Source organism: Geobacillus thermodenitrificans subsp. thermodenitrificans DSM 465, from assembly GCF_000496575.1.
GTDB classification, from domain to species: domain Bacteria; phylum Bacillota; class Bacilli; order Bacillales; family Anoxybacillaceae; genus Geobacillus; species Geobacillus thermodenitrificans.
On the sequence record NZ_AYKT01000002.1, the window covers coordinates 170,459 to 228,129 of the forward strand.

Genomic DNA, 57,671 nt, shown 5'->3' on the forward strand with positions numbered 1-57,671 from the left:
CCAACCCGCTACATCCATTCGCATGCTTCCATTTTGCATCGCGATGACTATGAAAACACGGTCAAGCTATTAGTTGAAGTCATTAAACGGCTTGATGCTGATAAAGTGAACCAAATTACATTTGAATAACGAGCGTAAGGAGGTTGCCTGAAAAGGCAGCCTCTTTTAGCGAAAAAGATCTGCGTATATACAGAACAGGAAACAGGTGTCCCGAACGTTTTGGGACACCTTCTTTTTGGTAGAAACAGCGCTACTTATTGTGCTGGTTTGTATGCGGCGCTTGTTATCCAATTTCTTGATTGGTCAACATGTTGTGACCGTTTTTCGCTTTGCCGGCGGATGTATTCCAACCCGCTTTTGCATTGACGGCAGTAAAACGGTCTCACTAGTTGAGCCGTGCCTCAGGGCAGTTATTTTAGTAAGCAGAGGGATATGATTGGCCGAAAGAGAGTTGAACTACTCACCGCTTAACCGCCTTACAGTTTGTTTGAAGTGGGAGATTCCTGCGAACACTGAGGGATCCCTCAGACTAATAGCTATTTTTTCTTTTTGCTTGTTCAAAAAGAAGTTAAGGACGAATCGAGAACAACCAAATGTTTTGTTTGGATAGATTCTAAATGGATATGCTTTGTTTACCAGCAGTGTTTTTCCCCTTCCAATTTGTTATGATTACCTATTATATCAAAATGGAAAAGCCGCCCTAGTCGGGCGGGCTTTTTTCGTTGAGGCGAGGTGTTGGGGGTGGCGCTGTTTAGAAGGCGGGCGATGAAACAGAGCATGTAGCTTCATAGTAGGCGTTCTCAAGTTGAAATACGTTTCCCTTTTCCCATAGTCATTGTGTTTCATCAGCCTTCTAGGCGGGAAGGGTGGACCGCAGCGCCAGCGACTGCTTACTGTTTGACTGCTTGCTCGAGCGTGGAGAGCATCATGTCTTTTTGCTGCTCATTGGCGTTTGTCCAAATGGCTTCAAAGAGGACGCCAAGGCCGGGCAAATACTTTTCCTCACCACGTTGAATCGCGTCTTCAATCGTATTTTCGAGCTGGTCTTTCGAATTGTTTGCGACATTGTGCATAATCGCATGGCGAAGATTTAAATTCATTGTCATCACCTCGTTTGCCGTTGTTGTACAACGTTATCGTTTGCCAATGGCAGCGGATTTATACATCGGTGGTTCACGTCTATGGTATAATGGGGAGCAAATATCAAAATGAAGAAACTTGACGTATGAGGTGACGACACAATGGAAAAAGCGACATTCGCTGGAGGTTGCTTTTGGTGCATGGTGACGCCGTTTGAAGAGCTGGACGGCATTTACGGCATCGTCTCTGGCTATACGGGTGGGCATGTTGAAAATCCGACGTATGAGCAAGTGAAAACAGGGACGACCGGCTATTATGAAGCGGTGCAAATCACGTTTGACCCGGACGTGTTCCCATATGAGCGGCTTTTAGAGCTGTATTGGTGCCAAATTGACCCGACCGATGACGGCGGTCAGTTTCATGACCGTGGATCGCAATACCGGACGGCGATTTTTTACCATAACGAAACACAGCGCCGGCTCGCTGAGCAGTCAAAGCGGGCGTTAGAAGAAAGCGGACGTTTCTCAAAGCCGATTGTGACAAAAATTTTGCCAGCTACAACGTTTTACCCGGCGGAAGAGCACCATCAAAACTACCATAAGAAAAATCCGGAGCATTACAAGCAAGATCGTGCCGCTTCCGGGCGCGACGAGTTTATCGCCAAACATTGGGGGGCGAAGCGGTGAAGCGGATCGAATCGCCGAAAAATGCACGTGTAAAGCATTGGAAAAAGTTATTGACGAAAAAAGGACGCGAGGAAACCGGGTGCTTTTTGCTAGAAGGATTCCATCTCGTTGAAGAGGCAGTCAAAAGCCAAGCGCCGCTTGTCGAGTTGATTGTGGATGAACGGACGACGATCCCGCCCGGCTGGGACGTCAGCGATGTTCCGGTAGTGATCGTGACCGAGACGGTGATGAAGGCGATCAGCAGCACGGAAACGCCGCAAGGGATCGCTGCCATCTGTCGTCAGCGGCCGCATGAGCTTACAGGTGTGAAAACGGCGTTGCTCATTGATGCCGTGCAAGACCCAGGCAATCTTGGCACAATGATTCGCACTGCCGACGCAGCCGGCATTGATGCTGTCATTTTAGGAGAAGGATGTGCTGACTTGTACAATCCGAAAGTGATCCGCGCAACCCAAGGGTCGTTGTTTCATCTTCCGGTTGTCAAAGGCGATGTGGCAGAATGGATCACGCGCTTGAAAGAGCAAGGTGTTCCAGTGTACGGCACCGCCTTGGAGAATGCGGTCGACTACCGTGCCATCCCGCAATCATCCTCATTTGCGCTTTTAGTTGGCAATGAAGGAAGCGGCGTCCGGCGCGAGCTGCTCAAGATGACAACGGAAAATGTCTACATTCCGATTTACGGCCAAGCCGAGTCACTCAACGTTGCCGTTGCAGCTGGAATTTTACTTTACTCCTTGCAGACGGCGCAGTAAAAAATTTCTGACTTACCTTGCCTTTGTCTCTTGGTTTGCGTATAATGAATAGCGACATTTCCCATATCGATAACAACGATGACGGAGAAGAGTAGCTTGCTGCTCGCCATCCAGGGAGAAAACGCCATAGACTGGGAGCGTTTTTATGGCCGACGCAAGTGAAGTTCACCTCCCGAGTTGACACCGGGACCATCCTCTCAGGCAGGATGTAAAGGTGATCCGGCTTCGGGCCGTTATAGCAATGAAGGGAACAGTGCGTCTTCGTTTGCGCTGTTAACAAGGGTGGTACCGCGAGCAACAACTCGTCCCTTATGAGGGACGGGTTTTTTTATTTTGTTAGAGGAGGGATTGGCGTGAAAGAACGGTTGCATGAGCTTGAACGAGAAGCGCTTGAAAAAATTGAACAAGCTGGCGATTTAAAAGCGCTCAACGATGTGCGTGTCGCCTATTTAGGCAAAAAAGGGCCGATTACCGAAGTGCTGCGCGGCATGGGAGCATTGCCGTCAGAAGAGCGTCCGAAAATTGGTGCGCTTGCCAATGAGGTAAGAGAGGCGATCCAAAAGGCGCTCGAAGCAAAACAAACGAAACTGGAAGAAGAAGAAGTCGAGCGGAAGTTGGCGGCTGAAGCGATCGATGTGACGCTTCCGGGCCGTCCGGTGAAACTGGGGAATCCTCATCCGCTGACGCGCGTCATCGAGGAAATTGAAGATTTGTTTATCGGCATGGGCTATACGGTCGCCGAAGGTCCGGAAGTCGAGACCGATTATTACAATTTTGAGGCGCTCAATTTGCCGAAAGGACACCCGGCCCGCGATATGCAAGATTCGTTTTATATTACGGAAGAAATTCTGCTTCGCACCCACACGTCGCCGATGCAGGCACGGACGATGGAAAAACATCGCGGGCGCGGTCCGGTAAAAATCATTTGCCCGGGGAAAGTGTATCGCCGCGATACCGATGATGCGACCCATTCACATCAGTTTACGCAAATTGAAGGATTGGTTGTTGACCGCAACATCCGGATGAGCGATTTAAAAGGGACGCTGCGCGAATTTGCCCGCAAGCTGTTCGGTGAAGGGCGCGACATCCGTTTTCGTCCGAGCTTTTTCCCGTTTACCGAGCCTTCAGTCGAGGTCGATGTGTCCTGCTTCCGCTGCGAAGGGCACGGCTGCAGCGTTTGCAAAGGTACGGGCTGGATTGAAATTTTAGGCGCTGGCATGGTGCACCCGAACGTGCTTGAGATGGCCGGCTTTGATTCGAAAACGTATACCGGATTTGCGTTCGGCATGGGGCCGGAGCGGATCGCGATGTTGAAATACGGCATTGATGACATCCGCCATTTCTATCAGAACGATCTTCGTTTCTTGCAACAATTTTTGCGTGTCTAAAAGAAAAAGGAGGAGTTGGGAATGCTCGTTTCTTATCGTTGGCTAGGCGAATACGTCGATTTGACGGGCGTGACGGCGGAACAACTCGCTGATCGCATTACAAAAAGCGGCATTGAAGTCGAGCGGGTTGAAGCGCTTGAGCGGGGAATGAAAGGAGTCGTCATCGGCCATGTGCTCGAATGCGAGCCACACCCAAACGCCGATAAACTGCGGAAATGTCTTGTTGATCTTGGCGAAGGAGAGCCGGTGCAAATCATTTGCGGTGCCCCGAACGTCGCCAAGGGGCAAAAAGTTGCTGTAGCGAAAGTTGGAGCGAGACTGCCGGGCAATTTTAAAATCAAACGGGCGAAGCTGCGCGGCGAAGAGTCGAACGGCATGATTTGCTCGCTCCAAGAACTCGGTGTTGAAACAAAAGTCGTGCCGAAAGAATACGCCGAAGGCATTTTCGTCTTCCCAAGCGACGCGCCGGTCGGCGCTGATGCGCTTGAATGGCTCGGCTTGCACGATGAAGTGCTCGAACTCGCCTTGACGCCGAATCGCGCCGATTGCTTAAGCATGCTTGGCGTTGCCTACGAAGTCGCTGCGATTCTCGGCCGCGATGTGAAGTTGCCGGAAACGGCGGTGAACGAAAATGAAGAAAGCGTCCATGACTACATTTCTGTCCGTGTCGAGGCGCCGGAAGACAATCCGCTGTACGCCGGACGGATCGTGAAAAACGTCCAAATCGGCCCGTCGCCGCTTTGGATGCAAGCGCGCTTGATGGCGGCCGGCATTCGTCCACACAACAATGTTGTCGATATCACCAACTACATTTTGCTTGAGTACGGCCAGCCGCTTCACGCGTTTGACTACGACCGTCTCGGTTCGAAGGAGATCGTCGTTCGTCGTGCCAAGGCGGGAGAAATGATCGTGACGCTTGACGATGTCGAGCGGAAGCTGACTGAAGATCATCTCGTCATCACAAACGGCCGTGAGCCGGTCGCCTTAGCCGGTGTGATGGGCGGAGCGAACTCGGAAGTGCAGGATGACACGAAAACAGTGTTCATCGAAGCCGCGTATTTTACGAGCCCGGTCATCCGCCAGGCGGTGAAAGACCACGGGTTGCGCAGCGAAGCGAGCACCCGGTTTGAAAAAGGGATTGATCCGGCGCGGACGAAAGAAGCGCTCGAGCGCGCTGCTGCTTTGATGGCAGAATACGCCGGCGGCGAGGTCGTCAGCGGTATCGTGGAAGCTAATACATGGAAAGAAGAGCCGGTTGTCGTAACGGTGGCGCTGGAACGCATCAACGGCGTCCTCGGCACAGCGATGACGAAAGAGGAAGTAGCTGGCATTCTTTCAAACTTGCAATTCTCGTTTACGGAAGATAATGGAACGTTTACAATCCATGTTCCATCGCGCCGCCGCGATATTACGATCGAAGAAGATATTATCGAGGAAGTCGCCCGTTTGTATGGCTACGACCATTTGCCAGCGACTTTGCCGGTGGCCGAAGCAAAACCGGGCGAGTTGACACCGTACCAAGCGAAACGCCGCCGTGTCCGCCGCTATTTCGAAGGCGCGGGCTTGTTCCAGGCGATCACGTATTCGCTTACCAGTCCGGACAAAGCGACGCGGTTTGCTTTGGAGACAACCGAACCAGTCCGCTTGGCGTTGCCGATGAGTGAGGAGCGGAGCGTTCTCCGGCAAAGCTTGGTGCCGCATTTGCTCGAAGCGGCGAGCTACAACCGTGCCCGCCAAGTTGAGAACGTCGCGCTATATGAAATCGGCTCTGTCTATTTGTCCAAGGGGGAAAATGTCCAACCGGCGGAAAAAGAACGGCTCGCCGGCGTCATCACCGGTTTATGGCATGCCCACCTTTGGCAAGGAGAGAAAAAAGCAGCTGATTTCTATGTTGCAAAAGGCGTGCTTGACGGCTTGTTCGCCCTGCTTGGGCTGTCTGATCGCATCAGCTACCGTCCGGCGAAGCGTGCTGATTTGCATCTGGGGCGGACAGCGGAGATTGTGCTTGACGGCAAAGAGATCGGCTTTGTCGGCCAGCTCCATCCGGCTGTACAAAAAGAGTACGATTTGAAAGAAACGTATGTCTTTGAACTCGCCTTCGCTGAGCTACTGAATACAGAAGGCGAAACGATCCGTTACGAGTCGATTCCGCGCTTCCCGTCAGTCGTGCGCGACATCGCTTTAGTCGTCGACGACAATGTCGAAGCAGGTGCTCTCAAGCAGGCGATCGCCGAAGCGGGGAACCCGCTATTAAAAGACGTGGCCCTCTTTGACGTCTATAAAGGCGACCGTCTGCCGGCCGGGAAAAAATCGCTCGCCTTCTCGCTCCGCTACTACGATCCGGAACGGACGCTCACTGATGAGGAAGTTACTGCCGTCCATGAACGGGTTTTGGCAGCGGTCGAGGAGCAGTTTGGCGCGGTGTTGCGCGGGTAATGCCGCGGCTGTGTTAAGCAGGGAGCGTAGGCAGCTCCCTGTTTTTCTATTCGCGCCCATCGCGAAAAAAGGGGGAGAACGATGCGAAGCGTTCGAGCGGTGATCATTGCGATGGTTTTACTTGTCGGGTTGCACGGGTGTGACGCAGGTCGATCAGAAGGTGGAAAACAACCGGTTGAGCTCACCGTCTCAGCGGCTGCCAGTTTGCAAGACGCGCTAAAGGAAGTGAAAACCGCCTTCGAGCATGAACATCCGAATATCCGCATTCACTATAATTTTGGGTCATCCGGCGCCTTGCAAAAACAAATCGCCCAAGGAGCGCCGGTCGACTTGTTTTTCTCTGCCGCCGTCCTGCCGTTTGAAGAACTGAAAAAGGAAGGGCTGATCGATTCCACGCATGAAAAAACGGTGGTTGCCAACGAACTCGTGCTCATTGTGCCAAAACAGGAAGAAGGAGCGATTCAGTCGCTCGATGACATCACTCGCGCGAAACGGGTGGCCATTGGCATCCCTGAGTCGGTGCCGGCCGGCATATACGCGAAACAAACACTTGAGCGCGCCGGGCTTTGGGAAAACGTCGAGCCGCGCCTTGTTCTTGCCAAAGACGTTCGCCAAGTATTGACGTATGTCGAAACGGGCAACGTCGACGCCGGCTTTGTATATCGGACGGACGCGCTTGTCTCGGGCAACGTGCACATCGCCACTGCGGTGCCTGATGAGATGCACGAACCGATCGTCTATCCGCTCGGTGTGGTCAAGACGAGCAAACATCTGCAAGAAGCGCGCCAGTTTTATGCCTATTTGACGAGTGAACAAGCGTTGAAGCAATTTGAACAGTACGGGTTCCGCCGTGCCCACTAGCGTCCAAACGCACTTGTCTTCACACGAACAGGCCATCATTGTAAAATAAAAGACATATCAACATACTAGGCGATGGGGTTCGCCATAACCACCGGCTTCCGGCTGATGACTCCTGCTGCGTTTGCGAGTGGCAGGAGTTTGCTTGTTTTGCAGAGGAGGGATGTCTTATGGTGTATGTCGCTGTCGGCATCGCTGGCATGATCGGCGCACTTGTCCGCTATGCGCTCGGATTGGCTGTTCCCGCTGCCGCCGTCGGCGGTTTTCCGCTCGGGACACTGTTAATGAACTGGACAGGCGCGTTTTTGCTTAGCTGGCTGACGGTTGTTTTCACCTGTCGCCCCACATGGCCGACGTGGTGGAAAACGGCGATGACGACCGGTTTTGTCGGCTCGTATACAACGTTTTCTACGCTTAGCGTTGAGTGTGTCGAATTGATGGAGCAAGGGGCATGGGGAGCGGCGGCTGTTTATATTGCGGCTAGTTTGTTTGGCGGTTTGTTCGCCTCATGGGCTGGGTACGCTGCAGCCCAACGGAGTGATGGGGGACGAAAGGAAGGAGTGGAATCATGATAGCGCCATGGTTGGTGATGCTTGGCGGCTTTTTCGGTGCTGTGGCTCGCTATGCCGTCAGTCGGTGGTTCGCTCGCTGCATGCCACATGTTCCGTTCGGGACGCTCTTTGTCAATTTGCTTGGCTCGTTTTTGCTGGGGTGGCTTGCAGGAAGCGGTGCCGCCAATGCAGAAAAACTGCTCATCGGCACGGGGTTTATGGGAGCGTTCACGACTTTTTCCACCTTAAAGTGGGAGAGTGTGCAAATGATGCAGAAAAAACAATGGGGAAAATCGCTGGCTTATTTGGCTGTCACCTACTCATTTGGAATATGGTTGGCATGGCTAGGCTATCAATTTGGACGTTCATAATGACATGACATCCGATCGCAGACTGGAAAAATCGACAAAAACTCTCTCCCCGTCAACGACACATTGGCGGGGAAGAGAGAGCGGATGAAGGGGAACGATGGAAATAACGCATCGGTTATCTTTCTCTTTTTCCAAACAATAACGTCTCAAGAATGTCATGAATGTGCGTATTTTCATACACGCCAGCAAACCGTTTCGCTCCCGGACCCATGGCGGTCAGTGGCACACCGGCAGCAGTGTGGCCTGTTGTCGTCCAGTTTAAGGTGAATGTTTGTTTAGAATGGGCGACGGCAAACGGGCCGTTTTCGTCAGAGAGCGTGTTACTGTCTTCTGATTCATCTGCGTCGCCCGGCGTTTCAATCGTCAGGCCGCCGGATTCGTGGTCGGCGAGCACAAGAACGAGTGTGTCTGGATGGTGCTTGGCGTACCGTTTCGCCACGGCGACTGCTTGATCAAACTGTTGCCCCGCTTTGATCATGAGCGAACCGTTATTGTCATGGCTCATTTCATCAATCGCTTCCTCTTCGACGACAAGGAAAAAGCCTTTTTTGTTTTTCGACAACACATCAATCGCTTTTTTTGTCATATCAGGCAGCGATACGACGGGGTTGTACTTACCTTCTCCTTCGGAACGTTTTTGGAACATTTCTTCATTGGCGAATAATCCAAGCAGTTTGCGCCCCTTTGCCCGTTTCAGCTCATCGGCGGTGCGGACATAGGTGTAACCGAGCTTCTTGGCGCGTTCAACTAAGTTTCCTTGCGTGCCTTTGCTTCCTTCTTCTGCATCTTCAGCCGTATCTGGGTAATAGCCAGGATGTCCAGCTGGATACCAGTAGTCTTCCCCGCCGCCCAAAATGACGTCAACTTTGGTTTTTTCGATGTATTGCTTGGCGATGTCGCTTTGTGCGGAGCGATTGGCGGTGTGAGCAGCGAATGCCGCTGGGGTAGCATCGGTTACTTGGGCAGTCGTGACAAGCCCGGTCGCTTTCCCGGCTTTTTTCGCTTGTTCCAAAATCGTTTTCACCGGTTTTCCTTGTAAGTCAACGGAGATGGCGCCGTTATACGTTTTTACACCTGTCGCTATCGCGCTGGCAGCCGCAGCGGAGTCGGTGATGAATGATTTGGGGTCGGCGGAGTTTGTATGAATGAGCCCGCTGTATGGCATGCTGTCCATTTCTAGTTCCCCGTCTATCCCTTTCGTCGCTAGGCGAATGGCATTGCGCTGGGCTGTTCCCATACCGTCGCCGACGAGCATGATGACATTTTTCACGACAGGTGGCTTTGCGGGCTTGGACGGTGCAGCCGATACTGCTTGTCCGCCATGGTTGAGCGTGAGTCCGACACTTAGCGTAGCGATAAGTAGAGCAGCGCAGCGTTTCGATTTGAACATCGTTCTCCTCTCCTTTTTTCAAATTCATTTTGTCATGTTTATCGTACAAGCTCGATATGAAGAGAATGTGAATTCTATGTAATCGTTTTGCAAATAAACCAGTATTTTCTTTGTCCTATCTGCTCATTGAGCAGTGTGTTTTCGGGAAGAGGACGAAAACGGATGAAGATGACTGCGGCTCCATTTGCTACCGTTCTTATTTCAAGGCATGAAAACAGTCTATCAACCAGTAAGGTTTTGCCTGTCTTCCTCATTGACTTTTTCTTTTTCGCTTGATAAATTGATTAATAGTTCAATAGTTGAACTAAATGGACAATGAATGCCGTGTGAGGAGTATAGCGGACTAATAGTTCAATTCGTGAACCAATGGAGGCGAAATCGTGAAGAAGCGGAACGTGGATGATTGGATCGACCGCTATTTGTCTGTGTCATTTCTCGTGATAAAACGTGGAGCGGCGCTCGTGAAAGTCGGGCTTGACGAGGAAATGACGCATGACCAATATTATTTGCTTCGCTACATTCGCCGGCGGGGGACGTGCACGTCGACGGAGCTCTCGACGGTGTTTGGTGTCAATAAAAGCGCGGTGACAGCGATGACGAACCGTCTCGTCGACAAAGGCTGGCTGCGCCGCGACCGTGATCAGAACGACCGGCGCGTTGTGGCCTTATCGTTGACGCCACAAGGAGAGGAATGGGTGGCCGAGACGGATCGCAACGTCTACCGGCTTGTGGAAGAGGTGATCGCTCGTTTTCCAGAAGAAGAAATTGAAGCGTTCATCCGTACGTATGAGAAATTGGCCCGCGTATTGCAGGAGGTGGAAGAGGCGAAATGAGAGCGATCATCAGAGGAAGATGGTTGGTGCTTTTGACGTGGATTGCCGTGGCGGCGGTGCTCGTGATGACCGCGCCGAACATGGGCGAGCTCGTCCGTGAAAAAGGGCAGCTGAGCGTGCCGGACGGCTATTCGTCGTCGGTGGCAGCAGAATTGATCAAAGAAGCAAATAAGCAAGAAAACAAAGAAAATGAGCTCTCTACCGTGCTCGTCTTTTATCAGAAAGACGGATTGACGGCGGAAGACAAAAAAGAAATTGAGCGAGCAGTGAACGCGCTCGAAAAGAAGAAAAGCGACCTTCATATCACGAATATCATTTCCCCGTTTGCCAACCCGGAGTTAGAAAAAGAGTTGATCTCTAAAGACAAAACGACGATGCTCGTTTCGGTCAGTATCGATCCGGACGGGCGGACGGCGAAACAGTTGACCGATGCGTTATATGAAGCGTTGGATGGCGTCAAGGTTGAGCATTATTTCACCGGCGGGTGGATGATCGATGAAGATGTGGTGACAAGCTCGCTTGAAGGCGTGAAGAAAACGGAAGGGATTACGATCGTCTTCATTTTAATTGTTCTGCTCGCCGTGTTCCGTTCACCAGTAGCGCCGCTGATTCCATTGGTGGCGGTCGGGGCGACATACGCCGTTTCACAGTCGGTCGTCGCCTTTTTGGTTGACAAAGTCGATTTTCCGCTATCGACGTTTACGCAAATCTTTTTAGTCGCCGTTTTGTTTGGGATTGGAACCGACTATTGCATTTTGCTGCTGAGCCGGTTTAAAGAAGAGTTGGCGAAACTCGGCGATCGGACGGAAGCGATTGTTGTGACGTACCGAACAGCCGGGAAAACGGTGTTGGCGAGCGGATTGGCGGTGATGATCGGTTTTGCGTCAATCGGCTTGTCAACGTTTAAGTTATACCAATCGGCAGCAGCTGTCGCCGTTGGAGTAGCGGTGTTGCTTGTGGCGCTCGTGACGCTCGTGCCGTTTTTTATGGCCGTGCTTGGCGAAAAATTGTTTTGGCCGGTTCGAGGAAAGCTTGAGCACGGGCAAAGCCGGCTTTGGCTGGCGGCTGGCCGATTTGCGTTCGCCCGCCCACTGTTGGCGCTCATTATCGTCGCAGCGGTGACCGTGCCGGTGCTGGCGACGTACGAAGGCAAGCTGTCGTTTGATTCAATGGAAGAAATCGGCGATCATTATCGCTCGGTGAAAGCGTTTCGTATCATCGCTGACCACTTCAATCCAGGAGACGCAATGCCGACGCAAATCGTGCTAAAAGGCAAGCAAACACTCGATTCTAAAGAAGGGTTGGCGTTAATCGAAACGATCAGCCGCGAAGTTGAGAAAGTCAACGGTGTGGCAAGCGTCCGCTCGGCAACACGCCCGACTGGAGAGCCGATTGAACAGTTGCTTGTCACCGAACAGGCCAAACAGCTGAAAGACGGTCTTGGCGCCGGCAAAGACGGTATCGAAAAAATCGGCGCTGGGCTCGAAACAGCGAGCAATAAGCTCTCCGCTTCCGCGCCGCAGCTTAAGCAGGCTTCATCCGGCATTGGCGAACTTGTCGAGGGAACGGAGCAGTTAAAAAACGGCATCGTTGAGCTGCAAAACGGCCTTACCCAAATCGAACAAGGTGTACGCCAAGGAGCGATGGGGGCCGGCGAGCTGAAAAAAGGGGTGTCTACGCTCCGCGACAATGCGAAAAAGCTGCAAGCCGGCGCAAATCAGCTGCTTAGCGGTTACAAACAGGCCGAACAAGGTCTGTCGACGATCAGCAGCCAATACCAGCAAGTTGAAACGGGATTAAAGGCGGTCGCCGATCAGCTCGCAGCCGTACAAATGATGCTCGAGCAAGTCGAGCAGTCGCATGCAGAGCTCCGTCAAGACGAGACATATCAACGGGCGAAAATGACAGTCGCTGCTTTATCTGATCAAGTGAAGCAAATGGCGGCCGGCCTCACGCAGTTGAATGGGGCACTTGATCAAGCGCGCGCTGGATTGGTGAAAGCGAATGAGTCGTTTGCCCAACTCAACAACGGTCAGGCAGCCGTCAACGGCGGTTTAGACAACGTGATCGCCGGGCTTGGTGAACTTGAGGATGGTTTAAAGAAAGCAGCCGACGGCCAAAAACAAGCGGTTGATAAACTGCCGCAATTCTCAGCCGGTCTTGAGCAAGTCAACGGCGGCCAGCGACAATTGCTCAAACATTTCTCCGCACTTGGCGGCCAGCTCGGCCAGCTTGTCAACGGCTTGGACCAAAGCGCGTCCGGTTTGCGCCAAGTGGCCGACGGTCTTGGAACGGCGGAAACGTATTTGGCTGATTTGTCATCAGCGCCGGTGAAGGAAATGGCCGGTTGGCACATGCCGAAAGAAGCGCTCGAAAGCAAAGACTTTGCGCAGGCGAAAGACGCGTACATGTCAAAAGATGGACGCATCGTCACATTTGACGTCATTTTAGACGAAAATCCGTATTCCATCTCCGCGCTTGGCCGCATTGATGATATTCGCGCCGCCGCTGAACGGGCGGTGAAAGGAACGAAATGGGAAGGCGTGACGATGGCGATTGGTGGCGTCACGAGCACGTATGCCGATTTGCAGGCGATTTCGAACGCCGACTATCAGCGTACCGCGGTGCTGATGATCATTGGTATCGCTATTGTGTTGGCGGTGCTGCTCCGTTCGCTCATCATGCCGCTTTATTTGATGCTGTCGCTCGTGTTGACCTATTTCACGTCCATGGCCGTCACGGAACTTATTTTCGTCAACGGCCTCGGCTATGCCGGCTTGAACTGGGCGGTGTCGTTTTTCGCTTTCGTCCTGCTTATGGCGCTCGGCATCGACTACAGCATTTTCCTCATGGACCGGTTCAATGAATATCGTGACCGTCCAGTGAGAGAAGCGATGCTTTCGGCGATGGGGCATATGGGTACGGTCATCATCTCAGCGGCTGTCATTTTAGGTGGAACATTTGCCGCTATGTACCCGTCCGGCGTTTTGTCGCTTTTGCAAATCGCAACCATTGTCTTAACCGGGCTGCTGCTTTATGCGCTCGTTGTGCTGCCGTTGTTTGTCCCAGTCATGGTTCGCACGTTCGGACGCGCGAATTGGTGGCCATTCCGGCAGCCTGCGGGTGGAGCAGGTGAACTTGAACAAGAGAGAATGAGTTAAGCTAGCTTGCGTCGCCCTCATGTTGCTTGAGGGCGGCGTTCCTTTTTTAGAGTCAGGAAATAAAAACAAGTCGGCACATTCAACCAACATCAATGTGCTGAATGACTGCCTCTAGTTGGCGGATATACATACTCTTTTGGATTGACATAAGGGAAGAGATAGAGGATATATGTTTGGTAATATATTGAATATGATTGTTGCTTTCGCTACTATCTACATAAATGCACCTTGAAAAGTTCACTTTTCGGTTGCGCCGTTCCATCTTCCACACCATTTTTTCCGGACATTCATGAATGTGCCATAACCTATTAGTGGAGACGGATCTTTTTGATTTTATGCTCCATGATCTTGGTGATGTTTGAGACGTTTCGTGTGCGGTTCTATCCATTTTCCTCATAGCTGATAAACAGAAAGGGATAGTGTTGACTTGGGGAGGGAGAGAAAAAATGAGTTTTTTCAAAGCTACAAACAGAATGAAGGTTGTTTCGCTTGCTATTTCTATCATTGGGTTGTGGTTCATTCTAAACAGCCCTGAATGAGGGAGTGATTCCGTCTCATCATAGGTTCGGTCTACAGGCGGTTCTGTAGGTTCATAAGAGTATTGGCAGATGTTAAAAGAATATATCAATGCTTATAAAACGGTAGGAGCTATTTTCTTGTTTACGGGCTTGTTTTCTTTTCTTAACAACCATCGTCATCAGTAAACGTTATTTTCATCGATTTGTTTCTTCATGAGAACAGAAACGCCAATTTGATCATTCATTTCATGGAAAGAGAAAGGAATGTCTCTTACACAGAAGCCCCCACCTTGACATGTAGCGGGACGAGTGGGGGCATAAGATGATGGTTTCGCTTTTGCCCTTGGCAATCGGAGGAAGGGAAGGGGCGAACCATTACGAGTGTTTGGCGATGTCGAGCGCTTTTTTTGTATTCGCGAAATGAAGCTTGGCGCACGTCTCAAGCGCCCCAACCCCTTGTTGGCGGATAAGCTGGGCGGCGGCTTCATCGACAATAGCGCCCGCGCCTTTCGGGAGCGGAAGGCCGACGGTGCGGGATAGTTTGTCCATCTCCGCTAAAAACATATAGCGGGCGATGATCGAGGCGGCGGCGACGGCGACGTGCACCCCTTCTGCTTTTGGCAGGCAGTGCACCCGCTCGCGGACGATGCGCGTTTCATCTTCGAGGTAGCGGAAATATGAATTGCGTTCCAAAAACTGATCGATGATGATCGCTTCTGGTTCGATGGGCGCGATGTCGTCAATGAGTTTCGCGAGCGTCCGGTTATGGAGCAACGCTTTCATTTTCGTCTGCGGCATGCCGCTTTGCTGCCAGCGGTTGTATTCGGCGTTGGTGAGCACGGTGACGGCGTAAGGCACGGTTTCCATGATGGTCGGTGCGATTCGCGTGATCGTTTCGTCATTCAATTGCTTTGAATCTTTGACGCCAAGCGCCGCGATTCGATCGAGATGACCCCGGTCGACGTAAGCGGCGGCAACGACGATTGGGCCGAAATAGTCGCCGGTTCCGACTTCATCGGAGCCGATGGCGGAAAGACTCCCGAGTTCTTGTTCCGACAGGGCGGTTGTTTTTGCTCGGTTCTGATCCTTTGGTTTGTTTTCAGGCGCTGTGTGATTCTCCATCCATTTTGCCGCCTCTTGTTCTGCCGCTTTCCCTTGAAACAGCACTTTGCCTGAGCGGTAGGCGGTGATCGTGACATCCGGGCGCTTTGCAGCAAACAGCGCCCCGGCCGGAAGCCGGTCGGATAAGGCGTCTTTATAGTAGGCGCGCAACGTAGCAAGCAATTTTTGGTCGGCGTGAATCACATAGTTTGACAACGTTTGATCGCTCCTTTATTGTCTCTTTGGGCCGCATCTTTCCATTATACCAGCATTCATGATATGATAAACAGTAGGATTTTGCGAAATGGGGGAAGCAGGTTGACAGACGAGCCAAAAACGCGGGTAAGCGTCCGCATCTACGGTCAAGATTACACGATCGTCGGCACGGAAAGCCCGGCTCATATCCGGCTCGTGGCGGCGTTCGTTGATGATAAAATGCACGAGTTCAGCGAAAGGAACCCGGTGCTTGATGTGCCGAAGTTGGCTGTGTTGACGGCAGTCAATATCGCCAATGAATACTTAAAGCTGAAGGAAGAATACGATCGGCTTGCAGCCAAGTTGAGACGGGAAAAGGGTGGGGAAGACGATGATTGATGTCGTGCTTTTATTTGTCCTGCTGTTAGGCGCGATGATCGGACTAAAGCGCGGTTTTATTCTTCAATTTATCCATATGGCAGGGTTTCTCATCGCCTTTTTTGTCGCTTATAAGTATTATGATCGATTTGTGCCGACATTGCGCCTTTGGATTCCGTATCCGACGTTTGGCGATCCGGAGACAGTGAAGTTGTTGTTTCAAAGCACGCATTTAGATGATGCGTATTATCGGGCGATTTCGTTTGCACTCTTATTTTTTGCCGTGAAAATTGTGCTTCAAATCGTCGGTTCGATGCTCGACTTTGTCGCCCAACTGCCGCTGTTGCGCAGCGTCAACCGTGTAGCGGGGGCAGCGCTCGGATTCGCTGAAGTGTATTTGTTTGTGTTTTTGCTTTTGTATGTGAGCGCGCTCGTGCCGATCGATAGCGTGCAAGAGCAGTTGCAGCAGTCGCTCATGGCGACGGTCATCGTGAAACATACACCAATCTTGTCGGAGATGCTTAGCAACTGGTGGATTCATGGCCGCATCTAACGGAGCACGGCCCGCGGTGTTTCGGAAAAGGGAGGGGACGGCATGAACGTGAACAAAAAAGATGTCATCCGCCTGTTAGAGACGATCGCCTTATATATGGAGATCAAAGGAGAAAATCCGTTTAAAGTGACAGCGTTTCGCAAGGCGGCGGCCGCGCTGGAAACAGATGAACGGAGTTTGTCGGAAATCGAAGAGTTCACTGCCATCCCGGGCATCGGCAAAAGCACGGCGGCGATCATCACCGAGTTTGTCCAAACCGGTTCATCGTCGGTGCTAGAGGAATTAAGGCGCGACATTCCGGAGACATTGCTTGCTTTGCTTAAGCTCCCGGGGCTTGGCGGCAAAAAAATCGCGAAGCTGCATCAGGAGCTTGGCATTGTGGATATGAATGGATTGAAGGAAGCATGTCTTTCCGGAAAGGTGCGGGAGCTTCCTGGATTTGGGGTGAAAACGGAAGAGAAGCTGCTTATGGCTCTCGAAGAGGCGGGAAAACGTCCTGAGCGGCTGCCGCTCGCTCGGGTATTGCCGCTCGCCGAGGACATTGAACGTCAACTGCAAGAGATCGATGGCATCATCCGCTTCGCGCGAGCAGGCAGTTTGCGGCGTTTGAAAGAAACGGTGAAAGATTTGGATTATGTCATCGCTACCGATCGCCCGGCCGAGGTGCGCGAGGCACTCCTTCGTCTTTCGCGCATCCGTGAAGTCATTGCTGCCGGGGAAACGAAAGTGTCGCTTCTTTTCAAGTATGAGGATGAAATCGCCGCCGACTTCCGGCTCGTCAGTGCGGCTGAGTTTGCGACAGCGCTTCATCATTTCACTGGATCGAAAGAACATAATGTCCGCATGCGCCAGCTTGCCAAAGAACGTGGGGAGAAAATTAGCGAATACGGCGTTGAAGACCAAACAACAGGGGATGTAAAAACGTTCTCGGATGAACCGGCGTTTTATGCTTACTTCGGGTTGCCGTACATTCCGCCTGAACTGCGCGAAGACGGCACGGAAGTTGAGCGATATTCTTCGGATTATCCGCTTGTCCATCTTGACGATATCCGAGGCGATTTGCATATGCACTCGGCATGGAGCGACGGGGCGTGTTCGCTCGAGGAGCTCGCTGAGGCGTGCCGTCGCCGCGGCTACCAGTATATGGCCATTACGGATCATTCTCAATATTTGAAAGTCGCCAACGGCTTGACGCCAGATCGATTGCGGCGTCAACGCGAGGAGATTGAGCGGTTGAATGCACGCTATTCTGATTTTACGATCTTAGCTGGCATCGAGATGGATATTTTGCCTGACGGGACGCTCGATTACGATGATGACGTGCTCAAGGAGCTTGATTTTGTCATTGCCGCCATTCATTCTGCGTTCAAACAGCCGCGCGAGGTAATTATGAAGCGGCTCGAAGCGGCGCTTCGCCACCCGTATGTGGATGTCATCGCCCATCCGACCGGCCGGCTCATCGGCCAGCGTGACGGCTATGACGTCGACGTTGAACGATTAATCGAGTTGGCGGTCGAGACGAACACGGTGCTCGAGCTCAACGCGAATCCGAACCGCCTCGATTTGTCGGCTGTTTACGTGAAAAAAGCGCAAGAAGCAGGTGCTTATATTGCCATTCATACGGACGCCCACCATTTGGACATGCTTGATGATATGGTCATTGGTGTGACGACGGCAAGGAAAGGATGGATCAAAAAAGAGACGGTGATCAATACATGGCCGCTTGAGAAGTTACAACAGTTTTTGCGCGACAAACGAAAGCAAACATGATGAGGCATGGGGGTTTGAATACGTGCAGCAAAAAATGCTTCGTATCCTAGAGTTCGATAAAGTGAAAGAACAGTTGGCCGAGCATGCGTCATCCGCGCTCGGTTTAGAGAAAATCGCCGCTCTCGTTCCATCGTCTGATTTGGATGAAGTGGCGGTTTGGCTTGAGGAAACAGATGAGGCGGCTGCGGTGTTGCGGCTGCGCGGCTACGTTCCGCTGGACGGGGTGGTCGACATCCGTTCGCATTTGAAACGGGCGGCCATCGGCGGTGTGCTCAGTCCGATTGAGCTGTTGGAAGTCGCGGCGACGGCTGCCGCAAGCCGCCAAATGAAGCAGTTGATCATGTCGCTTCACGATGAGCACGGCGGGCTCGCGCGGCTGGCCGACTATGCGGATGAGCTTGCCGAGGTGCCGGCGCTTGAAGAGGACATCCGCCGCTCGATCGATGATCACGGCGAGGTGTTGGACACAGCCAGCGACCGTCTTCGTTCGCTGCGCGGGCAAATCCGGGCGGCTGAAGCGCGCATCCGCGAGAAGCTTGAAAGCATTATCCGCTCGCCATCAGCGCAAAAGCGGCTGTCGGACGCGATCATTACGATCCGCAACGATCGGTATGTCATCCCGGTCAAGCAAGAATACCGCAGCGCTTACGGCGGCATCGTCCATGACCAGTCAGCCTCCGGAGCGACTCTGTTTATCGAGCCGCAGGTGGTCGTTGAGCTGAATAATGCACTGCGCGAGGCGCGGGCGAAAGAAAAGCAAGAAATCGAACGCATTTTGCGCGAACTCTCAGCCAAAGTGGCTGAACACGATGAACCGCTCAAACGAGCTGTGGAGGCGCTTGCCCATTTTGATTTCTTATTTGCCAAGGCGAAATACGCGCGCCGGCTGCAAGCGGCAAAGCCAGCGGTCAACAACCGCGGCTACCTCCGCTTTTTGCAAGCGCGTCATCCGCTTATTGACCAAGATAAAGCGGTGCCGAATGATATTGTGTTGGGCGGCGATTACACGACGATCGTTATTACCGGGCCGAACACCGGCGGGAAAACGGTGACGTTAAAAACAGTCGGCCTGTTGACCATCATGGCGCAAGCCGGGCTGTTTATCCCGGCGGCGGACGGGTCGGAGGCAGCAGTGTTCCGCTCTGTTTTCGCCGATATCGGTGACGAGCAGTCAATCGAACAAAGTTTGAGTACGTTCTCTTCCCATATGGTGAATATTGTTGATATTTTGCGTCATGTTGATGAGGAAAGCCTCGTGCTCTTTGATGAGCTGGGGGCCGGTACCGATCCACAAGAGGGAGCCGCGCTGGCTATCGCTATTTTGGATGAAGTACACGGACGCGGGGCGCGGACGGTAGCGACGACGCATTATCCGGAGTTGAAAGCGTACGGTTACAATCGTCCCGGAGTGGTAAATGCCAGCGTCGAATTTGACACCGAAACGCTTCGTCCGACGTATAAATTGTTGATCGGCATTCCCGGCCGCAGCAACGCCTTTGACATCTCGCGCCGTCTTGGGCTCGATGAGCGGATTATCGAGCGGGCGAAAGTGCAAGTAAGCGCAGAAAGCCATAGCGTGGAAAACATGATCGCTTCACTGGAACGAAGCAAAAAGCAAGCCGAGGAAGATGAGGCAAGGGCGCACTCGGCGCGTGAAGAAGCGGAACGATTGCGGGCTGAGTGGGAACAAAAACTTGAAGAGCTGGAAGACAAAAAAGCAGAGCAGCTCGCGGAAGCGGCGCAAAAGGCAACCGACATCATCCGCGCTGCCGAGCGCGAGGCTGAGCGGATTATCAACGAGTTGCGTCGTCTGAAAAAAGAAAAGCAGGCAGAAGTGAAGGAGCATGAGCTCATTGCCGCGAAACAGCGACTTGCTGCCGCTGTGCCCGTAGTTGAAAAACGGAAAAAAACAAAAAAAGCGACTGCACGCCATGCGTTCCAACCGGGTGATGAAGTGAAAGTGACAAGCTTAAACCAAAAGGGGTATTTGCTCGAAAAAGTGTCAGAGGATGAATGGCAAGTGCAGCTTGGCATTTTAAAAATGAAAATTCATGAGCGCGACTTGGAGTATATTGGCAGCGCACCGGCCAAAGAAGTGACGCCGATTGCGACTGTAAAAGGCAAGGACGCCCACGTCAGCCTAGAGCTTGATTTGCGCGGTGAGCGCTACGAAGACGCCCTTGTCCGACTGGAAAAATATATTGATGACGCCGTGCTTGCCGGCTATCCGCGCGTCTCGATCATCCACGGTAAAGGAACAGGCGCGCTTCGCCAAGGAGTCCAGCAGTTTTTAAAACAGCACCGGGCGGTAAAAAGCTTCCGGTTCGGTGCGGCGAATGAGGGCGGTACCGGGGTGACGGTCGTCGAACTGAAATGATAGGGGAGAGAGCGATGATGCCGTTTTGGGAGCACGACATGGTGAGGACGGCAGCCAATTTTAGCGTCGCAGTATTGTGCATCGTCGTGTTTTTAGCCTTGTTTGAGCTAGTGACGAAATATAAAAATTGGGAGGAAATCCGCAACGGCAATGTGGCGGTCGCGATGGCGACAGGCGGAAAGATTTTTGGGATTTCCAACATTTTCCGCTATGCGCTTGACCGCCATGAGTCGCTGTTATCGATGATTGGCTGGGGCTTATATGGATTTTTACTTTTATTGGCGGCGTACTTTATCTATGAGTTTTTGACGCCAAAGTTTGATATTGATGAAGAAATTGCCAATGACAACCGAGCAGTCGGCTTTATTTCGATGGTGATTTCCGTTGGCTTGTCGTTTGTGATCGGTGAAGGCATTCAGTAAAGGGGAACAAAAGCGATGGACGCAGTAGTGAAAGGGCTGTTAATCATAGTCGGTCTGCTGCTGGTCGCCGGCATTGTTTATATGGCGGTTCGCAACCGATCGATGGATGTGCTGGCAAAAATTTTGTTTGCCATCTGTGCGTGTTTTCTTTTGATGGGGTTGATGTATTGGTTTTGGTGACGCCAGACGTAGTTCTGGCGTTCTTTTTTTTTGATGAAAAATTAAAAATAATAAAATAAAATAGGAGTAAGGGGGGATTGTGATGGAAAAACGATGGCTCGCTCATTACCCACCGGAAATCCCACACACCTTGGATTATCCGATGAAAACGCTTCCTGATTATTTGCGAGAGACAGCGGAACAGTTTGGGGACCGAATAGCGATCGATTTTTTAGGGAAGACGGTGACGTTTCGCGAGCTGTATGAGCAGGCAATGACGTTTGCCCACTATTTGCGGGGGCTAGGTGTCAAGGAAGGCGATCGGGTAGCGGTGATGCTGCCGAACTGCCCTCAGGCAGTGATCAGCTATTACGGGACGCTCCTGGCCGGCGGCATCGTCGTGCAGACAAATCCGCTCTACACCGAATATGAACTGGAGTATCAGCTGAATGATAGCGGCGCATCCGTGTTGGTGACGATGGATTTGCTTTATCCGAAAGCGATAGCTATGAAAGGAAAAACGGCGGTCAAACATTGGATTGTGACAAGAATGCAAGATTATTTGCCGACGATCAAAAAATGGTTATATCCGCTCGTTCGGTGGAAGCAAAAGATGCCGTCAGTGCGGGTGGATGAGGGAGAGTCGGTTCACTTGTTCCGTTCCATCGTCAGTCGTCTTGAGACAGCGCCTCTTCAGGTCGCGATTGATCCGATGGAAGATATCGCCTTGCTTCAATATACAGGTGGCACGACAGGTCATCCGAAAGCGGCCATGCTGACGCATCACAATTTGATCGCAAATACATTGATGTGCGCCCATTGGGTGTATAAATGTGAAAAAGGAAAAGAAACAGTGCTTGGTATCTTGCCGTTTTTCCACGTATATGGGATGACGACGGTGATGAATTTGGCTATCATGCAAGCAAGCAAAATGGTGCTGCTGCCTCGATTCGACGTAAAACAAACATTGAAAACGATTGAGCGCACGCGGCCGACGATGTTTCCAGGTGCACCGACGATGTATATTGCGCTGCTGAACGACCCGGATTTATCGAAATATGATTTATCCTCCATTAATGTATGTATTAGCGGTTCTGCGCCGTTGCCTGTCGAAGTGCAGGAGCAGTTTGAGCGGGTGACTGGCGGAAAATTGATTGAAGGATATGGCCTGACAGAAGCATCACCCGTCACTCACAGTAATTTTCTTTGGGATGGCGAGCGGGTCAAAGGAAGCATTGGTGTGCCTTGGCCGGATACCGAAGCGAAAATCGTTTCATTGGAAACCGGTGAGGAGGTAAAGCCGGGGGAGATAGGGGAACTTGTTGTGCGCGGTCCGCAAGTGATGAAAGGCTATTGGAATCGGCCGGAAGAGACCGAGCAAGTGCTGCGCGATGGTTGGCTGTACACTGGCGATATCGGCTACATGGATGAGCGCGGTTATTTTTATATTGTCGACCGAAAAAAAGATGTTATTATCGCCGGTGGCTACAACATTTATCCGCGCGAAGTCGAGGAAGTGCTGTATGAACACCCGAAAGTGCAGGAAGCGGCCGTTATTGGCGTTCCTGATCCATATCGCGGTGAGACGGTAAAAGCGTTCATCGTTTTGAAACCAGGAGAGGAGTGCAGCGAACAAGAGCTAGATGCATTTATGCGCGAGCGCCTAGCCGCGTATAAAGTGCCGCGCCTATATGAGTTCCGAAGCGAGCTGCCGAAAACTGCGGTCGGAAAAATTTTACGGCGCGTTCTGGTGGAGGAAGAAAAAAAGAGCTTGACAAATCGACAGAACAGTCCGTAAAATAGGATTGTGAATGATTATTCATTCAGTTGGTGACAGGTGATGTTGAGAAAAGGAGAATGACGATTGCGTAGGGAGAAACCGAAGTTTAAGCAAATTATTGATGCAGCCGTCGTCGTCATCGCCGAACATGGCTATCATCAGGCGCAAGTGTCGAAAATCGCGAAGCAGGCTGGTGTCGCCGACGGCACGATCTACCTTTATTTCAAAAACAAAGAAGATATTTTAATCTCGCTTTTCCAAGAAAAAATGGGGTCGTTTATCGAGAAAATCGAGCAAGAAATAGAAGGAATTTCGAGTCCGCTAGAGAAATTGTATGTATTGGTGAGAACTCATTTTTCCGCCCTGGCTGATGATCCGCATATGGCGGTCGTGACGCAGCTTGAGCTGCGCCAGTCGAACAAAGAGCTGCGCCAACGCATCAATGAGGTGCTGAAAGGATATTTGCGGCTCATCGACAGCATCATCATCGAGGGAATGGAAAAAGGAGAATTCCGAAATGATCTAGACGTCCGGCTCACCCGGCAAATGATCTTCGGCACGATCGACGAGACGGTGACGACATGGGTCATGAATGAGCAAAAATACGACTTGGCTGCGCTCGCCGAGCCAGTGTACGAATTGCTTGCCAAAGGGTGCGCCGCTGGGCGTTGATGGAAGGCAGAAAGGGGAGAGGCATCATGGAGCATTTTCGCTTGATAAAAGAGGAATTCGTCGCTGTCGTGACGTTTTCGCGGCCGCCGGCGAATGCTCTTTCATCTGCTGTTTTGAAAGAGCTTTCAAATATCTTGGATGAGCTCGAGGCCGACTCGGACGTGCGTGTCGTGCTGTTGCATGGTGAAGGCCGGTTTTTCTCGGCTGGCGCGGATATTAAAGAGTTTACGTCCGTCGCTTCTGCCGAGGAAGCGTCCGCTTTGTCGCGCAACGGCCAGCTGGTTGTAGAGCGGATTGAGCGGTTTTCCAAGCCGGTGATTGCTGCTATTCATGGCGCCGCGTTGGGTGGAGGACTTGAGTTGGCGATGAGCTGCCATATTCGTTTGGTGACAGAAAATGCGAAGCTTGGCCTGCCAGAGCTGCAGCTTGGCATCATTCCAGGGTTTGCCGGCACGCAGCGGCTCGTGCGCTACGTTGGGTTCGGCAAGGCGGCGGAAATGATGTGGACAGGCGAGCCGATCACCGGCTTAGAGGCTGTGCAGTGGGGGCTGGCCAACAAGGCGGTGCCTGAAGAGCGGCTTCTTGATGAAGCGAAACAGTTAGCGCACAAAATCGCTGCAAAAAGCCCGCTTTCCGTTCGCGCCACGATTGAGCTTCTCAATGCGGCGAAAGAAAAATCGTTCGCTGAGGCGGTGCGCGACGAAGCGGAATGGTTTGGCCGTGTGTTTGTTTCCGAGGATGGGAGAGAAGGTGTGCAGGCGTTTTTAGAAAAACGTCCCCCCGTCTTTCAAGGGAAATAATCGCTATAAATGTCGGAATCTTGGCAACTGAAATAATGTTGGATCAAACTGAGGAGGGGAATGACATGAACATTTTTGTTTTGATGAAACGCACGTTCGACACCGAGGAGAAAATTACCATCAATAACGGCAAAATCAATGAGGAAGGTGCTGAATTCATCATCAACCCGTACGATGAATACGCCATTGAAGAGGCGATCCAAGTGCGCGACAAACATGGCGGTGAAGTGACGGTCGTCACCGTCGGCAGCGAGGAAGCGGAAAAAGAGTTGCGCACAGCGCTCGCCATGGGCTGCGACAAAGCGGTGCTCATCAATATTGAGGATGACGTCGAAGAGCAAGATCAATATACAACGGCGAAAGTGCTCGCTGAATATTTGAAAGATAAAAACCCGGATTTGATTTTAGCTGGTAATGTGGCGATTGACGGCGGCTCGGGGCAAGTCGGACCGCGCGTGGCTGAATTGCTTGGCATTCCATACGTGACGACGATTACGAAGCTTGACATTGCCGATGGCGGTAAAGTGACCGTTGTGCGTGACGTCGAGGGGGATGAGGAAGTGATCGAAACGTCGCTGCCGCTCCTTGTTACCGCTCAACAAGGGCTGAATGAGCCGCGCTATCCGTCGTTACCAGGCATTATGAAAGCGAAAAAGAAACCGCTTGACGAGCTCGAGCTCGATGACTTGGATCTTGACGAGGACGATGTCGAGGCGAAAACGAAAACGATCGAAGTGTTCTTGCCGCCGAAGCGGGAAGCGGGCAAAATTTTGCAAGGTGAGATTGCCGATCAAGTCAAAGAGCTTGTCGGGCTGCTCCGTTCCGAAGCGAAAGTCGTTTAAAGCGGCAGACGGTATGGTTGTTAGCGCTCTCTAACGGACGGAAAACATGAACAAAAGGGTAGGGGGACTGAAACATGGCACGCAAAGTATTAACATTAGCAGAAGTTCGCGACGGATCGCTGCGGAACGTTTCGTTTGAAGCGATCGCAGCAGCCAAAACGATCGCTGAAGGCGGGGAAGTCGTAGCGGCACTTGTCGGCGATCAAGTGCAAGCGCATGCAAATGAGCTGATTTTCCGCGGGGCGGATCGCGTCGTTGTCGTTGAGCATCCGAACTTGAAATTTTATACGTCCGACGGCTATTCGCAAGCGTTAAAAGCGGTGATCGATAAAGAACAGCCAGAAGCCATTGTCTTTGGTCATACAGCGCTTGGCAAAGACCTGTCGCCGAAGCTGGCCGTTAAACTTGACGCCGGTCTTGTTTCCGACGTGGTGGCAGTCGAAGAAGTAGGCGGCAACATTGTGTTCACGCGCCCGATCTACTCCGGTAAAGCGTTTGAAAAGAAAATCGTCACCGACGGCATCATGTTTGTGACGGTGCGTCCGAACAACATCGCATCGCTTGAGCGTGACGAATCGCGCTCCGGCAGCGTTGAATCATTGGCGGTCGAAATTAAAGATTTGCGCGCGATCGTCAAAGAAGTCGTCCGCAAAACTGCTGAAGGGGTCGACCTGACGGAAGCGAAAGTGATTGTCGCTGGCGGCCGCGGTGTGAAAAGCGCGGAAGGCTTCAAGCCGCTCCAAGAGCTGGCGGAAGTGTTGGGCGGCGCAGTCGGTGCGTCACGTGGAGCGTGCGATGCCGGCTATTGTGACTACTCGCTGCAAATCGGGCAAACCGGGAAAGTCGTAACACCAGATCTTTACATCGCCTGCGGTATCTCAGGTGCTATTCAGCATTTGGCAGGCATGTCGAACTCAAAAGTGATCGTCGCCATTAACAAAGACCCGGAAGCCAATATCTTTAAAGTCGCTGATTACGGCATTGTCGGCGATTTGTTTGAAGTCGTTCCTCTCCTCACGGAAGAGTTTAAAAAGCTGAAAGTGCATTCGTAATCGATTCAAACGGGTAGCGTGGTATGCGCTGCCCGTTTTTTCTTGGATAAATTGAACCGCGAAGCGAATATTAGAAACGAGGCAAAATATTCGCGTCGTTTTAAATTTCCATGGTATACTGTGCTTACAGCATTCTAGAATATGGGAGGGAATTCGCATGGCCATTATCAATGCGACAGACCAAACGTTCGCCGCGGAAACGAAAGACGGCGTCACTCTTGTCGACTTTTGGGCGCCATGGTGCGGTCCATGCCGTATGATCGCCCCGGTGCTTGAGGAGCTTGATCAAGAAATGGGCGACAAAGTGAAAATTGTCAAAGTCAACGTTGATGAAAACCAAGAAACAGCAGCAAAGTTCGGGGTGATGAGCATTCCGACGCTGCTCGTGTTTAAAAACGGCGAACTCGTTGATAAAGCCGTCGGCTACCAACCGAAAGAAGCACTTGCTCAGCTTGTCGGCAAACATGTGTAGTGATGGCATAGGAAAAATCCAGAGGCCTCTTCCTCTGGATTTTTATTTTTTGCTGAAAAATGGTTGACAGATGGCAGATAATTCTTTATATTTATAACCAACAATTCCTAGTGGTTAAGTTTGTTTTACGCCTGTTATTCATACTTTTTCTATCTATTTAGTTCTAATTAAGAGGGAGATCAAGAATGACGATCACGTACGTGTGTGAAAGCATTGCAAGAAATGAACAAAGGAGGGAAAAGCGATCATGAAAAACAAAGTGTTCTGGAAAACATTGGGTGGAATGTTAGCGGTCGCTTTATGGCTGGCGATGGCATCTGGATGCGGAATACATAACGAGTCTGCGAACGCCAAATCATCGTCATCCTCTCCGCCATCTAGCAAAGTCATCCGCATCGGCTATCAAAAATACGGGACACTCAACATGTTAAAAGCGCGTGGTGACTTGGAAAAACGGCTGAAAAAATTAGGCTACACCGTACAATGGGCGTTATTTCCGGGAGGTCCTCAACTGTTGGAAGCGATGAATGCCGGAAGCCTCGATTTTGGCCATACCGGTGAAGCGCCGCCAGTATTTGCTCAAGCGGCTGGTACACCGCTCTTGTATGTAGCGACGTCACCTCCCAATCCTGTGTCCGAGGCCATTTTAGTCAAAAAGGACTCGTCCATTCAGACAGTGGCGGATTTGAAAGGGAAAAAGGTGGCGTTAAACAAAGGATCGAATGTCCATTATTTGCTTGTGCAGGTGCTCAAAAAAGCGGGATTGACACTTTCTGACATTCAGCCGATCTATTTGCCACCAGCCGATGCTCGCGCTGCATTTGAGCAGGGGAGCGTTGATGCGTGGGCCATTTGGGACCCGTTTTACGCCGCCGCTGAAAAGGGAGGAAAGGCTCGAGTGCTCGCTGACGGCCAAGGATTGGTAGCGAACCGTGAATTTTTCTTCGCTTCACGTTCATTCGCCAAACGCGAGCCAGAGTTGATTCAAGTCTTGCTCGAAGAATTGAAAAAAGTAGAGCAGTGGGCAAACAATGATCCGAAAGGTGTGGCTGAATTTTTAGCGCCCGAACTCGGCATTGATGAACAGGCGCTGGAAACGGCCTCGAGACGCCACGTTTATGGGATTGAACCGATCACGAATGAAGTGATTTCCCAACAGCAAATCATCGCCGACGAGTTTCATACACTCGGCCTGTTGCCCAAAAAGCTGATGGTAAAGGACGCAGTTTGGCATGACAGCCGTTGAACGAAAGCATCTTCGTGCGCCTAAAAGGGTTAATGAATGAGCGGGGAATGCAGCTTATCAACATAAAGAAACCGTGACTTTCGCTTTCCTTGAACATCACTTTATGACGGTTTTTCCACCTAAAAGTAGGTGATTTTAGTAGACAATGCTGATCAGCCCTTATTAAAAATGATGACTCATCTTTACACGAGAGCACTTTATTGGGGGAAATGGCTGTTTTTCACTAGCCTTTTAAGGTTTCGTAGGATGGGGGCTGGATGAGAAGAGGAAAGGGAGTGATGGAAGAATGAAAGAGTCCAAGAAGGTGAAATGGATTCATGAAAAGGTGGTACCATGGGGACTGCCGATCGTCTTGCTCGTTGCATGGCAGGGGGCAGTGGAGGCGGGATGGCTATCTTCAAGAGTGCTGCCGGCTCCGACTGACGTGGTGGCGGCTGCTTGGGATCTCTTAGAAAAAGGAGAGTTATGGCAACATTTATCGATCAGTTTTGGGCGTGCATTGATTGGATTTGCTATCGGCGGGTCACTCGGCTTTGTTCTTGGCTTGCTCAACGGGGTCTTTCGGCCGGCCGAACGATTGTTGGATACTTCAATCCAGATGATTCGAAATATTCCGCATTTGGCGATGATTCCGCTCGTCATTTTATGGTTTGGCATTGGGGAAGAAGCGAAAGTGTTTCTCGTTGCCATCGGGGTGCTTTTTCCAATTTATGTCAATACATTACATGGCATTCGCAATGTGGATGCGGGATTGTTGGAAATGGGTCGTGTCTATGGGCTTCGCCCGTGGCAGTTGTTTTGGCGTATTTGGCTGCCGGGCGCGTTATCGTCGATTTTGGTCGGTCTGCGCTATGCGCTGGGCATTATGTGGTTGACGTTAATCGTAGCGGAGACGATCGCTGCTGACCGCGGCATCGGGTATTTGGCCATGAATGCACGTGAATTTATGCAAACGGATGTCGTTGTGTTCAGTATTTTGCTTTACGCGCTGTTTGGCAAGCTCGCAGACAGCATTGCCCGCTTTTTGGAAAAACGCTGGCTTCGCTGGAATGTCAACTATCAAAATCGGTAACTGACACAAACGGAGTGGGAAAGGAGAGCGAGAGATGGAAACAGGACGAGGAGCAGAGCTCGTATTTGTGCAAGTGGCCAAACAGTTTGGCGATCAACAAGTGTTGCGCCGCATTGATTTAACGGTCAAACCGGGGGAGTTTATCGCCATTATTGGTCGCAGCGGCTGCGGAAAAAGCACACTATTGCGCTTGGCTGCCGGATTGGAGACGCCGACTTCCGGCATGATTCAGCTGGATGGACAGTTGCTTCATGGGTTGAATACAGCAGCTCGCGTCATGTTTCAAGATGCTCGTCTGTTGCCATGGCGGCGCGTCATCGACAATGTCGGCCTCGGGTTGAAAGGTGACTGGAAAGAACAAGCGATCACAGTGCTCGAACAAGTCGGTTTGGCAGACCGCGCGAAGGATTGGCCATCGGTGTTATCCGGCGGCCAGCGTCAACGGGTGGCGCTCGCCCGCGCATTGATCAGCCGTCCACAGTTGTTATTGCTTGATGAACCGCTCGGTGCGCTTGACGCGTTGACGAGAATTGAAATGCAGCGGCTGATCGAACGATTATGGAGAGAACAACGCTTTACGGCTTTGTTGGTCACGCATGATGTTGATGAAGCAGTGATGTTGGCGGACCGCGTCGTGCTCATTGAGGACGGGGAATGCGCGCTTGATTTGCCTGTGCGCTTGCCGCGACCGCGTCAGCGCGGCGATGCGGCGTTTGCTGATTTGGTCGATACAATTTTGCGCCGCATTTTAAGCACAGAATCTGATGAGAAAGTCATCGCCGCGTCTTCGATGAGTGAGAAAAGGAGGGCGCTATAGACAGTGAAAAGAAGGCTCCTTTTGTTTTCGGTGTTGAGTGCATTCCTGTTGTTGGCAGCTTGCGGCCAAGAACGTTCTGCTTCCTTGTCTTCTCCTAAACAGTCGGCATCGACGGATTCTTGGCCGAAAGAATTGCACGTCGGCTTTCAAAAATCATCATTTTCTCTCTTTTTGAAAGAGAAGGGGTACTTGGAAAAACAACTGCAAAAGCATGGGGTGCAAGTGAAATGGTTTGAATTCCAATCTGGCCCTCCGTTGCTCGAGGCATTAAATGCTGGGCAAATCGACATTGGCTATGTCGGAGGAGCACCCGCTGTGTTGGCGCAGGCAAATCCAGGTTCAAAATTGGTTTATATTGCATATGAACCAGAAGTGGCGCGGGCGATTATTGTGCCGAAAACATCACCGATTCGTACAGTGGCGGACTTGAAAGGGAAAAGAGTGGCCTTTGGAAAAGGATCTAGCGCCCATTATACGCTGTTGACTGCATTGGAAACAGCCGGGCTCACGTTGGATGATATTTCCCAGGTATATTTGCAACCGGCTGAGGCGCGTACGGCGTTTGAGCGTGGTGATGTTGATGCTTGGGCCATCTGGGATCCGTTTTTGGCTGATGCGGAAGTGAATGGCGGAGCGCGTGTTTTGATTGATGCAAATGGGTTGCCGAAGCAATACGGATTGATTGTTGGACGGAAAGAGTATGTCAAGCAATATCGGAAAGTGGCGGATGTGGTTATCAAGGAGTTAGGAAAAGTCCATCAAGAGATTCAATCCTCCCCGGATGAAGCGGCCCGTCTACTGGCCAAAGAAACAAAAATCGGTGAAGACATTTGGAAAAAAACATTAAGTCGGAGAGGATACGGGGTGTTTCCGCTGACAAAGGAGGTGATCGATGCCCAACAGCGTATCGCTGATCGATTTTATGAACTCGGGCTTATTCCGAAAACAATCAAGGTGCGGGATGCGGTCATTGCCGAGCAATAAAAAACGATGGGAGGAAAACGGAATGGCAGTGGTAACGATTGTTTCTGGCAGCCCGTCACACACGTCGAAAACGAATCAGGTGGCCGAATGGGTGAAGGGGCAATTGCAACAGCTCGGTCACACGGTGCATTTCATTCGCTTGCGCGATTTGCCTGCTGAGGACTTGCTCTATGCTCGCTCATCGAGTGACCCGATTGCCCAAACGCATCAATGGATCCACCAGTCCAAAGCGGTCATTGTGCTTAGTCCGGTCTATAAAGGAAGTTACACGGGCATTTTAAAAGCGTATTTGGATTTGCTGCCGGAAAAAGCATTTGCCGGGAAGCTCATTGTACCGATTGTGACTGGGGGAACGATTGCGCATCTGTTGGCGATCGAATACGCACTCAAGCCGATTTTCTCGATTTTAGGTGCGCGGGAAATTCTGCATGGGGTCTTTATTTTAGATTGGACGTTGGGGCACGATAGCGAAGGACGCCTTGTTCTTTCTGATGACTTACTATCGCGGATGGAAGAAGTCATTCATTCCGTTTCTTAGATAAACGAAAAAACGGTTATTTAAATAAGGGGGAAACCAATGATGGAGTTGCTGTGGTTCATTCCTTCTCATGGTGATGGGCGATATTTAGGAACGACTAAAGGCGGTCGCTCTCCTGAGTACAGTTATTTCAAACAAGTCGCCCAAGCAGCCGACCGCTTAGGATATACGGGCGTGCTCATTCCAACCGGCAAATCGTGCGAAGATCCTTGGCTGCTCGCTTCGGCATTGGCGGCTGAAACCAACCGTTTGCGCTTTCTTGTCGCTGTCCGTCCCGGATTGATGACGCCGACGTTGGCTGCCCGCATGGCGTCTACATTGGACCGCATTTCGGATGGGCGGCTGCTCATTAACGTTGTGGCGGGGGGAGATCCTGTTGAGCTCGCAGGTGATGGGTTATTTTTATCCCATGATGAGCGGTATGAGGCAACCGATGAATTTTTGACGGTTTGGCGCCGATTGCTTGCAGGAGAAGAAGTGACGTTGAGTGGAAAACATGTGTCGGTCAAGGGAGCCAAACTGCTATTTCCAGCGGTGCAAAAGCCGTATCCGCCCATCTTTTTTGGCGGATCGTCGGATGCCGGCCAACGGGTTGCGGCGCGCCATGCGGATGTGTATTTGACCTGGGGCGAGCCTCCTGAACAGGTGAAAGACAAAATCGAACGGGTAAGGGAGCTTGCTCGTCAAGAAGGCAGAAAAATCGAATTTGGCGTTCGTCTCCATATCATCGTTCGTGAGACGGAAAAAGAAGCATGGGAAGCGGCAGAGCGATTGATTCGATATGTCGATGACCGGACGATTGAAGAGGCGCAACGGGTATTTGCTCGCTACGATTCGGTGGGACAGCAACGGATGCGGCAGCTGCACGGCGGAAAGCGGGATTCGTTGGAGATCAGTCCAAATCTATGGGCTGGGGTAGGATTGGTGCGCGGGGGTGCGGGCACGGCTCTCGTCGGCGATCCGGAAACAGTGGCTGCTCGACTGCGTGAGTACGAGCAGTTGGGAATCCGGTATTTCATTTTATCTGGCTACCCACATTTAGAGGAAGCGTATCGGGTAGCAGAACTGCTCTTCCCGCTGTTGCCGCTGACGTCTCGTCGCACCAGTTCTGCGATCCAAGGTGAAGTGGTAGGGAATGAGTTTTTTCCGACGTTTATTAAAGTGTGAGCATTTTTCAGAATGGAGGGATTCTCAAGTCGAGAATTCCTCCATCTTTTTGTTTTTTACGGATTCTTCGCGACTTTCTCTAGTGGCTTATGGTACGATGCTAATGGATGATAGAAATGAATAACGAGATGAAATCAACGAAAGCGGCGGTGACCGGAGGAACGGAATTTATCGGCAGCCATTTGGCCGCATGTTTGCAAGAATAATGGAAATTGATAGTTTCCATCCATACTATTCTGTTGAAAGGAAAGAGCGGCAGTTTCAAGTGCTTACCAGTGGCTGGGTGCCGCGAGTTCGCTTGGACTTGCTTGATGGGGAACAGACGAAAAGTTTCCCCCGATATCGTCTTTCATTTGGCCGCGCTGCCAGGCGTGCTGTATTGGCTTAAGCATATTGATTATGAGAAACGTCTTGACTGCAGCTGGAGAATCGAGAGTCCGTCATGCACTGCTCATCGAGCTGCGACAGCATTTCCCGGACATGAAAATTGTGCGGATGCTGGAACGAAAAGGCGAAGGGAAAGTGACGTGGGCGAATATTACGAAGGCGAAATGAGCGTTTGGCTACGATTCGAGGGCGCCGTTTGTCGAAGGGTTGGCCCGGACGCGGGCGATGGCGTAGGCGCACGAACATGAGCGATCGGTGTGCCGCTTATGACGTGCATGACACAGCCGTTTGTGGTATGTATATGGGAAGATACGATTATATTCGACGATTTGGCGTGCTGTTTCCGTATAAATATGTATTCCATTTTTTCTTCTATTATTTGTAAGACAAAGAGAACGGTCGCCATGCTACAATTGATATAGCAAACCATGTTGTGGGCAGGTTTCGCGTCCAGAGGGCCGACCTATCCAGCTATGTGCGGAGAGGGAAAACGTATCGTTCAAGTTCGCTCGACGATCCGGTGTATGGGACGATTACGCTGGGCGAATGGGTCGAGGAATAGGATGGAGTGATGACCATGAACGACCGGCTGAAAGAAAAGCTGTCCGTGCTGCCAGAGCAGCCGGGCTGCTATTTAATGAAAGACAAACACGGAACGGTCATTTACGTCGGCAAGGCGAAGTCGCTGAAAGCGCGCGTCCGCTCGTATTTTACCGGGACGCACGAAGGCAAGACGCAGCGACTTGTCGAGGAAATTGCCGATTTTGAATATATTGTTACCTCATCAAATGCCGAGGCGCTCATTTTGGAAATGAACTTGATTAAAAAGCATGACCCGAAATACAACGTCATGCTGAAAGGCGATGAAAGTTATCCATTTATTAAAATTACCGCAGAAAAGCATCCGCGATTGCTTATTACCCGCAAAGTGAAAAAAGACGGCGGCAAATATTTCGGTCCGTACCCGAACGTGCAGGCGGCCCGCGAAACGAAAAAGTTGCTCGACCGTTTATATCCGCTCCGCAAATGCTCGACGCTGCCTTCGCGTGTTTGCTTATATTACCATATGGGACAGTGTCTTGCTCCGTGCGTTTACCCGGTGTCGGATGAGCAAAACAAAGCCATGGTCGAGCAAGTCGTTCGTTTTTTAAACGGTGGCTATCAAGAGGTAAAGCGGGAGCTGACGGAAAAAATGCATCAGGCGGCCGAAGCGCTCGAGTTTGAGCGGGCGAAAGAATACCGTGACCAAATCGCGGCGATTGAGATGACGATGGAAAAACAAAAAATCGTGTTCAACGATTTCATCGATCGCGATGTGTTCGGCTATGCATATGACAAAGGTTGGATGTGCGTACAAGTGTTTTTCCTTCGCCAAGGGAAGCTGATTGAGCGCGATGTGTCCATTTTCCCTCTTTACCAAGACCCGGATGAGGAAATGCTCACATTTTTAGGTCAGTTTTATACGAAGGCACACCATTTAAAGCCAAAAGAAGTTGTCTTGCCGACCGACATCGACGGTGAGCTCGTCCGCGAGCTGCTTGGCGTCCATGTCGTTCAGCCGAAAAAAGGGAAGAAAAAAGAACTGATCGAGCTGGCGAACAAAAACGCCGCCATTGCCCTAAAAGAAAAGTTTTATTTTATCGAGCGCGATGAAGAGCGGACGATCAAGGCGGTCGAACGGCTCGGGGAGCTGCTCGGCATTCCGACGCCGCGCCGCATTGAGGCGTTTGATAACTCGAACATATACGGAACCGATCCGGTCTCAGCGCTCGTTGTCTTCCTTGACGGCAAGCCGGCGAAAAAAGAGTACCGGAAATATAAGGTGAAAACGGTCGAGGGGCCGAACGACTATGAGTCGATGCGCGAAGTCGTGCGCCGACGCTATACACGCGTGCTGAAAGAAAGACTGCCGCTTCCTGATTTGATCATTATCGATGGCGGAAAAGGCCATTTGTCCGCAGTGCGCGATGTACTTGAAAACGAACTCGGCCTCGATGTACCGCTCGCCGGGCTGGCGAAAGACGAAAAACATCGCACATCGGAGCTTATTGCTGGTGACCCGCCAGCCGTTGTGCCGCTTGACAGGCAAAGCCAAGAGTTTTATTTGCTGCAACGCATTCAAGATGAAGTGCACCGGTTTGCGGTGACGTTCCACCGTCAGACGCGGCAAAAAACGATGCTCCATTCCATTCTTGATGACATCCCTGGTGTCGGGGCAAAGCGAAAAAAGGCGTTATTAAACTATTTTGGCTCCGTGAAAAAAATGAAAGAGGCGACGGTGGAAGAGCTGCAGCGGGCAAACATCCCGCGGTCGGTGGCGGAGAAAATTTATGAAAAACTGCACGAATAATGGCGCAAAGGGCGTCCCAGAGGGTTGGGACGCCCTTTGTTCACTTGATTCTCCTTGTCGGAGAAGCCTTTTGTGTTTGTTGTCGAAAACGTGAGGCAATCAATCAATCGATTGCTTTCGATCCCATTTTACTAAAATGCGCGCCTTGCCGGCCTGCTTTGATGGCATTTCGACTGCTTCGGTGACGAACCGTTTTTGCTGCTCAATTTGCTGGGCGAGAAATCCGGCTTCCAGCTGAAATGTGCAGTCGTCGTATAAGGAAAGGCGGGCAGAGATAATCGGACCGGACAGCTCGATATGCAGTTCATCTTTCCGCTCTTCGCCAATCGATATCGTTCCCCAGCCGGCCCGTTCAAAAAAAGCGGCGATGTCTTCTAGGGTAGCAAGTGGATAGCGGCGCGCCAGCTGCTTGCCGGCCCAATACAAAAGCCCTGCGCTATCTTTGCCGAACAGCTCGGGAAGAAGTGAATGGCGGAGCAGCTCGGTGCCAAATGCGGAAAGCGCGATGGATTCAAATGCTTGATACTGTTCGTCTAATGATGGCTGTTTCATCATCTTCCCCTCTTTCTATCCATTTCCTCATTATAGCTGAACTGATGGCGGCGTGCACGCCCTTTCTTAAAGAAAGGATAAATATGAGAATGTTTGAACATTTTGTGACGATGTTTTCTTGACGCTTGTACGATGTGGGAGTACAATGAATGTGACAAAGCGAATATGGAAATGGAAGGCGTTTCTGTTTCCATTCTTTAGCGAGGGGGCACGCATTTTATTACTAGTCAAAAGGGGGCTTACATATGGCAGGGAATCGCGAGTTTTATTACCGCCGGCTCCATTCGCTGCTTGGGGTTATTCCCGTTGGCATTTTTTTAGTGCAGCACTTGATCGTCAACCATTTTGCGACGCGTGGGCCGGAAGCGTTTAACCGAGCGGCTGCATTTATGGAGAATTTGCCGTTCCGTATTTTCTTAGAAATTTTTGTTATTCTTCTTCCATTGGTGTTCCACGCTGTATACGGTATTTATATTGCGTTTACAGCCAAATTCAACACCCGTCAGTACGGCTATTTCCGTAACTGGATGTTTATGCTTCAGCGGATCACAGGGATTATTACGTTGATTTTTGTCGTCTGGCATGTGTATGAAACAAGGGTGCAAGCTGCCTTTGGTGCCGAAGTGAACTATGATATGATGGCGAATATCGTCGATAATCCGATCATGCTTTGGTTTTATATTGTCGGAATTTTATCAACCGTGTTTCACTTCGCTAACGGTTTATGGTCGTTCTTTGTCAGCTGGGGGTTAATCGTGTCTCCTCGTTCACAACAAGTGTTTACGTACATTACGATGATTATCTTTTTCGCAATTTCGATTATCGGTATTCGCGCCATTTTAGCATTTGCGTAGGACAATCCTTTCATTCGAGACGTTTTGATGATGAACCGCTGCGTTGGCTGATAACGGATCGCGTTGCAGCCGTTCGTCGAACGACCGCTTGGTCGATGGGGCGAATCGGCGGAGCAAACCGTGGATATTGAAGCAAAAGCAGCAATTTTCTAGGGAGTGAGTAGCCATGAAAAAAGGAAAAATCATCGTTGTTGGCGGCGGATTGGCCGGCTTGATGGCCACGATTAAAATCGCCGAAGCAGGAGTGCCTGTCGAGTTGTTTTCACTCGTTCCAGTAAAGCGTTCTCACTCCGTCTGTGCCCAAGGAGGCATTAACGGAGCGGTCAATACGAAAGGTGAGGGTGACTCGCCGTGGGAACATTTTGACGATACCGTCTACGGCGGCGACTTTTTGGCGAACCAGCCTCCGGTCAAAGCGATGTGTGAGGCGGCGCCGGGCATCATTTACATGCTCGATCGGATGGGTGTCATGTTCAACCGCACGCCGGAAGGATTGCTCGATTTCCGTCGTTTCGGGGGAACGCAGCATCACCGCACTGCTTACGCTGGAGCAACGACTGGTCAGCAAATTTTGTATGCGCTTGATGAGCAAGTGCGTCGCCATGAAGTAGCAGGCCTTGTCACGAAATATGAGCATTGGGAATTTTTGGGTGTTGTTTTAGATGATGAACAAATTTGCCGCGGCATCGTCGCACAAGACTTGCGGTCCATGGAAATTAAAGCGTTTCCGGCTGATGCGGTCATTTTGGCGACCGGTGGTCCGGGGATCATCTTTGGAAAATCGACGAACTCGGTCATCAATACTGGTTCGGCCGCATCGATCGCTTACCAACAAGGTGTCTATTACGCAAACGGTGAGTTTATCCAAATTCATCCGACCGCGATTCCGGGCGATGACAAGCTTCGGTTGATGAGCGAATCGGCGCGCGGAGAGGGCGGACGCGTCTGGACGTACAAAGACGGAAAACCGTGGTACTTCCTCGAAGAAAAGTATCCGGCTTACGGAAACTTAGTGCCACGCGACATCGCCGCTCGGGAAATTTTCCATGTGTGCGTCGACTTGAAGCTTGGCATTAACGGCGAAAACATGGTGTATTTGGATCTTTCCCATAAAGATCCGAAAGAGCTGGATGTTAAGCTTGGCGGTATTATTGAAATTTATGAGAAATTCATGGGCGAAGATCCGCGCAAAGTGCCGATGAAAGTGTTCCCGGCCGTTCACTATTCGATGGGCGGTTTATGGGTCGATTATGATCAAATGACGAACATTAAAGGGTTGTTTGCCGCAGGTGAGTGCGATTATTCTATTCACGGCGCGAACCGCCTTGGTGCGAACTCGCTGCTCTCAGCTATTTATGGCGGAATGGTCGCCGGCCCGAATGCTGTTCGTTACATCCGCGGCCTTGAAAAATCGGCCGATGCGTTGCCGTCGACGCTCTTTGACAGCTATGTCAAACAAGAACAAGAAAAATGGGAAAACATCCTGTCGATGGACGGCACGGAAAACGCTTATGTGCTGCATAAAGAACTCGGCGAATGGATGACAGCGAACGTGACGATCGTCCGCTACAACGACCGGCTGCTGAAGACGGACGAAAAAATTCAAGAGCTGATGGAGCGGTATAAAAACATTAGCGTCACTGACACGGCAAAATGGAGCAACCAAGGGGCAACATTTATCCGTCAGCTGTACAACATGCTGCAACTCGCCCGTGTCATTACACTTGGCGCGTACAATCGCAATGAAAGCCGCGGAGCGCACTACAAACCGGAGTTTCCGGAGCGCAATGACAAAGAGTGGCTGAAAACGACGATGGCTCGCTATACGCCAGACGGTCCGTCGTTCCATTACGAAGACGTCGATGTTTCGTTGATTAAGCCGCGCAAACGCGACTACAGCAAAAAGAAAGAGGAAGTGAAGTAAGATGAGCGAGAACAAAACGGTTCGATTCATCATTACGCGCCAAGATCGTCCGGACTCTGCACCATATGAAGAAGAGTTTGTCATCCCGTACCGTCCGAACATGAACGTCATTTCGGCGCTCATGGAAATTCGCCGCAATCCGGTTAACGCCAAAGGGGAAAAAACAACACCAGTCGTTTGGGAAATGAACTGTTTGGAAGAAGTGTGCGGAGCATGTTCGATGGTGATTAACGGCAAGCCGCGCCAAGCGTGTGCGGCCTTGATCGACCAGCTTGAGCAGCCGATCCGCCTCGAGCCGATGCGCACGTTCCCAGTCATCCGTGACTTGGCGATCGACCGTAGCCGGATGTTTGACGCCTTAAAGAGAGTAAAAGCGTGGATCCCGATCGACGGGACGTATGACTTAGGTCCTGGCCCGCGCATGCCGGAGCGGAAACGGCAGTGGGCATACGAGTTGTCAAAATGCATGACGTGCGGCGTGTGCCTTGAGGCGTGTCCGAATGTCAACAGCAAGTCGAACTTTATCGGCCCGGCGCCGCTGTCGCAAGTGCGGCTGTTCAACGCCCATCCGACCGGAGCGATGCATAAAGCGGAACGGCTGCGGACTATTATGGGCGACGGCGGCTTGGCGAACTGCGGCAACTCACAAAACTGTGTGCAATCATGCCCGAAAGGCATTCCGCTGACAACATCGATCGCCGCTTTAAACCGCGATACGACGATTCAAATGTTCCGCGATTTCTTCGGCAGCGACGAAGTATAATGAGGACGATATCCATCCCCTTCATGGTCAGCCATGAAGGGGATTTCTTGTCCTAGGTGCCGGATGGATACCGCCTGTCGGGCGGATGCAGCCTGCTGATCGTTTGTCCTAGCGCATGGAAAAAGTGAAGAAAAAAGACCCATTTTTCTATTAGATAAGCAAATTTTCGTCACCGCCGCCCTTGCTCTCACATACTATATGGTGAGTAAATACCCATCCGGCAGTTCGGGCCCATTGAGAGCAAGGAGGGTTACAACCGTTGAAGGATAAATCGTTTCAATCGAAGCCGCTGTTGACAAAGAGAGAGAAAGAAGTTTTTGAATTGCTCGTCCAAGATAAGACGACGAAAGAAATCGCTAAAGAGCTGTTTATCAGCGAGAAAACCGTTCGCAACCATATTTCGAATGCGATGCAAAAGCTTGGAGTCAAGGGGCGCTCACAGGCTGTCATCGAATTGCTTCGAATGGGCGAACTTGAACTATAAAACGATGCCGATGTTCCCTTTTCGAATGGCTGTTTGTTATCTCCTTTTGTGGCCGGACGAGGCTTTGTTGCCCGTCCGGCCTTCGTCTGTAGTGGAAGCCGCATTTTTGTATTGATTATGTCCCGGGGTGTTGTAAAATGAAAAATAGAATATCGTATTGGCACAAGCCGGTGATTCATGGCTAGGCCGCGAAAATGATCAAGGGGAGATTGTATGCCGTCTGCGATGAACGAAAAAACGGTTGCCGAATTAGAAAAATTGCTTCGCTATATCGCCGCTAACTTAAAGCAGCGCGGCCGTGAAATTTTAACCAATTATCCGATTACCCCCCCCGCAGTTTGTCGCTTTGCAATGGTTACTTGAAGAAGGGGACTTGACGGTCGGCGAATTATCGAACAAAATGTATTTGGCGTGCAGCACGACGACCGATTTGATTGACCGTATGGAACGGAACGGCCTTGTCAGCAGAGTCCGGGATGAACACGACCGCCGTGTCGTCCGCATCCATCTGTTGGAAAAAGGCGAGCGCATCATCGAGGAAGTCATTGAAAAACGCCAACGTGATTTGGCAAGAGTATTGGAGAACTTTTCGGACGAGGAAATCGTCTTTTTGGAACGCTGTTTACGCAAGTTACATCAAGAAATGAACAAAGAATGAGGCGATCACTTGGAAAGAGCAATTGGTGTTATTGATTCAGGAGTTGGCGGCTTAACAGTTGCCAAGGAAATTATTCGTCAGTTACCGAAAGAGCGAATCATTTACCTCGGCGACACCGCCCGTTGCCCATACGGGCCACGTCCGATCGAAGAAATCCGCCAGTTTACGTGGCAAATGATTCATTATTTGCAGCAATACCCGCTGAAAATGCTCGTTATCGCTTGCAACACGGCGACAGCTGTCGTGCTTGACGAGGTGCGTGCGAAGCTTGACATCCCTGTTCTTGGTGTCGTTCATCCTGGCGCCCGCGCTGCCCTAAAGGCGACGAAAAACGGGCACATCGGCGTGATCGGCACTGTCGGGACAGTCAGAAGCAAAGCGTATGAAAAAGCACTTCAATCGATCAACCCGCGCGTTCATGTCGAAAGTTTGGCCTGTCCGAAGTTCGTTCCGCTTGTCGAAAGCGGCGATTTTGAAGGGGAGAAGGCGTTGGCGATTGTCGCCGAATCGCTTGCTCCGCTGCGTCCGCGACCCATTGATGTGCTCATTTTAGGCTGTACGCATTACCCGTTGCTTGCCCCGCTCATTCGTGAGTATATGGGCAAAAAGGTGAAACTGATTTGCTCCGGGGATGAAACAGCCCGTGAAGTGAGCGCGATTTTGCATCATAGCCACCTTCTTTACACTGGCGGATGTGAACCGGAACATTTGTTTTTCACAACCGGATCAAAAGAATTGTTTGAAAAGATTTCACGAAAATGGTTTGGCAAATCGATCGGCACAGTCGAGGCGATTCGCTTGTGACCAAAAAAATCCTTTAGCGTGTGGACGCTAAAGGATTTTTTTATTCTATTTTGGCAACCAGCTCGTATACATAGTAGTACAAACTACGAGTAGGAGGGAACGTCAATGGGCAAACGGACGGCTCATAGATGGACAGCACCAGTGCTTGCTTCTCTTTTGCTGCTTGGCGGTTGCGGTTTGTTTGGCAATGATGAAGCGGTGAAGGAGATCGATCCGCCGCAAGAAACGAACTACGTTAAAGACGGCCAGGCGCTTCAAGAGGCAACGGGAGACAAGAAAGAAGAGAAAGAGAAAGCAAAGGCTACTGAGACGGTGAAGAGGGAATTATACTTAATTGACAAAAATGGCTTTGTCGTGCCACAAACAGTAGAGTTGCCGAAAACGCAGGCGGTTGCGAAACAAGTGCTCGAATATTTGATTGAGGACGGCCCTGTGTCCGAAATTTTGCCAACAGGCTTCCGCGCCGTCATTCCAGCGGGAACGACTGTGCTTGGAACAAAATTAGAAAAAGATGGGACGCTAATCGCCGATTTTTCGCCGGAATTTAAGCAATACAAACCAGAAGATGAAAAGCGGATTTTGCAAGCCATTACGTGGACATTGACCCAATTTGACAATATTAAGCGTGTCAAAATTCGGATTAACGGCTATGACCAAGAGGTGATGCCGGTCAATAAAACACCGATCCAAGATGGAGTCAGCCGTGCGGACGGCATCAATATCGAGGCGAGTGGTGTACCGGACATTACGAATACACACCCGGTTACGGTTTATTTCGTCGCACAGCAGGGAGATCATACGTATTACGTACCGGTGACAAGACGCGTCCCCAATAAAGAGAAGGACAATATCGCTGCAGCGGTCAATGAGCTCATTCAAGGGCCGGACCACGGCAGCGGGCTTGTTGGCGCCTTCCAGCCGGATGCAAAACTTGTCGATGCCCCGAAATATGAAGACGGCAAAGTGACACTTAACTTTAACGAAGGCATTTATGGCAGCAACAAGAAAAATGTCATTTCTGATGTCGTGTTAAATTCGCTTGTGCTATCGCTCACCGAGCAAAACGGAGTTGACAGCGTGGCAATCACCGTCAACGGCAAAGCCGATCTCGTCACCGAGGATGGGAAACCGCTCACAAAGCCGGTTACTCGGCCGCAAAACGTCAATACTGGAGCATTTTAACCAGTTGACGTTGGGCAAGCTGGAAACGAAGAGACTGTTTGTGGTATAACAAAGGGGTGGAAACGTATTCCGCCCCTTTATTTTTTATCAAAGCGGTGGAAGCTTCTGCTAGGGAGTGCGATAAAAGCAGGAACGATGTTTGGGACCGCTTGGGATTCGCTTGAAGGAGCAGGCTGACACTTGGCCGTCAAGCGGAAGCCATCCAAGGAGGAAAAAGGAGGACTGTCGATGAGAACGGACGGACGAAATAACCGCGAGCTGCGCCCTGTACATATACAACCGCATTATATCAAGCATGCTGAAGGCTCGGTGCTGATTGAAATCGGCGACACGAGAGTGATTTGCACGGCGACGGTTGAAGACAAAGTGCCGCCGTTTATGCGCGGTGGCGGGAAAGGATGGATTACGGCCGAATATGGGATGTTGCCAAGAGCGACAGAACAACGGAATGCGAGGGAAGCAAGCAAAGGGAAAGTGTCGGGACGCACGATGGAAATTCAGCGTCTGATCGGCCGGGCGCTCCGTTCGGTCGTTGAGTTGGAACAGCTCGGCGAGCGGACCGTCTGGATTGACTGTGACGTCATTCAGGCGGACGGTGGAACACGAACGGCGTCGATCACTGGTGCGTATGTGGCGCTCGTGTTGGCGCTCTCCAAACTGGTTGCAGAAGGGAAGCTTGAGTCGCTCCCGGTTCGCGATTTTCTCGCTGCCACGTCAGTCGGCATCGATCCTGAACACGGGGTTATTCTCGATTTAAATTACAGCGAGGACGCACGGGCGAAAGTCGACATGAACGTCGTCATGACCGGAGCCGGCCGGTTTGTCGAAATTCAAGGCACCGGGGAAGAAGCGTCTTTTTCGCGCGCTGAGCTGGAGGAATTACTCGAGACGGCCCAACTAGGTATTGAACAGCTCATCACCATTCAGCGCCGTGTATTGGGGGAGCAGGCAGCCCTCATCGGAGAGAAAGTAGAACAGGAGGGGAAATCAGAGTGAAGGAAATTGTCATTGCCACGAAAAACGCAGGCAAGGTGCGTGAGTTTGCCGCCATGTTTGCCAAGCGAGGCATCGAAGTGAAATCGCTGCTCGATTTTCCGGATGTCCCCGATGTCGAAGAAACAGGAAGCACCTTTGTCGAAAATGCTAAATTAAAAGCTGAAGCGGTATGCCAACGTTTGCAGCGGCCAGTCATCGCTGATGATTCCGGACTTGCCGTCGATGCGCTCGGGGGCCGACCGGGTGTTCATTCAGCCCGCTACGCCGGTGAAGACAAAAATGATGCACGCAACATCGCCAAACTGCTTCATGAGCTTGACGGAGTGCCGATGGAGAAACGGACCGCCCGCTTTCATTGTGCGTTGGCTGTCGCCATTCCCGGGCAGCCGACTGCCATCGTCGAGGGAACGTGTGACGGCTATATCGCCGAAGCGCCGCGCGGGGAGGGTGGTTTTGGATACGACCCTGTCTTTTATCTTCCGGAGCGTGGGAAAACGATGGCTGAGCTCACGCCAGAAGAGAAAAATGCCATCAGCCATCGAGCGAAGGCGCTGGAGAAGTTAAATGAGCAATGGGACGAGATCATGGGCGAAAAGGGGCGGACGGAATGAACGTCGTCATTGTCAGTGACAGCCACGGGCTGACTGCCGAACTCGCTCAAATTGTGTCGCGTCATCGCCATGAAGCGGATTTGTTCATTCATTGCGGTGATTCCGAGCTGCCGGCGGAAGCGGATGAGCTTGCTCCGTTTGTAGTCGTGCGCGGCAATTGTGATTGGAAAGCCGCGTTTCCCGATGAGCGGATCGAGGAGGCGGATGGCGTCCGCTTCTTTGTCACCCACGGCCATTTATACGGCGTGAAAACGTCGCTTTTACGTTTATACTACCGGGCGAAAGAAACAGAAGCCAACGTCGTTTGCTTCGGCCACTCCCACCTTGCCGGTGTTGAGCAAATCAATGGGGTGTTGTTCATCAATCCCGGCAGCATCGCCTTGCCGCGGGGAAGAAAAGAAAAAACATATGCGGTGCTGACGATTGACAAAGACCAGGCCTTTGTTCAATTTTATGATGTCACGGGTCATCCAATCCCCGGCTTGGCACAAACGTTTTCCTTCTAGGCGGACAAATGTCCGCTTTTTTTATGCATTCGTGCCCCTTCCTCCTCTCCAACTCCCCCGATTTGTTGCGAGAAGAAAAAATTTTTTTAAAATCAGCAAACCCTTGATTCTATCACATTGTAAGCGTATACAATTATTTTGACCAATCGAAATTTTCAAAAAACATTATTGACGCCAAGAAGGTTTAGGATTATTATAATTTTCAAATAAGAGGAACGACTTAAACTCATCATCAAGCCGTTCAAAGCAACCATTGACTGATCAAGGAAGAGGGGAACCGAAATGGGAGAACAATGGATTTTTTTAAACGGAGAATTTGTAACGAAAGAAAACGCAAAAATATCAGTTTATGATCATGGATTTTTGTATGGGGACGGCGTGTTTGAAGGTATTCGCGTCTATAGCGGCAACGTATTCCGCCTAGAAGAACATATAGATCGTCTGTATAACTCAGCTAAGTCCATTATGCTGAACATTCCATACACGAAAGATGAAATGATCAACCACGTGCTCGAAACCGTCCGTCGCAATGGATATCAAGATGCGTACATCCGCCTTGTCGTTTCGCGCGGGGTTGGCGATTTGGGGCTTGACCCGTATAAATGCAAATCACCGCAAGTCGTGATTATCGTTGAGCCGCTGGCGCTCTTCCCGAAACATTTATATGAAACGGGTATCGAAGTCGTGACAGTGGCGACACGTCGCAACCGCTCTGACGTGTTGAGCCCAAAAGTCAAGTCGCTCAACTATTTGAACAATGTTCTTGTGAAGATTGAGGCGCATTTGGCCAATGTTAGTGAAGCTCTTATTTTAAACGATCAAGGGTATGTAGCGGAAGGTTCCGGGGACAACATCTTCATCGTCAAAAATGGCGTCGTTTACACCCCTCCGGGATATGTCGGAGCGCTTGAAGGCATTACGCGCCAAGCGATTATCGAAATTGCTGAGGAGCTTGGCTATACGGTCAAAGAAGAGCCATTTACCCGCCATGATGTATATGTCGCTGATGAGGTGTTTTTAACCGGGACGGCGGCTGAAGTCATTTCCGTCATTAAAGTGGACGGCCGGACGATCGGCGATGGAACACCTGGTCCGCATACGAAGCGGCTTCTTGAAGAATTCCGGCGCCGCGTGATCGCGGAAGGAGTCAAAGTATATCCGACCAAAGCCAATGTCGGTTGAGAGACAATGACAACTGCATAGGGAAAAAGCGTTGATGAGGACAAGTAATCAGCGGGGCCAACATCCACAGAGAGCCGGGGGAGCTGGGAACCGGTGATGTTGCCGCTTGATGAACTCACCTCTGAGCGCCAGCCTGAACGCCAAACGGCTAGTAGGGTTGGACGGGTGGAGACGCGCGCTTCACTCGTTACGAAAATGAGCGGCTGGCTTTGGCTAGCTGCTCCTGAGGCGGCCGTAATGGCCGTGAAGAAGGGTGGTACCGCGGAAAGGAAACCTTTTCGCCCCTTTGGCTGGGTAAGGCCGGCCATGGAGGGGGAAAAGGTTTTTTATTATGGATGACAAACAACGGGGAGGATCGACGATGGCAAAGATGAAGGTGGAGGAACAAGCGAAGACGAAGGCGAGAATGAGCGGGTCGCTGATGTTGATTGAAGCGCTCAAGGCGGAAAATGTCGAAGTCATTTTCGGCTATCCGGGCGGTGCGGTGTTGCCGCTTTACGACGAGCTGTACAAAGCCGGTGTGTTTCACGTGTTGACGCGCCATGAGCAAGGCGCCATCCATGCGGCGGAAGGGTACGCGCGCATTTCCGGAAAACCTGGGGTTGTCATCGCCACTTCTGGCCCGGGAGCGACAAACATCGTCACAGGGCTGACGGATGCGATGATGGATTCGCTGCCGCTCGTTGTCTTTACCGGGCAAGTGGCGACGAACGTCATCGGTTCGGATGCGTTTCAGGAAGCAGACGTTGTCGGGATTACGATGCCGATCACAAAACATAACTACCAAGTGCGTGACATCAGCGAACTTCCGAAAATCATCAAAGAAGCGTTTCATATTGCGACGACCGGGCGGCCAGGGCCGGTGTTGATTGACATTCCAAAAGATGTGACGATCGCCGAAGGGGAATTTGACTACAACCAAGATGTCCATCTGCCAGGTTATCAACCGACGACGCAGCCAAACCATTGGCAAATCCGCCGGCTCGTCGAGGCGGTCAGCCAGTCGAAGCGGCCGGTCATTTTAGCCGGTGCCGGCGTCTTGCACGCCAACGCAGCCGATGAATTGCAGCAATATGCAGAACAACAAAACATTCCGGTCGCCCATACGCTCCTTGGCCTCGGTGGTTTCCCAGCTGATCATCCGCTTTTCCTTGGCATGGCCGGCATGCACGGCACGTATGCGGCGAATATGGCGCTGTATGAGTGCGACTTGCTTATTAACATCGGCGCCCGCTTCGATGACCGGGTCACCGGCAATTTAAAATATTTTGCACCAAAGGCGACGGTCGCTCATATTGACATCGATCCAGCGGAAATCGGCAAAAACGTACCAACGAAAATCCCGATCGTCAGCGATGCGAAGGCGGCCTTGCAAGAGCTGATTGAACAGCAAGGCAAACCGGCTGACAACGCGGCATGGCTCGCGCAGCTTAATGAATGGAAGCGGCGCTTCCCGCTTCATTACGAGCCGGAAGCCGGGGCGATCAAACCGCAAAAGCTCATTGAGATGATTTATGAGGTAACGGGCGGCGAAGCGATCGTCACGACCGATGTCGGCCAACATCAAATGTGGGCGGCGCAATATTACAAGTTTAATCGGCCGAACCGCTGGGTCACATCCGGGGGACTCGGCACAATGGGCTTCGGGCTTCCGGCGGCCATCGGTGCCCAGCTTGCTGACCGGAGTGCCACGGTCGTTTCGATCGTCGGCGACGGTGGCTTCCAAATGACATGCCAAGAGCTGTCGGTCATTCAAGAGCTGCAGCTGCCGATCAAAGTCGTCATCGTCAACAACCAGGCGCTCGGCATGGTGCGGCAATGGCAGGAACTGTTTTATGACAAACGGTACTCCCATTCACTCATTCCGAACCAGCCGGATTTCGTGAAATTAGCCGAAGCTTACGGCATGCCGGGGCTACGGGCGAAGACGGAAGCGGAAGCCGCCGAAGTATTAAAACAAGCATTTGCCATCGACGGTCCGGTGCTGCTTGACTTCCATGTCTGCGCCGACGAAAACGTCTATCCGATGGTCGCGCCCGGAAAAGGGCTTCATGAAATGGTGGGGGTGAAAGCATGCGAAGAATTATCACAATGACCGTCAACAACCGTCCAGGCGTATTAAATCGCATCACCGGGCTGTTTACGAAGCGGCATTACAACATTGAAAGCATCACCGTCGGCCATACGGAAATCGATGGGGTATCGCGGATGACGTTCGTCGTCAATGTTGATGATGAACGGATCGCTGAGCAAATTATTAAGCAGCTAAACAAGCAAATCGATGTGCTAAAAGTAAGTGACATTACTGACCAAGCCATCGTCGCACGAGAGCTGGCACTCGTAAAAGTAGCGGCCGCCCCGGCGACCCGCCAAGACATTTATACGCTCATCGAACCGTTCCGTGCCTCGATCGTGGATGTGAGCAAAGACAGCCTCGTCATTCAAGTGACCGGCGAGCCGGAAAAAGTCGAGGCGTTAATCGAACTGCTCCGTCCGTACGGCATCAAAGAAGTCGCACGCACCGGAACGACTGCGTTTACCCGCGGGGCGCAAAAAGCGGGATCCAATCAGAAAACAGCATTCATCATTTAACAATTATTACACTAATAAAAGGAGAGGGTAATCATGGCAAAAGTTTACTATAACGGAGATGCAAACGAACAATACTTGCAAGGAAAAACAGTTGCTATCATCGGCTATGGTTCGCAAGGCCATGCCCATGCGCAAAATTTGCGTGACAGCGGTGTTCACGTCATTATCGGATTGCGGAAAGGCAGATCATGGGAACAAGCGGAACAAGACGGCTTTGATGTATATTCGGTGCGTGAAGCGTCGAAAAAAGCTGATATCGTGATGGTGCTGCTGCCAGATGAAAAGCAGCCCGCTGTTTACAAGGAAGAAATTGAACCAGAACTGAAACCGGGCAACGCGCTTGTCTTCGCCCATGGCTTTAATATTCATTTCAGCCAAATCGTCCCGCCGGAGCACGTTGACGTCTTTTTAGTCGCACCAAAAGGCCCAGGCCACCTCGTGCGTCGCACATACGTCGAAGGGGCGGGCGTACCAGCACTCATCGCCGTCTACCAAGATGTGACCGGCCATGCCAAGGAAACGGCGCTCGCCTATGCCAAAGCGATCGGTGCCGCTCGGGCTGGAGTGCTTGAGACAACGTTCAAAGAAGAAACAGAAACTGACTTATTCGGCGAACAGGCGGTACTTTGCGGCGGATTGACGGCACTCATTAAAGCCGGATTTGAAACGCTTGTTGAAGCTGGATATCAGCCGGAAGTCGCGTATTTCGAATGTTTGCATGAGATGAAGCTCATCGTCGATCTCCTTTATGAGGGCGGACTGTCGTGGATGCGCTACTCGATTTCTGATACGGCACAATGGGGTGACTTTACATCCGGACCGCGTGTCATTAACGAAGCAGTAAAAGCAGAAATGAAAAACATCTTGCATGACATTCAAACCGGCAAATTTGCAAAAGGCTGGATTTTAGAAAATCAGGCGAATCGTCCAGAATTCAACGCCATCAACCAGCGCGAAAATGAGCATTTGATCGAGGTCGTCGGACGCGAATTGCGGAGCATGATGCCGTTTGTGAAGGCAAAACAAAAAGAGGTGGTGGTGCCAGGTGCGAAAAATTAAGTTTTTTGATACGACCTTGCGCGACGGGGAACAATCGGCTGGTGTCAACTTGAACTTGCAAGAAAAATTGGAGATCGCCCGCCAGCTCGAGCGTCTGCAAGTCGACATTATCGAGGCGGGCTTCCCCGCCTCGTCCAAAGGCGATTTTGAAGCAGTCAAACAAATCGCTGAGACGGTGAGAACATGTTCGGTCACCGGGCTGTCGCGCTCGGTCCGAAGTGATATTGACGCAGCGTGGGAGGCATTAAAAGGCGGCGCTGAACCGCGGTTGCATCTGTTCATCGCCACTTCGCCGATCCATATGGTGCACAAGTTGCGGATGACTCCGGAGCAAGTGATTGAAGCGGCGGTGGAAGCGGTGAAATATGCCAAACGCTTCTTCCCGATCGTTCAATGGTCGGCAGAAGATGCATGTCGGAGCGAGCTTCCGTTTTTAGCCAAAATCGTGACCGAAGTGATCAAGGCCGGCGCTTCAGTGATCAATATCCCGGATACGGTCGGCTATATTACACCAAAAGAGTATGGGGAGATCTTCCTTTATTTACGAAATAATGTTCCGAATATTGAAAACATTTCTTTGTCCGCCCATTGTCATGACGACTTAGGCATGGCGGTCATCAACTCACTGTCGGCCATCGAACATGGGGCGACGCAAGTTGAATGCACGATCAACGGCATCGGTGAGCGGGCCGGCAACGCGGCGCTTGAGGAGATTGCCGTCGCCCTTCACATTCGCAAAGACTATTACCAAGTGGAAACGCGTCTCAATTTGCAAGAAATTAAGCGCACGAGCAATCTAGTCAGCAAGCTGACCGGCATGGTCGTTCCGCCGAACAAAGCAGTTGTCGGCAAAAATGCTTTTGCTCACGAATCAGGCATCCATCAAGACGGCGTTTTAAAAGAAAAAACGACGTATGAAATCATCTCGCCAGAGCTCGTCGGTGTGTCGTCGAATTCGATGGTACTTGGCAAACATTCCGGGCGCCATGCGCTCCGCAACCGGGTCGAAGAGCTCGGCTATACGCTATCAGAGGAAGAGATCAACCAGCTGTTCGTCCGCTTTAAAGAGTTGGCAGACAAAAAGAAAGATGTTACGGACGACGATTTGATCGCTTTAATTTTCGAAGAGAAGTTCGACCATTTCAAAGACTTCTACCAATTGTCATCGATTCAAGTGCAATACGGGACAAATCAAATCCCGACAGCAGTTGTTGTACTGAAAGATGGGAAAGGAAACACCATTCAAGAAGCAGCGACTGGAGCTGGCAGCGTCGAGGCGTTGTACAACACATTGGAGCGCTGTTTCCAAACGGCGGTGACGCTGTTAGATTACCGGATTGAATCGGTCGGAGGCGGCCGTGATGCGCTAGCACAAGTGTTTGTCAAAGTGCGCGTCAACGATGTGGAAACGAGCGGCCGCGGAACGGCGCAAGATGTGTTGGAAGCTTCAGCTAAAGCGTACATTAACGCGATGAACCGCATGTTTATGATCGAAGCGATGCGTGCTGAAAACGAAAAAGTGACAACACCATAAAACGGGGGGATCGAGCATGGGAAACTATCGGATTGCCGTCTTGCCGGGAGATGGTATCGGCAAAGAAGTGACGTCTGGAGCGGTGGAAGTATTAAAAGCGGTCGGAATCCGGTTTGGCCACGAGTTTACATTCGAATACGGGTTGATTGGCGGAGCGGCGATCGATGAAGTAGGGACGCCGCTTCCAGAAGAAACGCTTCGCCTTTGCCAACAAAGCGATGCTGTCTTGCTTGGGGCGGTCGGCGGTCCGAAGTGGGACCAAAATCCTCCGCACTTGCGCCCGGAAAAAGGGTTGCTTGCTATCCGTCAACAGCTTGGGCTGTACGCGAACTTGCGGCCGGTCGTCTGCTATGACAGTTTGGATTCCGCTTCGCCGTTAAAATCCGATCTCGTGCAAGGGGTAGATTTTATCATCGTTCGTGAATTGACCGGCGGCATTTACTTCGGCCAACCGAGCGGCCGCGTTGTTGAAAATGGGGAAGAAAAAGCCGTTGACACACTCTTATATAAAAAGGAAGAGATTGAACGGATTGTGCGCATGGCGTTTACGCTGGCACGTGGGCGGAAGAAAAAAGTGACATCGGTCGATAAGGCGAACGTGCTCTCCTCAAGCCGTTTATGGCGGGAAGTGGCCGAAGAGGTGGCTAAACAATTCCCGGATGTAGAGCTTGAACATATGCTGGTCGACAATGCAGCGATGCAACTGATCCGCGCGCCTAAGCAGTTTGACGTGATCGTCACTGAAAATATGTTTGGCGACATTTTAAGCGATGAAGCATCGATGTTGTCCGGCTCGCTCGGGATGTTGCCATCAGCTAGCTTGTCGGCTTCCGGACCGAGCTTGTATGAGCCGGTGCACGGTTCGGCGCCCGATATCGCTGGCATGCGAAAGGCGAATCCGATTGCTGCTATTTTGTCGGCTGCCATGATGCTTCGCCTGTCGTTTGGGCTCACCGCCGAGGCGGAAGCGATCGAGCATGCGGTGCAGCAGGCGCTCACTGCGGGCTTGCGAACGGCTGATCTAGCGCAAAGCAACGGTCGTGTCGTATCGACAGATGAAATGATCGAGGAAATCAAAACAGCTGTACTGGACTATACAGCGATCGCGCAAATCATGACCGTTTATGCATGAGACGAGCGAGGTGAAGGCAAATGAAACCAAAAACGATCATCGAGAAAATATGGGAAAACCATGTCGTTTATCGAGAAGAAGGAAAGCCGGATTTGCTGTATATCGATTTGCATTTAGTGCATGAAGTGACATCGCCGCAGGCATTTGAAGGGCTGCGCCAAAACGGGCGCAAAGTTCGGCGTCCAGATTTGACGTTTGCGACGATGGACCATAACGTGCCGACTGTCAACCGGTTTGTCATTACTGATGAAGTGGCACGCAACCAAATCGCTGCGCTTGAGCGCAACTGCCGCGAGTTTGGCATCCCGCTTGCTGACTTGCACAGCGAAGAACAAGGAATCGTTCATGTGATTGGTCCGGAACTTGGCTTGACTCAGCCAGGAAAAACGATCGTCTGCGGCGACAGTCATACATCGACGCACGGAGCGTTTGGCGCCTTGGCGTTTGGCATCGGAACAAGTGAAGTCGAGCACGTATTGGCGACACAAACGCTTTGGCAGCATAAACCGAAAACGTTGCAAATCCGCATCAACGGCCAGCTCGGCAAAGGAGTGACGGCGAAAGACGTCATTTTGGCTATCATTGGCCGCTACGGCGTCGGCGTCGGCACCGGTTATATTATCGAGTTTACCGGTGAGGCGATCCGTCGGATGTCGATGGAAGAGCGGATGACGATTTGCAACATGTCGATCGAAGCCGGGGCGCGCGCCGGCCTCATCAGTCCGGATGAAACGACATTTGCCTATTTGCGAGGACGCAAATATGCACCAAAAGGAGAGGAGTTTGACCAAGCGGTTGAACGGTGGCGTGCGCTTGCCAGCGACGAAGGGGCCGAGTATGACAAAACGATCGAAATTGACGCCTCAACCATTGCCCCGATGGTAACGTGGGGCACGAACCCATCGATGAGCACATCGGTTGATGGAACGGTGCCCGACCCGGAACAGTTTGAAAGCGAAACAGAGCGAAACGCGGTGCGCCGGGCGCTTGAGTATATGGGGCTGAAGCCGGGCATGTCGATTACCGAAATTCCGGTGCAGCATGTATTTATCGGTTCCTGTACGAACTCACGCATCAGCGATTTGCGCGAAGCGGCGAAAATCGTCAAGGGCCAAAAAGTAGCTCCTGGTGTCAGAGCGCTTGTTGTACCCGGGTCGCAGCAAGTAAAAAAACAGGCTGAAGAAGAAGGACTCGCGCAAATTTTCCTTGATGCCGGCTTTGAATGGCGCGATGCTGGCTGCAGCGCCTGTTTGGGCATGAACCCGGACATCATTCCGGAAGGCGAGCATTGTGCGTCGACGTCGAACCGCAACTTTGAAGGGCGTCAAGGAAAAGGAGCGCGCACCCATCTTGTCAGCCCGGCGATGGCTGCTGCCGCTGCCATTTACGGCCGCTTTGTCGATGTGCGTCAGCTCGAAGCTGAACCGGTCCGGTAAGGGATGCTTCTTGAATCCGCAGCATCCCACCTTAGGGCCATCCGCTTTTGGAACGGTGACTGATACATCTGATGGAAGGGGAGAGACGATGAAGCCGTTTACGATTCACCGCGGAAAAACTGCTGGCATCGACCGTGTGAACATCGATACCGACCAAATCATTCCGAAACAGTTTTTAAAACGGATCGAGCGTACCGGATTTGGCCAATTTCTGTTTTACGACTGGCGCTATTTAAGCGATGGTACGCCGAATCCGGAGTTTGAGCTCAACCGTCCGGAAAATGAAGGGGCAACGATTTTGGTCGCCGGTGACAATTTTGGCTGTGGTTCATCGCGCGAACATGCCCCGTGGGCGCTTCAGGATTATGGATTTCGTGCGATCATTGCTCCTTCATTTGCCGATATCTTTTACAATAACTGCTTAAAAAACGGACTGCTGCCCATTCGGCTTGATCAGGAAGATGTCCGCTATTTATTACAACAGAGCGAGCGTGCTGACTACGAGCTGACCGTTTCGCTTGAAGAACAGCGGGTGTTTGATGACGAAGGGTTTTCACGCCCGTTTGACATCGACCCGTACCGGAAGAAGTTGCTCTTAAAAGGCTGGGACGAAATTGATTTAACGTTTGTATATGAATCGCATATTGCTGCCTACGAGCAAAAACATTGTCCGCGGCCGTAAGCGCTTGGCGTTCGGAACGGCAATGTAAGGCGAACTGAGGGTGTCCTAAAAGAAAAGGGACACCCTTTTTCATCACTGTATACATGCGCTGAATCGTTCTTTTAGAGCTGGTGACGGAGCAAAAAAGGCGTTTCGCTCATTGAGAGAGAAAAATGATGGATGGAAGGAGTAATGGTTTTTGTCAGTTTTTTTAGGCTATAGCTTCCCTCTTTTGAAGACAGTCGTCCCTTTCAGTCAGTCCCCGTTTTTGACCCAACAGTAGAGGGATGAGTGGGCTGTCATGATGTTGCTGCGGCTTGTTTCGCCAGGGAAAACTTGCTACACTTGTGGTAAATGCAAATAGGAGCAGGCAAAGATGGGGAACGGAAAAAAAGGAAAAATCATTATGTTTCCACAAACGAAAGAACGGCTGATCGAAGCGGCGTTCACAGCACTCGAGGCGAAGCAGTACAAGGAAGCACTCCGTTTTTTGCGTGCCGCCGAACAGCTTGGTGACGGCAGCTTTCCGATCCGGCTCGGGCTTGCGGTTTGCTGCTACGAGCTGGGAGATTACGATGAGGCGGAATGGCGCCTGGCCGCATTGCTTGATGAACAACCGAACAATGGCGAACTGTTGCAAATGTATGTTGCCCTGCTGTTACAGACGAACCGATATCGGGAGGCGGAAACGTTCATCCGCTCCGCTTTGCGTCGCCAGACACTGCCAGTTTCATTGCGTGAACAGCTTCGCCAGCTGCTCCGATTCAGTGAAAAAATGAACGTCCGCCCATTGCCGCCCGCGGAATGGAAGCGGGTGAAACGGTTGCTTGAATCGGAGGATATCGCCGAGCAAATGCAGCTCATTAAACAGCTGGAAAAAGAAGATATCGCTCCAGTACTGTCACTGTTGAGTCAATATTTAAGTGAACCGAAAAAAAGCCCGATAGCAAAAACGATGTTGCTTCGGCTTCTGACGGTGAAACAGATTGATGAGACAGTGACGGTTGAGAAGTTTGGCCAGCGTATCGATGTCGTCCCATCTGCATTAAACGAACAGGCGGAAACGGAATTCGCTTCAACGCTGTTGCGCCTGCTTGAGCAGCGACTTACGGCGGAGAGCCCGAGCTTGTATGAAACGGCGGCGGAAATATGGCTTCGCTATGCGTACATCTTGTATCCGTTCCCGCCAGAGCCGGCCGATGCCGACGTATGGCTTGCTGCCCTTCATTGGATGGCAAGCCGACTTCAAGGTATGGACGCTGATATGAGTATGTTGGCTGCCCGCTACGGTGTAGCGGTGGAGGAGATGGCGAAGCTTTGCAAAAAGTTGAACGAAATAGAGAAACTTTCCTACCTCTAATGGATGGTTCTGTATTGAAACATAGCTTTTGTATGTTATAATATAATGGCTGTGCTATGTATCTGTTTTCGCATACTTGGCTACATAATATGGACATAATAAAAGGATAATGGACAAGCAGATTGCGCCATGATCCTAGCAATGATTTTAGGTGGAGGGAACAGTATGTCAGTCAAATGGGAAAAGCTTGAAGGCAACGAAGGCGTATTGACCGTTGAGGTCGACGCTGAACAAGTGAACAAAGGCTTGGACGCCGCATTCAAAAAAGTGGTGAAAAACGTCTCGCTTCCGGGCTTCCGTAAAGGGAAAGTACCGCGCGTCTTGTTTGAAAAACGCTTTGGCGTTGAAGCGCTCTATCAAGATGCGCTCGACATTTTGCTGCCGGAAGCGTATGCGAAAGCGGTCGAAGAAGCAGGTATTGAGCCGGTATCGATGCCGGAAATCGACATTGAGCAAATGGAAAAAGGCAAAAGCTTAATTTTTAAAGCGAAAGTCACTGTTAAACCGGAAGTAAAACTCGGTCAATACAAAGGACTTGAGGTTGAAAAAATCGATACGACGGTAACGGATGAAGATGTCGAAAATGAGCTGAAGCGCCTGCAAGAAAACTATGCTGAACTGGTCGTCAAAGAAGAAGGGACAGTGGAAAACGGTGATACGGCCGTCATCGACTTTGAAGGATTTGTCGACGGCGAACCGTTTGAAGGTGGCAAAGCAGAAAACTATTCGCTCGAAATCGGCTCCGGAACGTTCATTCCTGGGTTTGAAGATCAGCTTGTCGGCATGAAAGCGGGAGAAGAAAAAGAAATTCAAGTCACCTTCCTGGAAGAGTATCATGCTGAACAACTGGCGGGCAAACCGGCGACGTTCAAAGTGAAAGTACACGAAGTGAAAGCGAAACAACTGCCGGCGCTTGACGATGAATTCGCAAAAGATGTCGATGAAGAAGTCGAAACGCTTGACGAACTGAAGTCGAAAATCCGCACTCGTTTAGAAGAAGCGAAGAAGAACGAGGCAGAAGCGGCCGTTCGCAACGCAGTTGTTGAGAAAGCAGCGGCCAACGCGGAAATCGATATTCCGGCTGTCATGGTGCAAAATGAGACTGACCGGATGCTTCGCGAATTTGACCAACGTCTGCAAATGCAAGGAATGAACTTGCAGTTGTACTATCAATTCTCCGGCCAGGACGAAGCAGCGTTGCGTGAACAAATGAAAGAAGATGCTGAAAAGCGGGTGCGCGCAGCACTGACGCTTGAAGCGATCGCCAAAGCAGAAAATATCGACGTGACTGACGAAGAAGTGAATGAAGAGCTCGAAAAAATGGCCGCATCCTACAACTTGAGCGTTGACAAGTTAAAAGAGCTGATCGGCAACCTCGACGGCGTCAAAGAAGATTTAAAATGGCGAAAAACGGTCGATTTTCTTGTAGAGCACAGCACGGTTGCGGCATAATAATGAAGTAGGGAAGGAACAAGGCGCGAAACGTTCGTGCCTTGTTCTTTATCTCATCAATGGCGATTGGAGGATGAGTTTTCAAACTTTTCTAACACATTTTAGTTTTTTCATTCGCTTTTTCGGGAACACTTATGGTAAAATAGCGAATACATACGTTTTTGCAACGAAGGATGGCGACACACGATACATAACGCAGGCGTGATTCCGTTAACAAGGGGTGAATAACATGTTTAAATTTAACGATGAAAAAGGGCAGTTGAAATGTTCGTTTTGTGGCAAAACACAAGACCAAGTGCGCAAGTTGGTCGCTGGGCCGGGTGTGTACATTTGCGATGAGTGCATCGAGCTATGCACGGAGATCGTCGAAGAAGAGCTTGGCAATGAGGAAGAGTTCGAGTTTAAAGATGTGCCAAAGCCGGTGGAAATCCGTGAAATTCTAGATGAATACGTCATCGGCCAGGACGAGGCGAAAAAATCGCTTGCCGTTGCCGTTTATAATCATTATAAACGGATTAACTCCGGCAGCAAAATTGACGATGTAGAGCTGTCGAAAAGCAACATTTTGATGATCGGGCCGACTGGAAGCGGGAAAACGCTCTTGGCGCAAACATTGGCACGCATTTTAAACGTACCGTTTGCCATTGCTGATGCGACATCGCTCACGGAAGCGGGCTATGTTGGCGAGGACGTCGAAAACATTTTGCTGAAGCTTATTCAAGCGGCTGACTACGATGTCGAACGGGCAGAAAAAGGCATTATTTACATCGA

Annotated in this window: 55 protein-coding genes, 1 pseudogene, 1 riboswitch and 2 other annotated features (2 of these 59 running past the window's edge); of the genes and pseudogenes, 51 read left to right on the forward strand and 5 right to left on the reverse strand. The window is 51.1% G+C overall.

The window, feature by feature from the left end; all coding sequences use genetic code 11:
* Positions 1 to 129 carry the 3' portion of a M42 family metallopeptidase gene (locus DSM465_RS0103250; protein ID WP_011887941.1) on the forward strand. It extends 957 nt beyond the left edge of the window, so the window shows 129 of its 1,086 coding nt (coding positions 958–1,086); the start codon falls outside the window, past its left edge; it ends in the stop codon at positions 127 to 129.
* Between the two features lie 327 nt (positions 130 to 456).
* Here DSM465_RS0103250 and DSM465_RS19775 read toward each other — a convergent pair whose 3' ends face one another.
* A complete protein-coding gene (locus DSM465_RS19775) occupies positions 457 to 660 on the reverse strand; it encodes a helix-turn-helix domain-containing protein (RefSeq protein WP_317135446.1) in 204 nt (67 codons plus the stop codon).
* 230 nt (positions 661 to 890) lie between these two features.
* Positions 891 to 1,100 (reverse strand): small acid-soluble spore protein SspI, encoded by a 210-nt coding sequence (sspI, locus tag DSM465_RS0103255; RefSeq protein ID WP_008881165.1) that lies wholly within the window; start codon positions 1,098 to 1,100, stop codon positions 891 to 893.
* Positions 1,101 to 1,241: 141 nt separating this feature from the next.
* Here sspI and msrA point away from each other — a divergent pair, with 141 nt between their 5' ends.
* The 7 genes from msrA (at position 1,242) to crcB (ending at position 8,122) form a co-directional block, all read left to right on the forward strand.
* The gene (gene msrA / locus DSM465_RS0103260; protein ID WP_029760622.1) at positions 1,242 to 1,766 is read left to right on the forward strand and encodes a peptide-methionine (S)-S-oxide reductase MsrA; all 525 of its coding nucleotides are present in this window, start codon (positions 1,242 to 1,244) and stop codon (positions 1,764 to 1,766) included.
* Entirely contained in the window at positions 1,763 to 2,518 is a 756-nt protein-coding gene (locus DSM465_RS0103265; RefSeq protein ID WP_029760623.1) for a TrmH family RNA methyltransferase, read from the forward strand. Before msrA ends, DSM465_RS0103265 begins: the two co-directional genes overlap by 4 nt.
* A gap of 69 nt (positions 2,519 to 2,587) precedes the next feature.
* Positions 2,588 to 2,831: a binding site (T-box leader), on the forward strand.
* A 40-nt stretch (positions 2,832 to 2,871) separates the two neighbouring features.
* Positions 2,872 to 3,906 carry a phenylalanine--tRNA ligase subunit alpha gene (pheS, locus tag DSM465_RS0103270; protein ID WP_029760624.1) on the forward strand — a complete coding sequence of 345 codons (1,035 nt, stop codon included), beginning with the start codon at positions 2,872 to 2,874 and terminating at the stop codon, positions 3,904 to 3,906.
* 21 nt (positions 3,907 to 3,927) lie between these two features.
* The gene (gene pheT, locus DSM465_RS0103275) at positions 3,928 to 6,342 is read left to right on the forward strand and encodes a phenylalanine--tRNA ligase subunit beta (protein ID WP_029760625.1); all 2,415 of its coding nucleotides are present in this window, start codon (positions 3,928 to 3,930) and stop codon (positions 6,340 to 6,342) included.
* 81 nt (positions 6,343 to 6,423) lie between these two features.
* On the forward strand, positions 6,424 to 7,203 hold the full coding sequence (modA, locus tag DSM465_RS0103280; RefSeq protein WP_008881160.1) for a molybdate ABC transporter substrate-binding protein: 780 nt from the start codon (positions 6,424 to 6,426) through the stop codon (positions 7,201 to 7,203).
* A 59-nt stretch (positions 7,204 to 7,262) separates the two neighbouring features.
* Positions 7,263 to 7,325: riboswitch (Fluoride riboswitch) on the forward strand.
* A 45-nt stretch (positions 7,326 to 7,370) separates the two neighbouring features.
* Positions 7,371 to 7,772 carry a fluoride efflux transporter FluC gene (locus tag DSM465_RS0103285; RefSeq protein WP_008881159.1) on the forward strand — a complete coding sequence of 134 codons (402 nt, stop codon included), beginning with the start codon at positions 7,371 to 7,373 and terminating at the stop codon, positions 7,770 to 7,772.
* Positions 7,769 to 8,122, forward strand: a complete 354-nt coding sequence (crcB, locus tag DSM465_RS0103290; protein WP_029760626.1) for a fluoride efflux transporter CrcB — start codon at positions 7,769 to 7,771, stop codon at positions 8,120 to 8,122. Before DSM465_RS0103285 ends, crcB begins: the two co-directional genes overlap by 4 nt.
* A 115-nt stretch (positions 8,123 to 8,237) precedes the next feature.
* Here the strand turns inward: crcB and DSM465_RS0103295 are convergent, their stop codons facing one another.
* The gene (locus tag DSM465_RS0103295) at positions 8,238 to 9,512 is read right to left on the reverse strand and encodes an alkaline phosphatase (protein WP_029760627.1); all 1,275 of its coding nucleotides are present in this window, start codon (positions 9,510 to 9,512) and stop codon (positions 8,238 to 8,240) included.
* A gap of 380 nt (positions 9,513 to 9,892) precedes the next feature.
* Here DSM465_RS0103295 and DSM465_RS0103305 point away from each other — a divergent pair, with 380 nt between their 5' ends.
* Together DSM465_RS0103305 and DSM465_RS0103310 are read left to right on the forward strand one after the other, a co-directional pair.
* Positions 9,893 to 10,345, forward strand: coding sequence for a MarR family winged helix-turn-helix transcriptional regulator (locus DSM465_RS0103305; protein WP_008881156.1), 453 nt, complete (start codon positions 9,893 to 9,895; stop codon positions 10,343 to 10,345).
* Positions 10,342 to 13,506: an MMPL family transporter gene (locus DSM465_RS0103310; protein WP_029760628.1), complete on the forward strand. Its 3,165-nt coding sequence runs from the start codon at positions 10,342 to 10,344 to the stop codon at positions 13,504 to 13,506. The genes DSM465_RS0103305 and DSM465_RS0103310 overlap by 4 nt, the downstream gene beginning before the upstream one ends.
* A gap of 893 nt (positions 13,507 to 14,399) precedes the next feature.
* Here the strand turns inward: DSM465_RS0103310 and rnhC are convergent.
* On the reverse strand, positions 14,400 to 15,341 hold the full coding sequence (gene rnhC / locus DSM465_RS0103315; protein ID WP_029760629.1) for a ribonuclease HIII: 942 nt from the start codon (positions 15,339 to 15,341) through the stop codon (positions 14,400 to 14,402).
* 102 nt (positions 15,342 to 15,443) lie between these two features.
* Between rnhC and zapA the strand changes: the two genes are divergently transcribed.
* The 20 genes from zapA (at position 15,444) to uvrC (ending at position 35,158) form a co-directional block, all read left to right on the forward strand.
* A complete protein-coding gene (zapA, locus tag DSM465_RS0103320) occupies positions 15,444 to 15,719 on the forward strand; it encodes a cell division protein ZapA (protein WP_008881153.1) in 276 nt (91 codons plus the stop codon).
* A complete protein-coding gene (locus tag DSM465_RS0103325) occupies positions 15,712 to 16,251 on the forward strand; it encodes a CvpA family protein (protein ID WP_008881152.1) in 540 nt (179 codons plus the stop codon). The genes zapA and DSM465_RS0103325 overlap by 8 nt, the downstream gene beginning before the upstream one ends.
* A 42-nt stretch (positions 16,252 to 16,293) precedes the next feature.
* Positions 16,294 to 18,021, forward strand: a complete 1,728-nt coding sequence (gene polX, locus DSM465_RS0103330) for a DNA polymerase/3'-5' exonuclease PolX (protein ID WP_008881151.1) — start codon at positions 16,294 to 16,296, stop codon at positions 18,019 to 18,021.
* A 34-nt stretch (positions 18,022 to 18,055) separates the two neighbouring features.
* Positions 18,056 to 20,398: an endonuclease MutS2 gene (locus tag DSM465_RS0103335; RefSeq protein ID WP_035498150.1), complete on the forward strand. Its 2,343-nt coding sequence runs from the start codon at positions 18,056 to 18,058 to the stop codon at positions 20,396 to 20,398.
* Between the two features lie 14 nt (positions 20,399 to 20,412).
* On the forward strand, positions 20,413 to 20,820 hold the full coding sequence (locus tag DSM465_RS0103340; RefSeq protein ID WP_008881148.1) for a DUF350 domain-containing protein: 408 nt from the start codon (positions 20,413 to 20,415) through the stop codon (positions 20,818 to 20,820).
* A gap of 15 nt (positions 20,821 to 20,835) precedes the next feature.
* Positions 20,836 to 21,000: a hypothetical protein gene (locus DSM465_RS19525; protein ID WP_008881147.1), complete on the forward strand. Its 165-nt coding sequence runs from the start codon at positions 20,836 to 20,838 to the stop codon at positions 20,998 to 21,000.
* An 82-nt stretch (positions 21,001 to 21,082) separates the two neighbouring features.
* Positions 21,083 to 22,777, forward strand: coding sequence for a long-chain-fatty-acid--CoA ligase (locus DSM465_RS0103350; RefSeq protein ID WP_008881146.1), 1,695 nt, complete (start codon positions 21,083 to 21,085; stop codon positions 22,775 to 22,777).
* A 66-nt stretch (positions 22,778 to 22,843) separates the two neighbouring features.
* Entirely contained in the window at positions 22,844 to 23,431 is a 588-nt protein-coding gene (locus DSM465_RS0103355) for a TetR/AcrR family transcriptional regulator (protein WP_008881145.1), read from the forward strand.
* Between the two features lie 26 nt (positions 23,432 to 23,457).
* The gene (locus DSM465_RS0103360; protein WP_029760631.1) at positions 23,458 to 24,231 is read left to right on the forward strand and encodes an enoyl-CoA hydratase; all 774 of its coding nucleotides are present in this window, start codon (positions 23,458 to 23,460) and stop codon (positions 24,229 to 24,231) included.
* Positions 24,232 to 24,296: 65 nt separating this feature from the next.
* Positions 24,297 to 25,073 carry an electron transfer flavoprotein subunit beta/FixA family protein gene (locus DSM465_RS0103365; RefSeq protein WP_008881143.1) on the forward strand — a complete coding sequence of 259 codons (777 nt, stop codon included), beginning with the start codon at positions 24,297 to 24,299 and terminating at the stop codon, positions 25,071 to 25,073.
* Between the two features lie 74 nt (positions 25,074 to 25,147).
* Positions 25,148 to 26,125 carry an electron transfer flavoprotein subunit alpha/FixB family protein gene (locus DSM465_RS0103370; RefSeq protein ID WP_011887935.1) on the forward strand — a complete coding sequence of 326 codons (978 nt, stop codon included), beginning with the start codon at positions 25,148 to 25,150 and terminating at the stop codon, positions 26,123 to 26,125.
* A gap of 157 nt (positions 26,126 to 26,282) precedes the next feature.
* Positions 26,283 to 26,597, forward strand: a complete 315-nt coding sequence (gene trxA, locus DSM465_RS0103375) for a thioredoxin (protein ID WP_008881141.1) — start codon at positions 26,283 to 26,285, stop codon at positions 26,595 to 26,597.
* A gap of 247 nt (positions 26,598 to 26,844) precedes the next feature.
* Positions 26,845 to 27,843 (forward strand): sulfonate ABC transporter substrate-binding protein, encoded by a 999-nt coding sequence (locus DSM465_RS0103380; protein WP_029760633.1) that lies wholly within the window; start codon positions 26,845 to 26,847, stop codon positions 27,841 to 27,843.
* A 286-nt stretch (positions 27,844 to 28,129) separates the two neighbouring features.
* A complete protein-coding gene (ssuC, locus tag DSM465_RS0103385; RefSeq protein WP_011887933.1) occupies positions 28,130 to 28,915 on the forward strand; it encodes an aliphatic sulfonate ABC transporter permease SsuC in 786 nt (261 codons plus the stop codon).
* A gap of 34 nt (positions 28,916 to 28,949) precedes the next feature.
* Entirely contained in the window at positions 28,950 to 29,732 is a 783-nt protein-coding gene (locus DSM465_RS0103390; RefSeq protein WP_008881138.1) for an ATP-binding cassette domain-containing protein, read from the forward strand.
* 3 nt (positions 29,733 to 29,735) lie between these two features.
* On the forward strand, positions 29,736 to 30,716 hold the full coding sequence (locus DSM465_RS0103395) for an aliphatic sulfonate ABC transporter substrate-binding protein (RefSeq protein WP_008881137.1): 981 nt from the start codon (positions 29,736 to 29,738) through the stop codon (positions 30,714 to 30,716).
* Positions 30,717 to 30,738: 22 nt separating this feature from the next.
* Complete coding sequence (gene ssuE / locus DSM465_RS0103400; RefSeq protein ID WP_008881136.1) at positions 30,739 to 31,254, forward strand: NADPH-dependent FMN reductase; 516 nt, start codon at positions 30,739 to 30,741, stop codon at positions 31,252 to 31,254.
* A gap of 42 nt (positions 31,255 to 31,296) precedes the next feature.
* On the forward strand, positions 31,297 to 32,421 hold the full coding sequence (ssuD, locus tag DSM465_RS0103405; RefSeq protein ID WP_029760634.1) for an FMNH2-dependent alkanesulfonate monooxygenase: 1,125 nt from the start codon (positions 31,297 to 31,299) through the stop codon (positions 32,419 to 32,421).
* A gap of 399 nt (positions 32,422 to 32,820) precedes the next feature.
* Positions 32,821 to 32,976: a hypothetical protein gene (locus DSM465_RS20140; protein ID WP_317135445.1), complete on the forward strand. Its 156-nt coding sequence runs from the start codon at positions 32,821 to 32,823 to the stop codon at positions 32,974 to 32,976.
* Between the two features lie 409 nt (positions 32,977 to 33,385).
* Positions 33,386 to 35,158, forward strand: a complete 1,773-nt coding sequence (gene uvrC, locus DSM465_RS0103420) for an excinuclease ABC subunit UvrC (RefSeq protein WP_029760635.1) — start codon at positions 33,386 to 33,388, stop codon at positions 35,156 to 35,158.
* 99 nt (positions 35,159 to 35,257) lie between these two features.
* Here uvrC and DSM465_RS0103425 read toward each other — a convergent pair whose 3' ends face one another.
* On the reverse strand, positions 35,258 to 35,710 hold the full coding sequence (locus tag DSM465_RS0103425; protein WP_029760636.1) for a YslB family protein: 453 nt from the start codon (positions 35,708 to 35,710) through the stop codon (positions 35,258 to 35,260).
* A 245-nt stretch (positions 35,711 to 35,955) separates the two neighbouring features.
* Here DSM465_RS0103425 and DSM465_RS0103430 point away from each other — a divergent pair, with 245 nt between their 5' ends.
* The 21 genes and pseudogenes from DSM465_RS0103430 to clpX all read left to right on the forward strand — a co-directional run.
* A complete protein-coding gene (locus tag DSM465_RS0103430) occupies positions 35,956 to 36,564 on the forward strand; it encodes a succinate dehydrogenase cytochrome b558 subunit (protein ID WP_008881132.1) in 609 nt (202 codons plus the stop codon).
* 166 nt (positions 36,565 to 36,730) lie between these two features.
* Positions 36,731 to 38,488, forward strand: a complete 1,758-nt coding sequence (sdhA, locus tag DSM465_RS0103435; protein ID WP_008881131.1) for a succinate dehydrogenase flavoprotein subunit — start codon at positions 36,731 to 36,733, stop codon at positions 38,486 to 38,488.
* A 1-nt stretch (position 38,489) separates the two neighbouring features.
* A complete protein-coding gene (gene sdhB, locus DSM465_RS0103440) occupies positions 38,490 to 39,251 on the forward strand; it encodes a succinate dehydrogenase iron-sulfur subunit (RefSeq protein ID WP_008881130.1) in 762 nt (253 codons plus the stop codon).
* A 259-nt stretch (positions 39,252 to 39,510) separates the two neighbouring features.
* Complete coding sequence (locus DSM465_RS0103445) at positions 39,511 to 39,735, forward strand: helix-turn-helix domain-containing protein (RefSeq protein ID WP_008881129.1); 225 nt, start codon at positions 39,511 to 39,513, stop codon at positions 39,733 to 39,735.
* Between the two features lie 213 nt (positions 39,736 to 39,948).
* Positions 39,949 to 40,393: pseudogene (locus DSM465_RS18130) on the forward strand (MarR family winged helix-turn-helix transcriptional regulator).
* Positions 40,394 to 40,402: 9 nt separating this feature from the next.
* Complete coding sequence (gene racE / locus DSM465_RS0103455) at positions 40,403 to 41,197, forward strand: glutamate racemase (protein ID WP_008881127.1); 795 nt, start codon at positions 40,403 to 40,405, stop codon at positions 41,195 to 41,197.
* 105 nt (positions 41,198 to 41,302) lie between these two features.
* Positions 41,303 to 42,379 (forward strand): GerMN domain-containing protein, encoded by a 1,077-nt coding sequence (locus DSM465_RS0103460; protein WP_011887928.1) that lies wholly within the window; start codon positions 41,303 to 41,305, stop codon positions 42,377 to 42,379.
* Positions 42,380 to 42,607: 228 nt separating this feature from the next.
* Positions 42,608 to 43,375 carry a ribonuclease PH gene (rph, locus tag DSM465_RS0103465; protein WP_029760637.1) on the forward strand — a complete coding sequence of 256 codons (768 nt, stop codon included), beginning with the start codon at positions 42,608 to 42,610 and terminating at the stop codon, positions 43,373 to 43,375.
* A complete protein-coding gene (locus DSM465_RS0103470) occupies positions 43,372 to 43,986 on the forward strand; it encodes an XTP/dITP diphosphatase (protein WP_029760638.1) in 615 nt (204 codons plus the stop codon). The genes rph and DSM465_RS0103470 overlap by 4 nt, the downstream gene beginning before the upstream one ends.
* On the forward strand, positions 43,983 to 44,492 hold the full coding sequence (locus tag DSM465_RS0103475; protein ID WP_029760639.1) for a metallophosphoesterase family protein: 510 nt from the start codon (positions 43,983 to 43,985) through the stop codon (positions 44,490 to 44,492). Before DSM465_RS0103470 ends, DSM465_RS0103475 begins: the two co-directional genes overlap by 4 nt.
* 282 nt (positions 44,493 to 44,774) lie before the next feature.
* On the forward strand, positions 44,775 to 45,674 hold the full coding sequence (gene ilvE / locus DSM465_RS0103480; protein ID WP_008881122.1) for a branched-chain-amino-acid transaminase: 900 nt from the start codon (positions 44,775 to 44,777) through the stop codon (positions 45,672 to 45,674).
* Between the two features lie 22 nt (positions 45,675 to 45,696).
* Positions 45,697 to 45,963 (forward strand) — a binding site (T-box leader).
* A 72-nt stretch (positions 45,964 to 46,035) separates the two neighbouring features.
* Entirely contained in the window at positions 46,036 to 47,769 is a 1,734-nt protein-coding gene (gene ilvB, locus DSM465_RS0103490) for an acetolactate synthase large subunit (RefSeq protein WP_029760640.1), read from the forward strand.
* Positions 47,748 to 48,266, forward strand: a complete 519-nt coding sequence (ilvN, locus tag DSM465_RS0103495) for an acetolactate synthase small subunit (RefSeq protein WP_029760641.1) — start codon at positions 47,748 to 47,750, stop codon at positions 48,264 to 48,266. The genes ilvB and ilvN overlap by 22 nt, the downstream gene beginning before the upstream one ends.
* A gap of 33 nt (positions 48,267 to 48,299) precedes the next feature.
* A complete protein-coding gene (gene ilvC / locus DSM465_RS0103500) occupies positions 48,300 to 49,325 on the forward strand; it encodes a ketol-acid reductoisomerase (protein ID WP_011887925.1) in 1,026 nt (341 codons plus the stop codon).
* Positions 49,312 to 50,859, forward strand: a complete 1,548-nt coding sequence (locus tag DSM465_RS0103505) for a 2-isopropylmalate synthase (RefSeq protein ID WP_008881117.1) — start codon at positions 49,312 to 49,314, stop codon at positions 50,857 to 50,859. Before ilvC ends, DSM465_RS0103505 begins: the two co-directional genes overlap by 14 nt.
* A gap of 16 nt (positions 50,860 to 50,875) precedes the next feature.
* Positions 50,876 to 51,991 (forward strand): 3-isopropylmalate dehydrogenase, encoded by a 1,116-nt coding sequence (gene leuB / locus DSM465_RS0103510; protein WP_008881116.1) that lies wholly within the window; start codon positions 50,876 to 50,878, stop codon positions 51,989 to 51,991.
* Positions 51,992 to 52,011: 20 nt separating this feature from the next.
* Positions 52,012 to 53,427 (forward strand): 3-isopropylmalate dehydratase large subunit, encoded by a 1,416-nt coding sequence (gene leuC / locus DSM465_RS0103515; protein ID WP_008881115.1) that lies wholly within the window; start codon positions 52,012 to 52,014, stop codon positions 53,425 to 53,427.
* 88 nt (positions 53,428 to 53,515) lie between these two features.
* The gene (gene leuD / locus DSM465_RS0103520; protein ID WP_008881114.1) at positions 53,516 to 54,109 is read left to right on the forward strand and encodes a 3-isopropylmalate dehydratase small subunit; all 594 of its coding nucleotides are present in this window, start codon (positions 53,516 to 53,518) and stop codon (positions 54,107 to 54,109) included.
* Positions 54,110 to 54,464: 355 nt separating this feature from the next.
* Positions 54,465 to 55,448, forward strand: a complete 984-nt coding sequence (locus tag DSM465_RS0103525; RefSeq protein ID WP_008881113.1) for a tetratricopeptide repeat protein — start codon at positions 54,465 to 54,467, stop codon at positions 55,446 to 55,448.
* A 165-nt stretch (positions 55,449 to 55,613) separates the two neighbouring features.
* Complete coding sequence (gene tig, locus DSM465_RS0103530) at positions 55,614 to 56,900, forward strand: trigger factor (protein ID WP_029760643.1); 1,287 nt, start codon at positions 55,614 to 55,616, stop codon at positions 56,898 to 56,900.
* Between the two features lie 229 nt (positions 56,901 to 57,129).
* Positions 57,130 to 57,671 carry the start of an ATP-dependent protease ATP-binding subunit ClpX gene (clpX, locus tag DSM465_RS0103535; protein WP_011887922.1) on the forward strand. Its footprint extends 724 nt past the window's final position, so the window shows 542 of its 1,266 coding nt (coding positions 1–542); it begins with the start codon at positions 57,130 to 57,132; its stop codon lies beyond the right edge, outside the window.

Excerpts from the sequence above, each read along its gene's own strand:
- DSM465_RS0103380 (WP_029760633.1), top strand. The coding sequence starts at position 26,845 with ATGAAAAACAAAGTGTTCTGGAAAACATTGGGTGGAATGTTAGCGGTC.
- modA (WP_008881160.1), top strand. The coding sequence starts at position 6,424 with ATGCGAAGCGTTCGAGCGGTGATCATTGCGATGGTTTTACTTGTCGGG.
- DSM465_RS0103370 (WP_011887935.1), top strand. The coding sequence starts at position 25,148 with ATGGCACGCAAAGTATTAACATTAGCAGAAGTTCGCGACGGATCGCTG.
- DSM465_RS0103360 (WP_029760631.1), top strand. The coding sequence starts at position 23,458 with ATGGAGCATTTTCGCTTGATAAAAGAGGAATTCGTCGCTGTCGTGACG.
- crcB (WP_029760626.1), top strand. The coding sequence starts at position 7,769 with ATGATAGCGCCATGGTTGGTGATGCTTGGCGGCTTTTTCGGTGCTGTG.
- DSM465_RS19525 (WP_008881147.1), top strand. The coding sequence starts at position 20,836 with ATGGACGCAGTAGTGAAAGGGCTGTTAATCATAGTCGGTCTGCTGCTG.
- uvrC (WP_029760635.1), top strand. The coding sequence starts at position 33,386 with ATGAACGACCGGCTGAAAGAAAAGCTGTCCGTGCTGCCAGAGCAGCCG.
- DSM465_RS0103310 (WP_029760628.1), top strand. The coding sequence starts at position 10,342 with ATGAGAGCGATCATCAGAGGAAGATGGTTGGTGCTTTTGACGTGGATT.
- ssuE (WP_008881136.1), top strand. The coding sequence starts at position 30,739 with ATGGCAGTGGTAACGATTGTTTCTGGCAGCCCGTCACACACGTCGAAA.
- DSM465_RS0103325 (WP_008881152.1), top strand. The coding sequence starts at position 15,712 with ATGATTGATGTCGTGCTTTTATTTGTCCTGCTGTTAGGCGCGATGATC.
- sspI (WP_008881165.1), bottom strand. The coding sequence starts at position 1,100 with ATGAATTTAAATCTTCGCCATGCGATTATGCACAATGTCGCAAACAAT.
- leuB (WP_008881116.1), top strand. The coding sequence starts at position 50,876 with ATGGGAAACTATCGGATTGCCGTCTTGCCGGGAGATGGTATCGGCAAA.
- ilvC (WP_011887925.1), top strand. The coding sequence starts at position 48,300 with ATGGCAAAAGTTTACTATAACGGAGATGCAAACGAACAATACTTGCAA.
- DSM465_RS0103295 (WP_029760627.1), bottom strand. The coding sequence starts at position 9,512 with ATGTTCAAATCGAAACGCTGCGCTGCTCTACTTATCGCTACGCTAAGT.
- DSM465_RS0103350 (WP_008881146.1), top strand. The coding sequence starts at position 21,083 with ATGGAAAAACGATGGCTCGCTCATTACCCACCGGAAATCCCACACACC.
- pheT (WP_029760625.1), top strand. The coding sequence starts at position 3,928 with ATGCTCGTTTCTTATCGTTGGCTAGGCGAATACGTCGATTTGACGGGC.
- trxA (WP_008881141.1), top strand. The coding sequence starts at position 26,283 with ATGGCCATTATCAATGCGACAGACCAAACGTTCGCCGCGGAAACGAAA.
- DSM465_RS0103525 (WP_008881113.1), top strand. The coding sequence starts at position 54,465 with ATGGGGAACGGAAAAAAAGGAAAAATCATTATGTTTCCACAAACGAAA.
- DSM465_RS0103390 (WP_008881138.1), top strand. The coding sequence starts at position 28,950 with ATGGAAACAGGACGAGGAGCAGAGCTCGTATTTGTGCAAGTGGCCAAA.
- DSM465_RS0103425 (WP_029760636.1), bottom strand. The coding sequence starts at position 35,710 with ATGAAACAGCCATCATTAGACGAACAGTATCAAGCATTTGAATCCATC.
- sdhB (WP_008881130.1), top strand. The coding sequence starts at position 38,490 with ATGAGCGAGAACAAAACGGTTCGATTCATCATTACGCGCCAAGATCGT.
- DSM465_RS0103460 (WP_011887928.1), top strand. The coding sequence starts at position 41,303 with ATGGGCAAACGGACGGCTCATAGATGGACAGCACCAGTGCTTGCTTCT.
- ilvN (WP_029760641.1), top strand. The coding sequence starts at position 47,748 with ATGCGAAGAATTATCACAATGACCGTCAACAACCGTCCAGGCGTATTA.
- DSM465_RS0103365 (WP_008881143.1), top strand. The coding sequence starts at position 24,297 with ATGAACATTTTTGTTTTGATGAAACGCACGTTCGACACCGAGGAGAAA.
- DSM465_RS0103475 (WP_029760639.1), top strand. The coding sequence starts at position 43,983 with ATGAACGTCGTCATTGTCAGTGACAGCCACGGGCTGACTGCCGAACTC.
- ssuC (WP_011887933.1), top strand. The coding sequence starts at position 28,130 with ATGAAAGAGTCCAAGAAGGTGAAATGGATTCATGAAAAGGTGGTACCA.
- tig (WP_029760643.1), top strand. The coding sequence starts at position 55,614 with ATGTCAGTCAAATGGGAAAAGCTTGAAGGCAACGAAGGCGTATTGACC.
- leuC (WP_008881115.1), top strand. The coding sequence starts at position 52,012 with ATGAAACCAAAAACGATCATCGAGAAAATATGGGAAAACCATGTCGTT.
- ilvB (WP_029760640.1), top strand. The coding sequence starts at position 46,036 with ATGGCAAAGATGAAGGTGGAGGAACAAGCGAAGACGAAGGCGAGAATG.
- DSM465_RS20140 (WP_317135445.1), top strand. The coding sequence starts at position 32,821 with ATGAGAAACGTCTTGACTGCAGCTGGAGAATCGAGAGTCCGTCATGCA.
- leuD (WP_008881114.1), top strand. The coding sequence starts at position 53,516 with ATGAAGCCGTTTACGATTCACCGCGGAAAAACTGCTGGCATCGACCGT.
- DSM465_RS0103335 (WP_035498150.1), top strand. The coding sequence starts at position 18,056 with ATGCTTCGTATCCTAGAGTTCGATAAAGTGAAAGAACAGTTGGCCGAG.
- rph (WP_029760637.1), top strand. The coding sequence starts at position 42,608 with ATGAGAACGGACGGACGAAATAACCGCGAGCTGCGCCCTGTACATATA.
- ilvE (WP_008881122.1), top strand. The coding sequence starts at position 44,775 with ATGGGAGAACAATGGATTTTTTTAAACGGAGAATTTGTAACGAAAGAA.
- ssuD (WP_029760634.1), top strand. The coding sequence starts at position 31,297 with ATGGAGTTGCTGTGGTTCATTCCTTCTCATGGTGATGGGCGATATTTA.
- msrA (WP_029760622.1), top strand. The coding sequence starts at position 1,242 with ATGGAAAAAGCGACATTCGCTGGAGGTTGCTTTTGGTGCATGGTGACG.
- DSM465_RS0103430 (WP_008881132.1), top strand. The coding sequence starts at position 35,956 with ATGGCAGGGAATCGCGAGTTTTATTACCGCCGGCTCCATTCGCTGCTT.
- sdhA (WP_008881131.1), top strand. The coding sequence starts at position 36,731 with ATGAAAAAAGGAAAAATCATCGTTGTTGGCGGCGGATTGGCCGGCTTG.
- DSM465_RS0103340 (WP_008881148.1), top strand. The coding sequence starts at position 20,413 with ATGATGCCGTTTTGGGAGCACGACATGGTGAGGACGGCAGCCAATTTT.
- DSM465_RS0103285 (WP_008881159.1), top strand. The coding sequence starts at position 7,371 with ATGGTGTATGTCGCTGTCGGCATCGCTGGCATGATCGGCGCACTTGTC.
- polX (WP_008881151.1), top strand. The coding sequence starts at position 16,294 with ATGAACGTGAACAAAAAAGATGTCATCCGCCTGTTAGAGACGATCGCC.